This window comes from Streptomyces sp. NPDC056452, assembly GCF_042796085.1.
Classification (GTDB): Bacteria; Actinomycetota; Actinomycetes; order Streptomycetales; family Streptomycetaceae; genus Streptomyces.
On record NZ_JBHTRI010000004.1, the window covers coordinates 172889 to 229347 of the forward strand.

52 protein-coding genes and 1 pseudogene (2 of these 53 running past the window's edge) are annotated in these 56459 nt (G+C 70.9%); 20 read left to right on the forward strand and 33 right to left on the reverse strand.

Features of this window, described 5'->3' with window-relative positions; genetic code table 11:
* Positions 1 to 704, reverse strand: the 5' portion of a protein-coding gene (locus tag ACFQ6X_RS05955) for an aldo/keto reductase (RefSeq protein ID WP_383176540.1). It extends 313 nt beyond the left edge of the window; the window shows 704 of its 1017 coding nt (coding positions 1-704); it begins with the start codon at positions 702 to 704; its stop codon lies beyond the left edge, outside the window.
* Between the two features lie 76 nt (positions 705 to 780).
* Positions 781 to 2541 carry a malto-oligosyltrehalose trehalohydrolase gene (treZ, locus tag ACFQ6X_RS05960; RefSeq protein ID WP_383176543.1) on the reverse strand — a complete coding sequence of 587 codons (1761 nt, stop codon included), beginning with the start codon at positions 2539 to 2541 and terminating at the stop codon, positions 781 to 783.
* A gap of 203 nt (positions 2542 to 2744) precedes the next feature.
* On the opposite strand from treZ, the gene ACFQ6X_RS05965 reads away from it, so the two are divergent.
* Positions 2745 to 4103, forward strand: a complete 1359-nt coding sequence (locus tag ACFQ6X_RS05965) for a GH1 family beta-glucosidase (protein WP_383176545.1) — start codon at positions 2745 to 2747, stop codon at positions 4101 to 4103.
* A gap of 21 nt (positions 4104 to 4124) precedes the next feature.
* On the opposite strand, the gene ACFQ6X_RS05970 is transcribed toward ACFQ6X_RS05965, so the two are convergent.
* Together ACFQ6X_RS05970 and ACFQ6X_RS05975 are read right to left on the reverse strand one after the other, a co-directional pair.
* Entirely contained in the window at positions 4125 to 5036 is a 912-nt protein-coding gene (locus ACFQ6X_RS05970) for a GNAT family N-acetyltransferase (RefSeq protein ID WP_383176548.1), read from the reverse strand.
* Positions 5037 to 5229: 193 nt separating this feature from the next.
* A complete protein-coding gene (locus ACFQ6X_RS05975) occupies positions 5230 to 6183 on the reverse strand; it encodes a GNAT family N-acetyltransferase (RefSeq protein ID WP_383176551.1) in 954 nt (317 codons plus the stop codon).
* A gap of 164 nt (positions 6184 to 6347) precedes the next feature.
* On the opposite strand from ACFQ6X_RS05975, the gene ACFQ6X_RS05980 reads away from it, so the two are divergent.
* On the forward strand, positions 6348 to 6914 hold the full coding sequence (locus ACFQ6X_RS05980; protein ID WP_329206252.1) for a DUF1707 and FHA domain-containing protein: 567 nt from the start codon (positions 6348 to 6350) through the stop codon (positions 6912 to 6914).
* Positions 6915 to 6927: 13 nt separating this feature from the next.
* Here ACFQ6X_RS05980 and treY read toward each other — a convergent pair whose 3' ends face one another.
* Both treY and glgX read right to left on the reverse strand, forming a co-directional pair.
* Entirely contained in the window at positions 6928 to 9339 is a 2412-nt protein-coding gene (treY, locus tag ACFQ6X_RS05985) for a malto-oligosyltrehalose synthase (RefSeq protein ID WP_383176555.1), read from the reverse strand.
* Between the two features lie 97 nt (positions 9340 to 9436).
* The gene (gene glgX, locus ACFQ6X_RS05990) at positions 9437 to 11599 is read right to left on the reverse strand and encodes a glycogen debranching protein GlgX (RefSeq protein WP_383176558.1); all 2163 of its coding nucleotides are present in this window, start codon (positions 11597 to 11599) and stop codon (positions 9437 to 9439) included.
* Between the two features lie 383 nt (positions 11600 to 11982).
* Between glgX and ACFQ6X_RS05995 the strand changes: the two genes are divergently transcribed.
* Together ACFQ6X_RS05995 and ACFQ6X_RS06000 are read left to right on the forward strand one after the other, a co-directional pair.
* Positions 11983 to 13215 carry an SAV2148 family HEPN domain-containing protein gene (locus ACFQ6X_RS05995; protein WP_383176561.1) on the forward strand — a complete coding sequence of 411 codons (1233 nt, stop codon included), beginning with the start codon at positions 11983 to 11985 and terminating at the stop codon, positions 13213 to 13215.
* Positions 13216 to 13292: 77 nt separating this feature from the next.
* Positions 13293 to 14006 carry a 3'-5' exonuclease gene (locus ACFQ6X_RS06000; RefSeq protein ID WP_383176564.1) on the forward strand — a complete coding sequence of 238 codons (714 nt, stop codon included), beginning with the start codon at positions 13293 to 13295 and terminating at the stop codon, positions 14004 to 14006.
* 80 nt (positions 14007 to 14086) lie between these two features.
* Here the strand turns inward: ACFQ6X_RS06000 and ACFQ6X_RS06005 are convergent, their stop codons facing one another.
* From ACFQ6X_RS06005 to ACFQ6X_RS06030, 6 genes are all read right to left on the reverse strand, one after another.
* Positions 14087 to 14443: a DUF4333 domain-containing protein gene (locus ACFQ6X_RS06005; protein ID WP_383176567.1), complete on the reverse strand. Its 357-nt coding sequence runs from the start codon at positions 14441 to 14443 to the stop codon at positions 14087 to 14089.
* 99 nt (positions 14444 to 14542) lie between these two features.
* A complete protein-coding gene (locus tag ACFQ6X_RS06010) occupies positions 14543 to 15055 on the reverse strand; it encodes a hypothetical protein (RefSeq protein ID WP_383176569.1) in 513 nt (170 codons plus the stop codon).
* Between the two features lie 61 nt (positions 15056 to 15116).
* Positions 15117 to 15614 (reverse strand): hypothetical protein, encoded by a 498-nt coding sequence (locus tag ACFQ6X_RS06015; RefSeq protein ID WP_383176572.1) that lies wholly within the window; start codon positions 15612 to 15614, stop codon positions 15117 to 15119.
* Between the two features lie 58 nt (positions 15615 to 15672).
* Entirely contained in the window at positions 15673 to 17019 is a 1347-nt protein-coding gene (locus ACFQ6X_RS06020; RefSeq protein WP_383176575.1) for a hypothetical protein, read from the reverse strand.
* Positions 17016 to 17423 (reverse strand): hypothetical protein, encoded by a 408-nt coding sequence (locus ACFQ6X_RS06025; RefSeq protein WP_383176583.1) that lies wholly within the window; start codon positions 17421 to 17423, stop codon positions 17016 to 17018. The genes ACFQ6X_RS06020 and ACFQ6X_RS06025 overlap by 4 nt, the downstream gene beginning before the upstream one ends.
* Before the next feature lie 97 nt (positions 17424 to 17520).
* The gene (locus ACFQ6X_RS06030) at positions 17521 to 18387 is read right to left on the reverse strand and encodes a phosphotransferase (protein WP_383176586.1); all 867 of its coding nucleotides are present in this window, start codon (positions 18385 to 18387) and stop codon (positions 17521 to 17523) included.
* A 125-nt stretch (positions 18388 to 18512) separates the two neighbouring features.
* On the opposite strand from ACFQ6X_RS06030, the gene ACFQ6X_RS06035 reads away from it, so the two are divergent.
* From ACFQ6X_RS06035 to mgt, 4 genes and pseudogenes are all read left to right on the forward strand, one after another.
* A complete protein-coding gene (locus tag ACFQ6X_RS06035) occupies positions 18513 to 19451 on the forward strand; it encodes a carbohydrate ABC transporter permease (RefSeq protein ID WP_383176589.1) in 939 nt (312 codons plus the stop codon).
* Entirely contained in the window at positions 19448 to 20287 is an 840-nt protein-coding gene (locus ACFQ6X_RS06040; protein WP_383176592.1) for a carbohydrate ABC transporter permease, read from the forward strand. The genes ACFQ6X_RS06035 and ACFQ6X_RS06040 overlap by 4 nt, the downstream gene beginning before the upstream one ends.
* Positions 20287 to 21591, forward strand: coding sequence for an ABC transporter substrate-binding protein (locus tag ACFQ6X_RS06045; protein WP_383176595.1), 1305 nt, complete (start codon positions 20287 to 20289; stop codon positions 21589 to 21591). The genes ACFQ6X_RS06040 and ACFQ6X_RS06045 overlap by 1 nt, the downstream gene beginning before the upstream one ends.
* A gap of 17 nt (positions 21592 to 21608) precedes the next feature.
* Positions 21609 to 22845, forward strand: a pseudogene (gene mgt / locus ACFQ6X_RS06050) (macrolide-inactivating glycosyltransferase).
* Between the two features lie 75 nt (positions 22846 to 22920).
* Here mgt and ACFQ6X_RS06055 read toward each other — a convergent pair.
* On the reverse strand, positions 22921 to 25224 hold the full coding sequence (locus tag ACFQ6X_RS06055; RefSeq protein WP_383176598.1) for an MMPL family transporter: 2304 nt from the start codon (positions 25222 to 25224) through the stop codon (positions 22921 to 22923).
* 371 nt (positions 25225 to 25595) lie between these two features.
* On the opposite strand from ACFQ6X_RS06055, the gene ACFQ6X_RS06060 reads away from it, so the two are divergent.
* The 5 genes from ACFQ6X_RS06060 (at position 25596) to ACFQ6X_RS06080 (ending at position 30086) form a co-directional block, all read left to right on the forward strand.
* Positions 25596 to 26798, forward strand: a complete 1203-nt coding sequence (locus tag ACFQ6X_RS06060; RefSeq protein ID WP_383176601.1) for a S8 family peptidase — start codon at positions 25596 to 25598, stop codon at positions 26796 to 26798.
* Between the two features lie 80 nt (positions 26799 to 26878).
* On the forward strand, positions 26879 to 27427 hold the full coding sequence (locus ACFQ6X_RS06065) for a DUF1697 domain-containing protein (RefSeq protein ID WP_383176604.1): 549 nt from the start codon (positions 26879 to 26881) through the stop codon (positions 27425 to 27427).
* Positions 27420 to 27803 (forward strand): DUF4440 domain-containing protein, encoded by a 384-nt coding sequence (locus tag ACFQ6X_RS06070; RefSeq protein ID WP_383176607.1) that lies wholly within the window; start codon positions 27420 to 27422, stop codon positions 27801 to 27803. Before ACFQ6X_RS06065 ends, ACFQ6X_RS06070 begins: the two co-directional genes overlap by 8 nt.
* Before the next feature lie 539 nt (positions 27804 to 28342).
* Positions 28343 to 29260: a S1 family peptidase gene (locus ACFQ6X_RS06075; protein WP_383176610.1), complete on the forward strand. Its 918-nt coding sequence runs from the start codon at positions 28343 to 28345 to the stop codon at positions 29258 to 29260.
* A 193-nt stretch (positions 29261 to 29453) separates the two neighbouring features.
* Complete coding sequence (locus tag ACFQ6X_RS06080) at positions 29454 to 30086, forward strand: DsbA family protein (protein WP_383176613.1); 633 nt, start codon at positions 29454 to 29456, stop codon at positions 30084 to 30086.
* A gap of 9 nt (positions 30087 to 30095) precedes the next feature.
* On the opposite strand, the gene ACFQ6X_RS06085 is transcribed toward ACFQ6X_RS06080, so the two are convergent.
* From ACFQ6X_RS06085 to ACFQ6X_RS06150, 14 genes are all read right to left on the reverse strand, one after another.
* A complete protein-coding gene (locus tag ACFQ6X_RS06085) occupies positions 30096 to 30854 on the reverse strand; it encodes a sirohydrochlorin chelatase (RefSeq protein ID WP_383176616.1) in 759 nt (252 codons plus the stop codon).
* A 6-nt stretch (positions 30855 to 30860) separates the two neighbouring features.
* Positions 30861 to 31739: an ABC transporter permease gene (locus ACFQ6X_RS06090; protein ID WP_383176619.1), complete on the reverse strand. Its 879-nt coding sequence runs from the start codon at positions 31737 to 31739 to the stop codon at positions 30861 to 30863.
* On the reverse strand, positions 31726 to 32517 hold the full coding sequence (locus ACFQ6X_RS06095) for an ABC transporter ATP-binding protein (RefSeq protein ID WP_383176622.1): 792 nt from the start codon (positions 32515 to 32517) through the stop codon (positions 31726 to 31728). The genes ACFQ6X_RS06090 and ACFQ6X_RS06095 overlap by 14 nt, the downstream gene beginning before the upstream one ends.
* A 37-nt stretch (positions 32518 to 32554) precedes the next feature.
* Positions 32555 to 33670 carry an aliphatic sulfonate ABC transporter substrate-binding protein gene (locus ACFQ6X_RS06100; RefSeq protein WP_383176625.1) on the reverse strand — a complete coding sequence of 372 codons (1116 nt, stop codon included), beginning with the start codon at positions 33668 to 33670 and terminating at the stop codon, positions 32555 to 32557.
* A 243-nt stretch (positions 33671 to 33913) separates the two neighbouring features.
* Entirely contained in the window at positions 33914 to 35266 is a 1353-nt protein-coding gene (locus ACFQ6X_RS06105) for a sulfate adenylyltransferase subunit 1 (RefSeq protein WP_383176628.1), read from the reverse strand.
* Position 35267: 1 nt separating this feature from the next.
* Complete coding sequence (cysD, locus tag ACFQ6X_RS06110) at positions 35268 to 36203, reverse strand: sulfate adenylyltransferase subunit CysD (RefSeq protein WP_383176631.1); 936 nt, start codon at positions 36201 to 36203, stop codon at positions 35268 to 35270.
* The gene (gene cysC / locus ACFQ6X_RS06115) at positions 36200 to 36769 is read right to left on the reverse strand and encodes an adenylyl-sulfate kinase (protein ID WP_329206212.1); all 570 of its coding nucleotides are present in this window, start codon (positions 36767 to 36769) and stop codon (positions 36200 to 36202) included. Before cysC ends, cysD begins: the two co-directional genes overlap by 4 nt.
* The gene (locus ACFQ6X_RS06120) at positions 36769 to 37485 is read right to left on the reverse strand and encodes a phosphoadenylyl-sulfate reductase (RefSeq protein WP_383176634.1); all 717 of its coding nucleotides are present in this window, start codon (positions 37483 to 37485) and stop codon (positions 36769 to 36771) included. The genes cysC and ACFQ6X_RS06120 overlap by 1 nt, the downstream gene beginning before the upstream one ends.
* A complete protein-coding gene (locus tag ACFQ6X_RS06125) occupies positions 37482 to 37661 on the reverse strand; it encodes a hypothetical protein (protein WP_329206208.1) in 180 nt (59 codons plus the stop codon). The genes ACFQ6X_RS06120 and ACFQ6X_RS06125 overlap by 4 nt, the downstream gene beginning before the upstream one ends.
* Complete coding sequence (locus ACFQ6X_RS06130; RefSeq protein ID WP_351173758.1) at positions 37658 to 39355, reverse strand: nitrite/sulfite reductase; 1698 nt, start codon at positions 39353 to 39355, stop codon at positions 37658 to 37660. Before ACFQ6X_RS06130 ends, ACFQ6X_RS06125 begins: the two co-directional genes overlap by 4 nt.
* Before the next feature lie 116 nt (positions 39356 to 39471).
* Positions 39472 to 39555, reverse strand: coding sequence for a putative leader peptide (locus ACFQ6X_RS06135; protein WP_310591794.1), 84 nt, complete (start codon positions 39553 to 39555; stop codon positions 39472 to 39474).
* Between the two features lie 123 nt (positions 39556 to 39678).
* Positions 39679 to 40293 (reverse strand): GNAT family N-acetyltransferase, encoded by a 615-nt coding sequence (locus ACFQ6X_RS06140; RefSeq protein WP_383176638.1) that lies wholly within the window; start codon positions 40291 to 40293, stop codon positions 39679 to 39681.
* A gap of 141 nt (positions 40294 to 40434) precedes the next feature.
* Complete coding sequence (locus ACFQ6X_RS06145) at positions 40435 to 41730, reverse strand: GAF domain-containing protein (protein WP_383176641.1); 1296 nt, start codon at positions 41728 to 41730, stop codon at positions 40435 to 40437.
* A 273-nt stretch (positions 41731 to 42003) separates the two neighbouring features.
* Complete coding sequence (locus ACFQ6X_RS06150) at positions 42004 to 43641, reverse strand: acyl-CoA dehydrogenase family protein (RefSeq protein ID WP_383176644.1); 1638 nt, start codon at positions 43639 to 43641, stop codon at positions 42004 to 42006.
* 17 nt (positions 43642 to 43658) lie between these two features.
* Between ACFQ6X_RS06150 and ACFQ6X_RS06155 the strand changes: the two genes are divergently transcribed.
* Positions 43659 to 44795, forward strand: coding sequence for a YihY/virulence factor BrkB family protein (locus ACFQ6X_RS06155; protein ID WP_329206201.1), 1137 nt, complete (start codon positions 43659 to 43661; stop codon positions 44793 to 44795).
* Between the two features lie 18 nt (positions 44796 to 44813).
* On the forward strand, positions 44814 to 45584 hold the full coding sequence (locus ACFQ6X_RS06160; protein ID WP_383176647.1) for a DUF6597 domain-containing transcriptional factor: 771 nt from the start codon (positions 44814 to 44816) through the stop codon (positions 45582 to 45584).
* On the opposite strand, the gene ACFQ6X_RS06165 is transcribed toward ACFQ6X_RS06160, so the two are convergent.
* Genes ACFQ6X_RS06165 through ACFQ6X_RS06180 form a run of 4 tightly spaced genes read right to left on the reverse strand, consistent with a single transcriptional unit; the run spans position 45527 to position 49288 of the window.
* A complete protein-coding gene (locus ACFQ6X_RS06165) occupies positions 45527 to 45916 on the reverse strand; it encodes a VOC family protein (protein WP_383176649.1) in 390 nt (129 codons plus the stop codon). The two genes, ACFQ6X_RS06160 and ACFQ6X_RS06165, sit on opposite strands and share 58 nt — an antisense overlap.
* A gap of 56 nt (positions 45917 to 45972) precedes the next feature.
* Positions 45973 to 47523 (reverse strand): 3-hydroxyacyl-CoA dehydrogenase, encoded by a 1551-nt coding sequence (locus ACFQ6X_RS06170; RefSeq protein WP_383176651.1) that lies wholly within the window; start codon positions 47521 to 47523, stop codon positions 45973 to 45975.
* Between the two features lie 41 nt (positions 47524 to 47564).
* Positions 47565 to 48344, reverse strand: a complete 780-nt coding sequence (locus ACFQ6X_RS06175) for a CoA-transferase subunit beta (RefSeq protein WP_383176654.1) — start codon at positions 48342 to 48344, stop codon at positions 47565 to 47567.
* Positions 48345 to 48370: 26 nt separating this feature from the next.
* Positions 48371 to 49288, reverse strand: coding sequence for a CoA transferase subunit A (locus ACFQ6X_RS06180; protein WP_383176862.1), 918 nt, complete (start codon positions 49286 to 49288; stop codon positions 48371 to 48373).
* Between the two features lie 157 nt (positions 49289 to 49445).
* Between ACFQ6X_RS06180 and ACFQ6X_RS06185 the strand changes: the two genes are divergently transcribed.
* From ACFQ6X_RS06185 to ACFQ6X_RS06200, 4 genes are all read left to right on the forward strand, one after another.
* Complete coding sequence (locus ACFQ6X_RS06185; protein WP_329206192.1) at positions 49446 to 50336, forward strand: LysR family transcriptional regulator; 891 nt, start codon at positions 49446 to 49448, stop codon at positions 50334 to 50336.
* Positions 50337 to 50460: 124 nt separating this feature from the next.
* Positions 50461 to 51687 (forward strand): acetyl-CoA C-acetyltransferase, encoded by a 1227-nt coding sequence (locus tag ACFQ6X_RS06190; protein ID WP_383176657.1) that lies wholly within the window; start codon positions 50461 to 50463, stop codon positions 51685 to 51687.
* 127 nt (positions 51688 to 51814) lie between these two features.
* Positions 51815 to 53158 (forward strand): MFS transporter, encoded by a 1344-nt coding sequence (locus tag ACFQ6X_RS06195; RefSeq protein WP_383176660.1) that lies wholly within the window; start codon positions 51815 to 51817, stop codon positions 53156 to 53158.
* Between the two features lie 35 nt (positions 53159 to 53193).
* Positions 53194 to 53652, forward strand: a complete 459-nt coding sequence (locus ACFQ6X_RS06200) for a MaoC family dehydratase (RefSeq protein WP_383176663.1) — start codon at positions 53194 to 53196, stop codon at positions 53650 to 53652.
* Between the two features lie 25 nt (positions 53653 to 53677).
* On the opposite strand, the gene ACFQ6X_RS06205 is transcribed toward ACFQ6X_RS06200, so the two are convergent.
* Complete coding sequence (locus ACFQ6X_RS06205) at positions 53678 to 55810, reverse strand: alpha-galactosidase (protein WP_383176865.1); 2133 nt, start codon at positions 55808 to 55810, stop codon at positions 53678 to 53680.
* A 33-nt stretch (positions 55811 to 55843) separates the two neighbouring features.
* The gene (locus ACFQ6X_RS06210) at positions 55844 to 56266 is read right to left on the reverse strand and encodes a MarR family winged helix-turn-helix transcriptional regulator (RefSeq protein WP_383176666.1); all 423 of its coding nucleotides are present in this window, start codon (positions 56264 to 56266) and stop codon (positions 55844 to 55846) included.
* Between the two features lie 162 nt (positions 56267 to 56428).
* Here ACFQ6X_RS06210 and eno point away from each other — a divergent pair, with 162 nt between their 5' ends.
* On the forward strand, positions 56429 to 56459 hold the 5' end (the start) of the coding sequence (gene eno, locus ACFQ6X_RS06215) for a phosphopyruvate hydratase (RefSeq protein ID WP_383176669.1). Its footprint extends 1277 nt past the window's final position; only the first 31 of its 1308 coding nucleotides appear in the window; it begins with the start codon at positions 56429 to 56431; its stop codon lies off the right edge, out of view.

The following is a 56459-nucleotide window of genomic DNA, read 5'->3' on the forward strand; positions in this document are numbered from 1 at the left end:
TCCTCCTGGTAGCGGGCCTCGCGGGTGCCGGGCGCCGCGGCCGTCATGCCCCGCCGGTACTTCCCGGTCAGCCAGCCGCCCTGGAGCGGGCTCCACGGGATGATGCCGACGCCCTCCGCGAGGCTCACCGGGACGAGCTCCCACTCCAGCTCGCGGGCCAGCAGGTTGTAGAGCGGCTGGAGGCTCACGTAGCGCTCCCAGCCGTTCCGCCCGGCCAGGTCCTGCGCGCGCTGGAGCTGGGAGGCGGAGAGGTTGCTCGCGCCGAGATAGCGCACCTTTCCCGACGTCACCAGGGTGTCGAGCGTCGAGAGGGTCTCCTCGACGGGCGTCGTGGCGTCCCACACATGGGTCTGGTAGAGGTCGATGTACTCCGTGCCGAGCCGCCGCAGGCTCGCCTCCACGGCCGACACGATGTGCTTCCGGCTCAGCCCGCCCGCGTTGGGCGCCTCGCCCATCGTTCCGAACACCTTGGTGGCGACGACGAGATCGTCCCGCCTGCGGCCCTTCAGCCAGCGGCCGACGATCTCCTCGGAGACACCGCGGTGGTAGACGTCCGCGGTGTCGATGAACGTCCCGCCCGCCTCCGTGAAGACATCCAGGATCCGGTGGGCGCTCGCCTCGTCGGTGTCCTGGCCGAAGGTCATGGCCCCCAGGCAGAGCTCACTGACGCGCAGCCCCGAACGGCCGAGGAATCGCTGCTTCATTGGGTCCCCTTCGCTTGTTCCCGTTGCTCAGTGGTGAAGCTACGAGTTGAAGTGCACCCGAAGACAAGGGGCTTGTTCAGTCGTCGGCCAGAACCACACATGACTCCGGCGGCAGGTGCAGCAGCCCGTCGCCGCCCGGTGCGTCGACCGGATCCCAGGCGGCCAGCACCCTGCCCCCGCCGGTGCGGTGACGGCCGCCGCCCAGCGGAATGGTGGCCGGCTTCCCCGAGAGGTTGACCGCGACCCGCAGATCGCCCCTGCGGAACGCCAGCCAGCGCGCCTCCTCGTCGTACGCCGTCCGGACGGACGCCAGATCGGGATCGGAGAGGTCGGGCATGGCCCCGCGCAGCGCGATCAGCTCGCGGTACCAGGCCTGGATGCGGGCGTGCGGTTCGCGCTCGGGTTCGCTCCAGTCGAGGCAGGAGCGGGCACGGGTGAGCGGGTCCTGCGGGTCGGGGATGTCCTCCTGGGCCCAGCCGTGCGCCGCGAACTCACGCCGCCTGCCGTCGCGTACGGCCCGGGCGAGCTCCGGGTCGGTGTGGTCGGTGAAGAACTGCCACGGTGTACGGGCGCCCCACTCCTCACCCATGAAGAGCATCGGGGTGAAGGGGCCGGTGAGCACGAGGGCCGCCGCGCAGGCCTGGAGCCCGGGGGAGAGGGTGGCGGCGAGCCGGTCGCCGAGGGCCCGGTTGCCGATCTGGTCGTGGGTCTGGGCGTAGCCGACGAAGCGGTGGGCGGGGGTGCGGGTGACGTCGACGGGACGGCCGTGCGTACGGCCCCGGAAGCTCGAGTACGTACCGTTGTGGAAGAACGCACCGGTGACGGTCTTGGCGAGGGCGGCCAGCGGGGCGGTGGCGAAGTCGGCGTAGTAGCCCGTGGACTCGCCGGTGAGCGCGGTGTGCAGACAGTGGTGGAAGTCGTCGTTCCACTGGGCGTGCAGCCCGAGGCCGCCCTCCTCGCGCGGGGTGGTCGTGCGCGGATCGCAGAGGTCGGACTCGGCGATCAGGGAGAGCGGCCGGCCGAGCTCGGCGGCCAGGGCGTCGACGGCCCCGGACAGCTCCTCCAGGAAGGTGAGCGCCCGGCCGTCGGCCAGTGCGTGGACGGCGTCCAGCCGCAGCCCGTCGAGCCGGTAGTCCCGCAGCCAGGCCAGCGCGCTCCCCAGCAGGTACGAGCGGACCTCGTCCGAGCCCGGGGCGTCGAGGTTGACGGCCGAGCCCCAGGGCGTGTGGTGCGTGTCGGTGAAGTACGGGCCGAAGGCCGGGAGGTAGTTGCCCGAGGGGCCGAGGTGGTTGTGGACCACGTCCAGGACGACCGCGAGACCCAGGCCGTGCGCCGTGTCGACAAAGCGCTTCAGTCCGTCCGGGCCGCCGTACGGCTCGTGCACGGCCCACAGCGACACCCCCTCGTACCCCCAGCCATGGGTTCCGGGGAAGGGGCAGACGGGCATCAGCGACACATGGGTGACACCGAGCTCCACGAGATGCCCGAGGCGCTCGGCCGCGGCGTCGAACGTACCGGCCTGCGTGAACGTACCGATGTGCAGCTCGTACAGGACGGCGCCCGGCAGCCCGCGCCCGGCCCACTCGTTGCGCCAGGCGTACGCGGCCGGGTCCACGACCGCGCTCTCGCCGTCGGGACCGTCCGGCTGGCGGCGCGAACGCGGATCGGGGAGCACGGGACCGTCGTCGAGCACGAAGCCGTAGCGGTCACCGTCGGCCGCCTCGGCCTCGGCCGTCCACCAGCCCTCCCGCAGCGGATCGCGCTCCATGGGCTGCAGTCCGCCCGCGGTCCGCAGCACGGCCGACTCGGTTCGCGGGGCCCACACCTCGAACTGCATTCACCACTCCTCGTCCATGAACCGGATGCCCTGCAACGGGCCCAATGATCGGCCGAAGTCGCACTCGGGGCCCCGGGAGACTGGAGTGAGCCCCTTGTCGGCGATTAGGGTCTGGTCCTGATCATTGCCCTACCGGGTTCTGCTCATACGTAGGGAACCCGGGCAGTAATCCAAGGTCCCCCTTACGGCTGCTGGAGGCCGAGATGACCGTGCCGACGTTCCCACCCGGATTCCTCTGGGGAGCCTCCGCGTCCGCTTTCCAGACCGAAGGAGCGTTCGACGCCGACGGCAAGGGGCCCTCCGGCTGGGACGCCTTCGCCGCGCAACCCGGCCGCATCAAGGACGGCACCGACACCACCCGCGGTACCGGCTTCCACGAGCACTACCGCGAGGACGTCGCCCTGCTCGCCGGACTCGGCGCGGACGCCTTCCGCTTCTCCATCAGCTGGCCCCGCGTCGTGCCGGGCGGCAGCGGCGCGCTCAACCCCGCGGGGCTGGACTTCTACGACCGGCTCGTCGACGAACTCTGCGCCCACGGCATCACCCCCGCCCCGACGCTCTACCACTGGGACACCCCGCTCCCGCTGGACGAGGCCGGCGGCTGGCTCAACCGGGACACCGCCTACCGCTTCGCCGAGTACGCGGGAATCGTCGCGGAGCGCCTCGCCGACCGCGTACCCATGTGGATCACCATCAACGAGCCGGCCGAGGTCACGATGCTCGGCTACGCGCTCGGCGAGCACGCGCCCGGGCGCACCCTCCTGTTCGACGCGCTGCCCGCCGCCCACCACCAACTGCTGGCCCACGGGCTGGCCGTACGGGCCCTGCGCGCCGCGGGCGCCGACAACATCGGCATCGCCCTCTCCCACACGCCCGTGTGGACCGCGGGGGAGTCCGAGGAGGACCGCATGGGGGCGGAGCTCTACGACACCCTCACCAACTGGCTGTTCGCCGACCCGGTCCTCACCGGCCGCTACCCCGACGAGGGCTTCGCCGCCCTGATGCCGGGCCCGGTCGAGGACGACCTGAAGGTGATCTCGACGCCGCTCGACTGGTACGGGGTGAACTACTACAACCCCACCCTCGTGGGCGCCCCCAGGCCCGAGGCGCTGGACTCCTTCTCCGGCTACACGATGCCGTCCGAACTCCCCTTCGGAATCAGGGAGATCGAGGGGTACGACACGACCGACTTCGGCTGGCCCGTCGTCCCCGAGGGGCTCGCCGAGACGCTCGGCGAGCTGCAGAGCCGCTTCGGCGACCGGCTGCCGCCCGTCTACATCACGGAGAACGGCTGCGCGGTCGACGAACCCGTCGCCGACGGCCGGCGCATCGCCTTCCTGGAAGGACACCTGGGGGCGCTGCGTACGGCCATCGACGCGGGCGTCGACGTGCGCGGCTACTTCACCTGGTCGCTGACGGACAACGTGGAGTGGACCGAGGGCGCCAGCAAGCGGTTCGGCCTGGTCCACATCGACTACGAGACGCTGCGGCGCACTCCCAAGCAGTCGTACGCCTGGTACCGCGACGTGATCAGCGCCCAGCGCGCCGCCGGGACGGGCTGACGCCCCGGCGGCCAGGGCGGCTCACACCAGGTGGACGCGCTCCTGCACGATGCGGTGGCCGGCCCGCGAGAACGCGGCAGCCATCGGCGTGTTGCCCCGGTCGGTCGCGCCCGCGACCGACGTCGCACCCTGGCCGGCCAGGAAGTGCGTGGTCTCCACGAGCAGGTCGTAGCCGTAGCCGTGACCGCGCGCCTCGGGCACGACCCCGATGAAGCCGACGCACGGCCCGCCCGGATTGCGCGCCGGAACGTGGATTCCGGCGAGCTCGCCGTCCCGGGTGTGGGCGAGCTGCCACCAGGAGCGCGGCGAGGGGCACCAGTTGAAGAAGTCGAGCTCCTCCCGGGCGGCCTGCTCCAGGCCGCCCGGGCCCTCGATGGCACGCCGGGCATGGGCGTCCAGCGTCACGGAATGGACCCGCCGCAGGACGTCCAGGATCACCGCGTCGTCCGGCTCCTCCCGGAATTCGAGCCGGCCGGGCCGCTCGGGCAGACCGTCCCCGGGCGTCCATTCGTAGCGGTAGCGCTCGACCAGCAGCTTCATGCCGGCCGCCTCGGCCGCGGCGATCCGTGCCCCGGCCGCCGCCCGCACCTCGGGGGCGTCCCGCCAGCCGGCCGGCACGATCAGCTCGTACTCGACCGACCACGGCGCACGGCGCAGCAGTTCGGCGGCGGCCTTCTCCTCGCCCTCGGCGAAGTCGAAGTAGTTGATCAGCACGGGCTCGGTGTCGTCGGGGCCGCCCCACCAGGCCGCCCTGGCGACGACGACGCCGTCGCGCAGAGCGACCCACGTCCACTCGGGGCGGTACTCGCCGCCGTCGTGAACGGTGGCGTAGCGGTGGCCGAACGCGGCGCGGCCGACGAGGCGGGGATCCTGCAGGGAATCGAAAAGGTGTGCGTCGCTCTGGGTGAGCGCGCGGATGACCGTATCGGTCATGGGTGTGTCCTCCGGGACTCGTGACGAGAAGCGTGGTGCGCTCCCGGTCAGACCGAGTCCGACACCGCCCTGCGGACGGGACGGGAGCGCGGGAACGAAGCTGTACGCATCCGACTCGCCTCCTTCCGCATCCGGGACCTGGGTTCCGCACCGACGGTACGGCCCCCGAGTCCCCTCGTCCACCCGTTTTACGTCAGTCCCACACCATGTCGAAGGAGCGCTCGAAGTTGACGTAGCCCAGGCGCTCGAACGACTTCGCCATCGGGACGTTCCCGAGGTCGGTACTCGCCCTGATGCGCTCCACGTCCTGCGCGGCGAGCACCCGGGTGCCCTCGGCCAGGATGTCGTCGATGTATCCGTGCCCGCGGTGCGCCGGCAGTACCCCGATGTACGCGATCATGGGGTGGTAGTTGTTGCGGGCCGGAATGACGAAACCGACCGGCCCGCCGTCCGGCAGCTCGGCGATACGCCACCACTCCTGCGGAGTCCTGAGACCCGCGAACTCCTCGTCGTACTGCTTCTCCGCGGCCTCACGGGCACTCAGGCCTGACGCCAGGTCCGCCTGGCCGTGGGCGTCCAGGGTGCCTGCCATCACCGGGGTCATCAGGGCCACGAGGTCCTCGCGTCCGGTGACCTGGCGGAACACCAGCCGGCCCGTGTCCTGGGGCACGGGCGTGCCCGAGCGCCACTCCAGCCGGAGCCGCTCGACCAGCATCCGCGCGCCGCTCGCCTCCATGACCCGCATCCGGGCCTCGACGGCATCGCGCGCCGCGGGGTCCTCGCGCCAGTCCGGCGGGATGTAGCGGCCGTACTCGGGCCGGACGGCCCCGGCGGGCACGACCGCGGCGGTCGCCGTCTCCAGCAGCTTCAGCCCGATCTCACCGCGCTCCGGCTCCGGCAGGGTGTCGTCCAGGTCGAAGAAGTCCAGGAACTGCGGGGCGCCCCCGTCCTGGCCCGTCCACCAGGCGATCCGGGCCACGAGGCGGTCGCCCCGCAGGGCGACCCACATCCACTCGGGGCGGCGGCGGCCGGTGGCGAGGTCGTCGGCGAGCTCGTGGTCGAGGACGTACGGAAGACGGCAGAAGAGACCGAGCTCGTCCGCTCCGGTGAGCGGACGAATGGTCAGTTCCGATGGGGCAAGGGTCACAAACGCTCCTGGGTACGGTCGAGGCCGCCGTCGACGGCAACGGGTGACGATAACAAGATCCGTGCGGCCGGTGTGCGGTATTTATCCGCCGCCCCGCAGGTCAGAACGGCCGGAACCGGGCTCCTTCTGGACACCCCAGGCCTCTCGGCCCGACAATCGGTACCGTGACGTCCTCCTTCGAGCCCTACACGTACCCCGCGCGGCTGTCCGACGCCCAGCGCGACCGTGTCCTCGGGGTGCTCAGAGACGGCGCGGCGCAGGGGAAGCTGTCCCACGACACCTTCCTGCGACGCATGGAACTGGCCCTGACAGCACGGCGCTCCGAGGAGCTGGCGGCGCTCACCTCCGACCTGGAGACCCGCGGGCGCTGGTCCCGCAGGCTCTTCCGCGCGGTGGGCGGTGTCTCCGCGTTCCCCGCGGGGGTGCGCAGGGCCTGGCAGTCCGAGCGGCTGCCCAAACTGCTGCTGCCCGTGCCGGGGCCGCACCCGCTGCGTATCGGCCGGGACCCGGGCAACGGACTGCGGCTCAGCCACGAGACGGTGTCGCGACTGCACGCCGAACTGACCGCGCACGGCAGCCGGTGGATCCTGCGCGACCTCGGGTCGACGAACGGCACCTGTGTCAACGGTCAGCGGGTCATCGGATCGGCCGCCGTGCGCGACGGCGACCAGGTGAGCTTCGGCCGGATGACCTTCCGGCTCTCCGCCCCCCTGCCCGGACCCCCGGCCTGAGGAGAGGCGCGGCTCAGCCGGCGTCCGGGGACGACTCTCCCCCTTCCGCCTTCACGAGAAGCGCCACCGGCCGCTCGGCGAAGAGTTCGGCCACCGCGACCTCGGTTCCCGTGAACTCCCGGCCGGGGGACAGCAGGTCGTGCCACGGACCCTCGTCGGGCAGCGTCAGCGCCGTATCGCCCCAGCCGCCCTCCTCCTCGAGCCTCAGCGAGAGCCTGGTCACCGCCGTGACGGCCTCGCCCGAGCGGCAGAACGCCAGACAATGGGCGGCGGCCGGCCCGTGTGCCGCCAGCGGGGCGTACGTGCCCGACTCGCCGAAGAGCCCGGGCCGCTCCCGCCGCAGCCCCAGCGCCGCCACGGTCAGACCGGCCTTCTCGTCGGGCACGTCGGCCGGAGGCCGGCTGAACGGCCGGCGGTTGTCGGGGTCGACCAGGGCGATGTACTCCCGCTCCGTGCCCTGGTACAGATCGGGCACGCCCGGCATCGTCAGATGCACCAGCGCAGCGCCCAGCACGTTGGCGCGCACGAAGGGTGCGAGGGTGTCGGCGAACCGCGTCATCATCGCCCGTGCCTGACCCGTGTCGGCGCCCGGACCCGCCGCGACGAACTCGCTCACCGCATGCTCGTACGCCGGATCCGGCTCCGTCCAGCTGGTGAACAGGCCCGCCTCACGTACGGACTTCAGCAGCGCGGGCTCCAGCCGTCCCGCCATCTCCCCGGTCGGCAGGCCCGCGCAGCCGTACGCCGACTGCCAGGCCTGCCAGGCCAGCTGAGGGTCCGGCGCGGACACGGTCGTCGCCCGGGCCAGCTGCGCCACCAGCGAGGCCCACCGCTCGGGGCACTCCGACAGGACCGCGATCCGGGCCCGTACGTCCCCGCTGCGCTTGGTGTCGTGCGTGGTGAGTACCGTGCCGGTGGCCGGCCAGTCGCGGGACAGCCGGGCGCAGAAGGCGTGGAACTCCTCGGGGCTCACCGCCGGACGGCCGGGATCGCCCCCCACCTCGGTCGCCGAGATCAGCGGAACGTAGCGGTAGAACGCGGTGTCCTCCACCGACTTGGCGTGCAGCGCGGACGCCGTCTGCGCGAACCGGGCGCAGAAGGCCGTGTGCTCCGGCCCGTCGCCGAGCCGGCCCAGCGCCAGGTCCCGCACCACGTCCACGGCCGCCGCCTCCTGCGGTACGGAGAAGACCGCCTTGGCGTCCTGGACCGCCTCCGCCGGAAGGGCTGACTCCGCGACCTCCGTGAGCGGGCCGCCCGCCGTGACGTACGGACGGTAGACCGGGACCCGGACGAGCAGCTCGCGCACCGCCGTGTGCAGGGCCCACGGCGCGTGGTCCACGAGTGCGGGGTCCCCTGCGCACGCCTGCACGGCGAGGCGGGTCAGCCACTCCGTCTCCGCGGCGAGCTCATGGGTGACGACGCGGTACGCCGCCCGGCGGACGGTCGCGGTCCAGTAGCCGCCGCGGTCGCCGGGCGGGCCCGCGAAGTCGCGGTAGCGGCCGAGCAGGTCCGCCGCGCCCATCGGGTCGGTGAACAGACCGTCGATCCGGTGCAGCGCGTCGTAGCCGGTCGTCCCCGCGACCGCCCAGCCGGCGGGCAGGGGTTCGGAGCCGGTGAGGATCTTCTCGACCACGGTCCACCGCCCGCCGGTCGCCCCGCTGAGCCGCTCCAGGTACGCGGCGGGGTCGGCGAGGCCGTCCGGATGGTCGATGCGCAGACCGTCGAGGACCCCGTCACCGACCAGTTCGAGGACCTTGCCGTGGGTGGCGGCGAAGACCTCCGGGTGCTCGACACGGACGCCGATCAGGTCGGAGATGGTGAAGAACCGCCGGTAGTTGAGTTCCGTACGGGCCAGTCGCCACCAGGCGAGCCGGTAGTGCTGGGCGGCAAGGAGCTCCGGCAGGGGCAGGTCCGCGGTGCCCTCGCGCAGCGGGAACTCCTGGTCGCCGTAGCGCAGCACCGGTGAGCCGTCGTCGCGGGCGCCGACCTCGAAGCGGCCCGCTTCGTCGCCGATCCGCCCCGCGAGCACGGGCAGCAGCACCTTGCCGCCGCCCGCCGCCCAGTCGATGTCGAACCAGTGGGCGTACGGCGACAGCGGTCCCTCCCGCAGGACCTCCCACAGCTGCCGGTTGTGCCTGGGCGAGGCGGCCATGTGATTGGGCACGATGTCCAGGATCAGCCCGAGACCGTGCGCGCGGGCCGTGGCGGCCAGCTGCCGCAGCCCCTCCTCCCCGCCGAGCTCGGCCCGCACCCGGCCGTGGTCGACGACGTCGTAGCCGTGCCCGGAGCCGGGCACGGCCTCCAGGACGGGGGACAGATGCAGATGGGAGACGCCGAGCGCGGCGATGTACGGCACGGCTTGTCCGGCTGCGGCGAACGGGAAGTCCGGTTGGAGCTGGAGCCGGTACGTGGCGGTGGGCGTCATGGACACGTACGTACCCAGCCTGACGGCATCTGTGTCACCCGACCACGTACCAGGGCTCCACCGGCGGTGCCCGAGTCGCCCCGGGCACACCATTGGCCTACGCCGGGCGCTTGAGCACCGTCAGGCTGCGCCCGATGAGCGTCACCCGGTCACCCGCGGACACCTTGGGACCCGCGCCCGGCGCCACTCCGTCCGGGATGCCCGTGTCCACGACGACCTGCCACTGCCTCCCGTGGTTCATCGGAACGGCGAATTCCAGGGTGTCGGCGCCCGCGTTGAACATCAGCAGGAACGAGTCGTCGGAGATCCGCTCGCCGCGCGGTCCCGGCTCCGAGATCGCATGGCCGTTCAGGAAGACCGTCATGGCCTTGGCGTGCGCGGCCTGCCAGTCCCGCTGCGTCATCTCCTCACCCCTGGGGGTGAACCAGGCGATGTCGGAGAGCTCGTCGTGCGTTCCCTCCACCGGGCGGCCGTGGAAGAAGCGCCTGCGTCGGAAGACCGGGTGGTCCCGGCGCAGCCAGACCATGGACCGGGTGAACTCCAGCAGACTCGTGTCCGTGCCGCCGGTGCCCGCACCGTCTCCGTCGCCGTCCTGCGCGACCGCGGCGGCCGGATCGGGCCAGTGGACCCACGAGAGCTCGTTGTCCTGGCAGTAGGCGTTGTTGTTGCCCAGCTGGGTGCGGGCGAACTCGTCGCCGTGGCTGAGCATCGGGACGCCCTGGGAGAGCATCAGCGTGGCGATGAAGTTGCGCATCTGACGGCTGCGCAGCTCCTGGACCTCCTTGTCCTCCGTCTCGCCCTCCGCACCGCAGTTCCAGGAGCGGTTGTGGCTCTCGCCGTCCCGGTTGCCCTCGCCGTTCGCGTCGTTGCGCTTGTCGTTGTACGAGACCAGGTCGTTCAGCGTGAAGCCGTCGTGGCAGGTGGTGAAGTTGATGGAGGCCAGAGGGCGTCTGCCGTCGTCCTGGTACAGGTCGGAGGACCCGGTGAGCCGCCCCGCGAACTCGGCGAGCGTCCGGGGCTCGCCCCGCCACAGGTCCCGCACCGTGTCGCGGTACTTGCCGTTCCACTCGGTCCACAGCGGCGGGAAGTTGCCCACCTGGTAGCCGCCCTCGCCCACGTCCCACGGCTCGGCGATCAGCTTCACCTGGCTGACCACCGGATCCTGCTGCACCAGGTCGAAGAACGACGACAGCCGGTCCACCTCGTGGAACTGGCGTGCCAGCGTCGCGGCGAGATCGAAGCGGAAGCCGTCCACATGCATCTCGGTCACCCAGTACCGCAGGGAGTCCATGATCAGCTGCAGGACGTGCGGCGACCGCATCAGCAGGGAGTTCCCGGTGCCCGTGGTGTCCATGTAGTACCGCTGGTCGTCGGCCAGCCGGTAGTACGAGGCGTTGTCCAGACCCCGGAACGAGAGCGTCGGCCCCAGGTGGTTGCCCTCGGCGGTGTGGTTGTAGACGACGTCGAGGATCACCTCGATGCCGGCCTGGTGAAGTGCCCGCACGGCTTGTTTGAACTCGAGCACCTGCTCGCCGCGGTCGCCCCAGGAGGCGTACGCGTTGTGCGGGGCGAAGAACCCGATGGTGTTGTAGCCCCAGTAGTTGGCGAGGCCGGCGTCGGCGAGGCGGTGGTCCTGGACGAACTGGTGCACCGGCATCAGCTCGATCGCCGTGACACCGAGCTCGGTGAGGTGGGCGATGATCTCCGGGTGGGCGAGCCCGGCGTAGGTGCCGCGCAGCTCCTCGGGCAGGCCCGGGTGAAGCATCGTCAGGCCCTTCACATGGGCCTCGTAGATCACCGTGCGGTGGTAGTCGGTGCGGGGACGGCGGTCGTCGCCCCAGTCGAAGTACGGGTTCACCACCACGGAGCTCATCATGTGCGGCGCGGAGTCCAGGTCATTGCGCGCGTCGGGCCGGCCGAAGGGGTAGCCGTACACCGCCTCGCCCCACTTGATCTGCCCGGAGATCGCACGCGCGTACGGATCGAGAAGCAGCTTCGCCGAATTGCAGCGCTGCCCGCGCTGCGGCTCGTACGGGCCGTGCACCCGGAAGCCGTACCGCTGACCCGGCATCACTCCGGGCAGGTAGGCGTGACGGACGAAGGCATCGGTCTCGCGGAGTTCCACCGCCGTTTCTGAACCGTCGTCGTGCAGCAGGCACAACTCGATTCGGTCGGCGGCCTCCGAGAAGACCGCGAAGTTGGTCCCGGCGCCGTCGTACGTGGCACCGAGGGGATACGCCTGTCCCGGCCAGACCTGCATAGATAGGACTCTTCCACTTCTGATCCGGGTGCTGCGGGCTTCTTGACCCGAATACTCCCCGAAAGAAGTGCGCCTACCTAGTACGTCGACCGGTGCGGCCGGGTCCGGTCGGCCCGTGCCCCGCCGGACCGGTCAACTTCGGACACTTCGGCGTCGCCCGTACAGGGACCGTGGGTAACAGGCAGCCGCTCCCGTCCGGTATGCGGCATGCGCGGGGGTGCCTAACCCCTATGAATCGCCTCACTCCGCCCAATCCTTTCACAAGGAACAAGCCTGCGGCATAGGGGAGTTGAGTAAGGAGCCTGTGCATCCGGCTGCACCGGCTCCCGGTCCCGGAGTACCCTTCCTTGATCGTTGGTGGGGGAGTGGAAGGCGGTACGCGGGTGAGCTCGGGCGGGTTCGAGCTGCCCCCAGGTGACGCAGGTCACGAGGGGGAATCGACCGATGCCCCGCCAGGGGCGGTGTCCCTGGCGCAGCCCATGGAGATCGGTGCGGAACTGGACTGGGGCGCGGACGCCTGGAACGAGGTGCGCACACGGGCGCAGCGCGCCGGGCGGGCGTACATCTGGCTGAATCTGGTGGAACAGCGGCTGCGTGCCGTCGTCGCCGCCGTGATCCGGCCGATCTACGAGCCGGTGCACGGCGAGGACTGGGTGGTGGCCGCGGCGGGACCCGCCGGGCAGGAGTGGGTGCAGCGCGCCGTCGCGGTTCGCGAGGTCTCGCGCCGCAAGGGCTATCTGCTCGACCCGGCCGACGACAACGTCCTCAGCTTCCTCACGCTGCCGCAGCTGCGTGAGCTGATGGTCCAGCACTGGCCCTGCTTCGAGCCGTACTTCGACGACCGCCGCGAGGTGGAGCTCGCGCTGGACGAGCTGGAGGTGGCGCGCAACGTCGTCTCCCGCAACCGGGCGCTGAACGAGGCGGTCCTGGCCCAGGCGGAACGCGCCTCCGCCCGGCTCCTGGAGATCCTCGGCAGCGGCGCGGCGGTCCCGTCCGCCGACCGGCTGCCCGTCGACGCCGTCGAGGAGCTGGTCGGCGACCGGTACGCCGACGTCGTCTCCGTCCACCCGGACCGGGTGCGGCTCCAGCGCCAGCTGCCCGCCGAGGACCTGTTCGGCGGCGCACGACGGCTGGACGCGATCGGCATAGGGCTCAACCTGCTCGTGCAGAACTTCTCGGGGCGCAGGCTGGTCCGCCTCGCCGAGTCGGGCTGCCGGGTCCGGCTGCTGTTCATCAACCCGGCGAGCAGCGCGGTCAAGCGCCGGGAGCGGGAACTGGGCCTCAAGAAGGGCGAGCTGAGCCGCTCCGTGGAGATGAACATCCTCCACATGCGCCGGGTCCGCTCCAAGCTCCGCGATCCGGGCGCCTTCCAGATCCATGTCTTCGACGAGACGCCGCGCTTCACGGCCTACCTGGTGGACGGCGACGGGCCGGACGCCGTGGGGGTCGTCCAGCCGTATCTGCGGCGCGCACGCGGCATGGAGGCGCCCGTGCTGGTGCTGCGGGGCGGCGGGCGCGCGGTCGTCCGGGCGGGGCAGGACAGCGAGCACGGCCTCTTCGAGACGTACCGCGAGGAGTTCGAGTCGGTGTGGACGGACTCCAGGCCGGTCTCCTGACGCTCCACCCGCGTTGTCAGTGGTGCGTGCGAAGGTGGTCGTCACTTGGGGGAAAGCACCACTGAAGGAGGTACGGGATGAGCTGGATCAGCGGCCCGTTGATGTCGTTCGACCTGGAGACCACGGGGACGGATGTCGAGACCGACCGGATCGTGACGGCAGCGGTCGTCCGGCTGGAGGCGGACGGATCCGTCTCCGAGGAGCGGACCTGGCTGCTGAATCCCGGTGTGGCCATACCCGAGCAGGCATCGGCGATCCACGGCATCTCGACGGAACGCGCCCGGGAGCACGGGCTGCCGGCCGCCTCCGCGATCGAGGAGATCACCCGGGCGGTCGCCGACGGGCTGCGCTCGGGGACGCCGCTGGTGGTGATGAACGCGCGCTACGACCTGTCCCTGCTCGACCGTGAGTGCCTGCGGTACGGGGTCGAGTCGGTCAGCGAGCGGCTGGGCGACGCACCCTCACCCGTCATCGATCCGTTGGTGATCGACAAGCACGTCGACAAGTACCGGAAGGGGAAGCGGGCCCTCCACGCGCTGTGCGCCCACTACGGGGTGTCGCTCGACGACGCGCACGACGCGAGGGCGGACGCCGTGGCCGCCGCCCGCGTGGTGCGACGCATGGGGGAGAAGCACGAACCCGTCGGAGTGATGCCGCTGGAGGACCTGCACGGCCTCCAGGTGCACGCGGCGGCCGAGCAGTCGCTGTCCCTGCAGGCCTATCTGCGGCGCACCGCGGATCCCGCGGCGGTCGTCGAACCGGCCTGGCCGCTCATCCCCCGGATGCGATGACTCCGGCGGTCACCGCTGTCCGGGAGAGAGCCTGTTCGCCGGTGTGAACGACCCGACGCGTGGCCGCGGAGGGCCGGAGGTCAGTTCGTGGCCGGAGAAGCCGTGTCGTCGGCCTTGATGTCGAAGTTGATCTGCTTGCCCTCGACCGAGGTGACCTTGACCGACACACCCAGCGTGCTGCCGTCCTTCGCCGTGAGCGTGCAGCGGGTGGTGGTGCCGACCTTCCCGGCGAGGTCCTCGGGGCAGGTGATGTCCGGCTTCGGCTGGCCCGTCGTACTGGCGAGCTTCTCGGCGACCGTGTCCGCCAGCTTGTCCGAGGACAGCTTCGGATCGGAGCTTCCGACGCTGACCGACCCCGAGCAGCCGACGAGCAGCACGCCGGCTGCCGCGGCGGAGAGGCTCCATGTCGCTGCTGTGGTCAGGCGGGCTATGGGCATGGGGGGAATCCATTCCGGGTGATCAAGAGAGGAAGATGCCGGAATCATACGCGGCACCGTACTGCCGGGAGGTCGCCGGAGATGCCGACGGCCGCCCGCTCAGAGCTTGCCGAAGATCACTCCGCGCCAGGTCCAGCCCGCTTCGACGGCGGTGTTCCGCAGGGGGCCGGTCAGCTGTGCGCTGTCGAAGCTGAACGTCTCCGTCGCTTCGAGGCGGCCGTTCTCCCCGCGTTGGAGCGACCACCGGCGGGAGACGGTCCTGCCCGCGCCGCGCCCGTACTCCGCCGAGGTCTGGAGCCGCGGGGGATTCCCGACGCGGGTGACCTCCCACTGCTCCTCGATGGCACGCACCTCGGGGACGTCCTCGGCCAGGCGCATCCGGATCCGGATGGCGTGCGTGAGCTGGGACCCGATGAAGAAGGTCTGCCAGGCGGGCTCGGCGATCCGCCACTCCGCCACCAGATCGGCGCCGTGCGCCGCGCCGTCGCTGATGATGTAAGGGACATCGGGCGCGTTCAGACCGAGCAGGGCTGCCCGCAACTCCTCGGCCGGTCGTGGCACGACCCCGTCCTCGGGGCGCTTGGTTCCGGTCAGCATGTCGAAGAATCCCATGAGGTCAACCTATGAGGGGTCGGATTGCGGGTGCAAGGAGGGGCCGTCCCGGTGGGACGCCCTAGGAAGCCGCGTCGGTGTCCGGGCGGACCGTGCGCACGAAGTCCCGGAAGTCCTCCAGGACGGCGAGGTGCTGGGACGCGGTCACCGTCAGGATCAGACGGATCACCGCCCGCTTGCTCGGATCCGTGACGTCCAGTAGGGACAGATAGACCTGCGACTGCACCAAGTCGCGGAGCGAGCCGCCGGCGACGGCCGAGACGGCCAGGGTCTGGGTGAGGCCCGGAGCGTCCTCGGAACCGACCTCGCGGCGTTCCACGACCTCGACCGACGCGGCGGACCGGCGAAGATTCTCCACCGATTCGTCGGCGATCTCGGGGAGCGTCGCCTCGTCCGGGCGGAACTCGCCGTCGATCGTGATGTTCGCGGTGAACCCCTCGTCCGGATGCGGGTGCAGCGCGACGAACGCCGAGCCCGACGCGCCCACTCCGTCCGGTGGTGTGGCGCGCCAGCCGTCCGGCAGTTCGAACGCGATCGGTACGGGCAGGGTGGTGGTCATCCCGGTCTCTCCTTACGGCAACGGTGTGCTTACGGCAGCGGGTCCGCGGGTGCGAGTGTCAGAAAATGCTGCCGATCCCGTCGCCTACCCAGTTCGCCGCGTCTCCCACGGCCCCGGCCGCATCGCCCACGGTATCGACGACCTTCCCCGGGTCGACGGTGAACTCGAAGCCCACGGCGCCACCGAGGCCGGGGGAGAGGCCCACCTTCGGGCCGAAGTGCCATACGCCGTTGGCGTCCTTGCTGGCGTTCAGACTGGCCTCCGCGCCGGGACCGGCCCAGCCCTCGGCCGTGACACCCGCGCCGATTCCACCGATGTCCGCGCCCGCGCCGACACTGCCCTTCGCACCGGCGAAGGCCTCGGCGCCCACGTTCACCCCGTCCAGGCCCGCTTGCGCGTTGACACCGGCCTCGGCGCCCGCCATGGCCTCCGCCCGTCCGTACACCCCGACGGGGCCGGCGTCGGCGGTGCCGTTGGCCGAAGCCTCGCCGCCCGCGAAGGCACCGGCCTCGGCCTGGGCGCCCTCATTGGTGATGCCGGCGGCCGCCGAGGCCTTGGCCCCCGCATAGGCTTCGGCTTCTCCGGCCAGCTTGAACGGACCGTTGGTCAGCGAGCCCTCCGCCTTGGCGCGGCCTAGGTCGGCGTGCGCCTCGGCCTCGGCCAGCTTCCCCTTACCGATGTTCGGACCGCTCGCGTCCGTCCCGACCCCCGGTCCGGAGGCCTCGGACTCGCCCTCGGCGACCCACCCGTCCTTCTTGCCGGGCTTGGGGTCGGGCTTGCCGGCCTTGGCCAGATCGCCCTCGGCCTGCGTGTTGAACCCGCCGATGCCGATACCGTCGAAGGAGACATCGCTCGTCGCGCGGGACAGCGCCCGCTTCACGCTCTGGTCGGCGGCGTCGACGGCCTTGACCGCCTTGGCTATCTCGTCGGTCCAGCCCTGCGCCTTCACCCGGGCGTCGGCCAGCAGCCGGCCGTGATCGGGGTCGTGGTTGAACGCGAACCGCTCCTGCGTGGAGAGGTTGTCGTACCCGACGTAGGTCGCCTTGCCGGAGCTGTCGACCTTGTATTCCTTCTTCTCCGCGTCCTCGACCAGGTCCTTGACCGCCTTCTGCAGGCGGGTCAGCTCGGTCTGCGCGTCCGTGAGCAGGCTGGCTATCGCCAGCGCCTCCGTCTTCGCCGCCCCGAACTCGAAGGCCGTGGCCGCCGCGTTGTTCTGCTGGGCGCCGAAGGCCTGGCCCTGCCAGTTCCCGTTGGCAAGCACGCCCTGCACGTTCTGCTCGTAATTGGTCTTCAGCTCACCGAAGCGCTCGCCCATCTTCTTCCACGCCCCGGACACGTCCGCGAGGCAGGACAGGTCGGCCGTCACCACGTCCTGGTAGTTCAGCGTCATGGTGGTGCCCGTCACATCCCGTCGAAACTGCTGGGGAGCCGTATGGAGTTCGCCTGGGCGCCGGTGGCGAGGTCCTGGTTGTGGAGGATGTTCTTCGCACCCTTCAGCCCGTTCAGTTCCTGCTGCAACCGCGCCATCAGCCGGTTCGCCTGCCCCTGCCAGGCGCCCAGCGCGTCGGAGACGCCCTGGTCCGAGGCCCAGGCGGAGAGGCCCTTCAGCCCGGTGTCCTGCTTGATGAGGGGGCTCGGGGGAGCCGTGGACGGGGCGAGGAAGGGCGTCCGCACCGCTCCACCGCCGGCCGCCATGCGGCCGGCTGCCTGGGTGTCGGGCATCAGGTGTTCTTCCATGTACGTCGACGCGCGCTTCTTGTCGCTCGCCGAGCTCGCGAGCTTCTGCTCGCCGCCTTGTCCGGTTCCCATGGGCAACCCCCGTTGCAATCGCACCTGTTCGGCCTCACGGCCAAGAGGCATAGTACGGAAGGATCACCGGGCACCGGACGGGCACCCCCGGGTTGTTTCAGAAGGGGAACCAACGGACCTCGGGATCGTCCTCGCGCAACGATGCCACCCTGCGCCGGAATTCCGCCAGCGCCTTCGGGTTGTCCGGGGCGTGCTGGGAGACCCAGGCGCAGCTGGCCGTTTCGCGGGCGCCGCGCAGGACCGCGCAGCCTTCCCAGGTGCGGACGTCCCAGCCGTAGGCCTCGGTGAACGCGTCGTACGCCGCCGCGGGCAGGCCGTACCGGTCGCGGGAGAGCGCGAGGACCACCAGGTCGTGCTCACGCAGATCGGCGGAGAAGGTCTCCAGATCGACCAGCACCGGCCCGTCCGGGCCGACATGGACGTTGCGGGGCAGCGCGTCGCCGTGGACGGGGCCCGGCGTCAGGTGCGGGGCGAGTGCGGCGGCGGCCTTCGCGAAGCCGTCGCGCCGGCCGCGCAGATAGTCGGCGTCGGCCGGATCGATCGCCTCGCCGGCGAGCCGCAGCCAGCGCTCGACGCCGCCGAGCAGCTCCCGCCGCGGCAGCGTGAAGCCCTCCGGGGCGGGCAGGGCGTGCACCTGGGTGAGCAGGGGAGCCAGATCCTGCGGCTCGGTCGGGCGTACGGCCTCGGGGAGCCGGTGCCACAGCGTGACCGGGTGACCCAGGGCCATGCGTACGCCCGGTTCCGCGGCCCGTACGGCAGGCACCCCCGAGGCGGCGAGCCACTGGGCGACGGCCGTCTCGCGCTCGGCGCGTTCCCGTAGTTCCGGGTGCAGCGTGGCATCCCGGCCGACCTTGGCCACCAGGTCGCCCACGGCGAACACCGCGTTCTCGCCCAGCGCGAGCAGCTCCGAGCCGCCGGGCAGCCCGGCGGCGGTCAGTACCTCGCGCGCACGCAATTCGTCCATGGCCCGATTTTCGCATCCGTGCAGGCCACCTTGACGAACGGACGGCCCGTCAGCACGATGACGGAGGCCGCCCGATCGGCCATACAGGTATGAAACCGATCCAATGATGTGAAGGGGTCGTATTCATGACATTGGCGACCGCAATGACGCGGTCCGGGCGCGAAGGTCCTCGGAACGGACAGGGTAGAAGGGGCAGACGGGACGGGGCTTCCTGGTTCCTGGTGCTGCCGGCGCTGATACCGATCCTGATCCTCAGTGTCGGGCCCCTTCTGTACGGCATCGCGCTGGCCTTCACCGACGCCCAGTCCGGCCGTACCCGCTCCACGCAGTGGATCGGCGGACTCAACTTCCAGGACCTGCTGCACGACACCCTGTTCTGGGACTCCTTCCGGATCGGTCTGCTGTGGGCCGTCGGCGTCACGGTCCCGCAGTTCGTCCTCGCACTCGGCCTCGCCCTGCTGCTCGGTGCGAACCTGCGGATGCGCTGGCTGGCCAGAGCGCTGGCGATCATCCCCTGGGCGATGCCCGAGGTGGTCGTCGGCATGATGTGGCGCCTCGTCTACAACCCCGACGCGGGCATCCTCAACGAGACCATCCGCGACCTCGGCCTCGGCGACGGCAGGGACTGGCTCACCGGACTCGCGACCGCCCTGCCCGCGGTGATCGTCGTGGGCATCTGGGCCGGCATGCCGCAGACCACCGTCGCGCTGCTGGCCGGACTGCAGAACACCCCGCACGAACTCCACGAGGCGGCGGCGCTCGACGGTGCGGGAGCCTGGCGCCGGTTCCGTACCGTCACCTGGCCCGCGCTCAAGCCGGTGGCGCTCGCGATCACCGCGCTCAACTTCATCTGGAACTTCAACTCCTTCGCGCTGGTCTATGTGCTGACCAGCGGAGGTCCGGGAGGGCGAACCCGGCTTCCCATGCTCTTCGCCTACGAAGAGGCGTTCCGTTACGGGCAGTTCGGCTATGCCGCGGCAATGGGCTGCGTGATGGTCGCGGTGATCTCCGTGATCCTCGCGTTCTATCTCGTCGGCCGGCTCAGGGGAGGGGACGACGCATGAGTCTGCGAACCGGCCGGACCGCACGGGCGGGGCAGTACGCCGCCCTCCTGTGCTACCTCGTGTTCCTGGCGTTCCCGTTCCTGTGGCTGATCTCGACCGCGTTCAAGCCGCCCCGCGAGCTGGGGTCGCTGCATCCCACGTGGATCCCCGAGGCGCCGACGCTGGACAACTTCCGGCAGGCCTTCGACGAGCAGCCGCTTCTCGGGGCCGCCGCCAACTCGCTGGTCACCGCGCTCTCGGCGGCAGTCATCGCGGTGGTCATCGCCACGCCCATGGCGTACGTGATGGCCCGCCACCGGGGCAGGCTCTCCAGTGCCGCCACCGGATGGGTCGTGGTCAGCCAGGCGTTCCCGTTCGTCCTGGTGATCATTCCGCTCTTCCTCGTGCTCAAGAACCTGCATCTGATCAACTCGCTGTGGGGGCTGGTCATGGTCTACGTGGTGTGGTCGCTGCCCTTCGCGCTGTGGATGCTGGCCGGTTACGTGCGGGCCGTGCCGCCCGAACTGGAGGAGGCCGCCGCCGTCGACGGGGCGGGCAAGGTGCGGATCCTGATCTCGGTCACCGCCCCGCTGCTGGCACCCGGAATCGTCGCCACCGCACTCTTCGCGTTCATCACCGCATGGAACGAGTTCTTCTTCGCCCTCGTCCTGCTCAAGACACCGGAGAAGCAGACCTTGCCGGTCGTACTCACCCACTTCCTCGGCGCGGAGGGCGCGGCCGACCTCGGGCCGCTCGCCGCCGCCGCGTTCCTCGCCACCCTCCCCTCCCTCGTCCTCTTCGCGGTCATCCAGAAGCGGATCACGGGCGGACTGACGGCCGGGGCGGTGAAGAACTGATGCGCGCGCCCACCGTGACGAGGGCCGCCGCCGCCGTTGCCACCGCGTTGGTCCTCCTGCTCAGCGGCTGTTCGGGCGACGGCGGCCGCGGCAGGGACGCCGACGGCACGATCCGGCTGAGCTTCCAGTCGCTCGCCTGGCAGAAGGAGTCCGTCGACGCCAACAAGCAACTGGTCCGGGAGTGGAACGCGACCCACCCCGACATCCAGGTGGACTACGTCCAGGGGAGCTGGGACAACGTCCACGACCAGTTGCTCACCTCCTTCGAGGGCGGTGAGGCGCCCGACATCATCCACGACGCCTCCGACGACCTCGCGGACTTCGCGTACGGCGGCTACCTCGCCGATCTGCGCACCCTCCTGCCGGAGCGGCTGGCCGCGGACATCCCACGGCAGTCCTGGCGGACCACCACTTTCGGCGACGGTGTCTACGGGGTGCCGTTCCTCCAGGAACCCCGGGTCCTGATCGCCAACACCGAGATCCTCGAGTCGTCGGGGGTACGGATCCCGACCCCCGAGAAGCCGTGGAGCTGGCCGGAGTTCCGGCAGATCACCGGGAAGCTCACGCAGAAGGGGAGGTACGGAGTCGCCTGGCCGCTCAAGGAGCCGGTCTCCGTCACCCTCAACCTCGGCCTCTCCGCCGGGGGGCAGCTCTTCCACCACGGGGCGGACGGCAAGGTGGCCATCCGCTTCGAGGACGGCGACCACGTCATGCCCGGCACGGTCCAGGCTCAGGTCAACACCGACCGCAGCGCCGCCCGCACCGCGCTCGGCATGAGCGGCTCGGACACCCTCCCAGGCTTCTTCGGCGGCAAGTACGCCATGGTGCCGCTCGGGTTCTCCTACCGCCAGCAGGTCGTCGAGCAGGCCCCGGAGGGCTTCGAGTGGACGGTCCTGCCCGCCCCGGCCGGCAGCGACGGGCTCGCCCAGGGTGTGAGCCCGCAGACGCTCTCGGTGGCGCAGGACAGCGCCCACAAGGAGGAGGCCGTGCAGTTCATCGACTTCCTGCTGCGCCCGCAGAACATGGTGCGCCTCGCCCGGGGCGACTGGATGCTGCCGACCGGTACGAAGGCCCTGGCCGACCCCGCGCTGCACACCGCCGAGAACGGCTGGGCAACCGGCACGGCACTCGCCCGTGCGCTGCGCCCTGCCCCCGCGCAGTCGGTGCGCGGCTACCCCGAATGGAAGGACAAGGTCGCCACCCCCGCACTCCAGGAGTACTACAGCGGGGCGATCGACACGGAGGAGCTGAAGAAGCGCCTGGTCGAGGACGGGAATCGGGTGCTGGCCCGGTACCAGCGCTGAACCGGACCCCCAATAGACTGGACGAGACGTATCGTCTCGTTTACGCTTGCGGACATGACTTCGACCCCGCGCGCCCATATCGCCATGTTCTCCATCGCCGCCCACGGGCACGTGAACCCGAGCCTGGAAGTGATCCGGGAGCTCGTCGCCCGTGGGTACCGCGTCAGCTACGCCATCCCGGCCTCCTTCGCGGACAAGGTCGCCGCCACCGGAGCCGAGCCGGTCGTCTACACCTCCGTGCTGCCCACCGAGGAGAACCCGGAGGACTGGGGCACGGAACTCATCGACAACATCGAGCCGTTCCTGGAGGACGCCGTGCAGGCTCTTCCCCGGCTCGCCGAGGCCTTCGCCGGCGACGAACCGGACCTGGTCCTGCACGACATCACCTCCTACCCGGCGCGGGTCCTCGCCCACCGCTGGGGCGTCCCCGCCGTCTCCCTCTGGCCCAACCTGGTCCCGTGGGAGGGGTACGAGAAGGAGATCGGCGAGCCGATGACCGCCGGGCTCAAGGAGACCGAGCGGGGCCGGGCCTACTACGCGCGCTTCGAGGGCTGGCTCGCGGAGAACGGCCTGGGGGACGTCTCCTCGGACGACTTCGTCGCCCGGCCGCGCCGTGCCGTCGTCCTGATCCCCGAGGCGCTCCAGCCCCACGCCGACCGGGTGGACCACAGCGTGTACACCTTCGTCGGCGCCTGCCAGGGCGAGCGTGCCGACCAGGGCGAGTGGAAGCGCCCCGCCGGCGCCGGGAAGGTCCTGCTGGTGTCGCTCGGATCGTCGTTCACCGACGAGCCGGAGTTCTACCGCGAGTGCGTCAAGGCCTTCGGTGACCTGCCGGGCTGGCACGTCGTGCTCCAGATCGGCACACATGTCGCCCCGTCCGCACTCGGGGACGTACCGGCGAACGTCGAAGTGCACTCCTGGGTACCGCAGTTGTCCGTACTCAAGCAGGCGGACGCCTTCATCACCCATGCGGGCGCCGGCGGCAGCCAGGAGGGGCTCGCCACCGGCACCCCGATGGTCGCCGTCCCGCAGGCCGTCGACCAGTTCGGCAACGCGGACATGCTCCAGGCGCTCGGTGTGGCCAGGCACCTTCCCAAGGAGGAGGCCGACGCGGCGTCCCTGCGGGCCGCCGTGCTCGCCCTGGTGGACGACCCGGAGGTGGCCGAGAAGCTCGCCCGGGTACGGGAACGGATGGCGGGGGAGGGCGGCACGAAGCGGGCAGCCGACCTCATCGAGGCCGAACTGCCCGCCTGATTCCGGACGCGTCCGGACCGTGCCGTGCCCGGGTCCGACGCGGCCGGACCGTGACGTTGTTGTTCCCTGGGCCGGTCAGACCGTGACGCGCTCCGGCTCGTCGTCCCCGCGCACCGCGGGCGCGGCGGCCGGAGCGGCATCGGCCAGGGCCGACTCGTCGTGGGTCAGGTCCGGCAGCCAGCGCAGCCACCTGGGCATGTACCAGTTGCGCTCGTCGAGCAGCGCCATGACCGCCGGGAGCAGCACCCCGCGGATGATCGTGGCATCGATCAGTACGGCGGCGGCGAGGCCGACGCCCATCTGCTTCATGGACTGCATGGACAGGGTGCCGAAGATGGCGAAGACCGCGACCATGATGACCGCCGCACTCGTCACGACGCCCGCCGTCGACACCACTCCGTGGGCGATGGCGTCCCGGGTCGTGCGGCCCTGCATCCGGGCCTCACGGATCCGCGACACCACGAACACGTGGTAGTCCATCGAGAGTCCGAAGAGGATCACGAAGAGGAACAGCGGCAGCCAGGAGATGATCGCGCCGACCCCCTCGGCGCCGACGAGCGAGGCGCCCCAGCCGTGCTGGAAGACCGCGGTGAGGATGCCGTAGGCCGCGCCCACCGAGAGCAGGTTGAGCAGGATCGACGTCACCGCGATCGTCAGCGAGCGGAAGCAGAGCAGCATCAGGACGAAGGCGAAGACGATCACGAAGGCGAAGACCGGGACGACCGAGCCGACGATCTGGTCGTTGAAGTCCTTCGAGCCGGCGACCTGGCCGGTGATGGGTGCCTCGACCCCCTCGGCCTTGAGCAGGGTGTCCGGCCGCACGTGGTCGCGCAGCAGGTCCAGGCTCTTCTCCGCCTTCTCCTGGTCGGAGCCCCCGACCAGCGGGACGGAGATGATCGCGATGTTCTCCGCGTCGTGCGTCACCATGTCGACGGGGCCCTTGGAGGCCCCCGAAGCGACGGCCTGGCGGCGGAATTCGGCCAGTGCCTCACGTACCGGGGCGGCGCTGATGTCCTCGGCCTTCACCACGACCCGCGCCGGGTCGGCGCCACCGGGGAACGCCTCGTTGAGCCGGTCGTACGTCTGCACGATCGGCAGGGAGTCGCCGAACTCCTGGTCCAGGGTGAGGTTCTGGGTGTTCATGCCCAGGGCGGGCAGGGCGATGGCTGCCAGTGCGCCGGCCGCCAGGACCAGCGAGGTCCACGGCCTGCGGAGTACGGAGCCGAGCACGGCACGCCACACGCGGCTCTCGCCCCGGCCGCTCCCGGAGCCCTTGCCGCGGGAGCGCTTGATCCGGTCGATGAACGGCAGCCGGCCCTTGTCGACACGCTCACCCAGCAGGGAGAGCAGCGCGGGCAGCACCGTCACCGAGCCGACCATCGCCACCGCGACGACCATCAGTGAGGCCAGGCCCATCGCCTCGAACTCCGCGATCCCGGTGAAGAGCATGCCCGCCATCGCGACGCACACCGTCACGCCGGAGACGATCACCGCACGCCCACTGGTCGCCGCGGCGATCATCAGGGCCGTTCGGGCGTCGCGCCCCGCTGCCCGCTCCTCACGTTCACGGCGCAGGTAGAACAGGCAGTAGTCGACGCCGACCGCGAGGCCGACCAGGAGCATCACCGAGTCGGCGGTATCGCTCATCGGCTGGACATGGCTGACCAGGGCCATCAGTCCCATGGTCGCGATGATCGCCGTCATGGCCAGGGCCACCGGCAGCAGTGCGGCGACCAGCGCCCCGAAGGCGATCAGGAGGATTCCCAGGGCGACGGGCACGGCGGAGAGTTCGGCCCGTTTGAAGTCCTCGCCGAACGCGTCGTCGAAGGTCTTGTTCATGCTGGCGTCGCCGATCTCCTCGATCACCAGCCCGTCATGCTCCCCCTGGACCCTCTCGACGGCGGTGAGGACGGGCTCGATGCGCTCCGTCGCCGTCTCCCGGTCGCCGCTGATCTCGAACTGGACGAGCGCGGTCCGCCCGTCGTCGGAGATGGACTTCGAGTCGTAGGGCGAGGTCACCCCGGTGACCTCGCCGGTGGCCTCGACCGCCTCGATCACCGAGTCGACGGCGGCGCGGACCTCCGGTGCCGTCGCCTTGACCGAGGCGTCCTCCGCCTGGATCAGCACCGTCTCGTCGACCGAGTTCTTGAGCCCCGCGCTCTCGGTGATCTGGACCGCCCGGCTCACCTCGCCGGACATCGCGTCACTGTCCTTGACGTCGACCCGGCCGGCAGCCGTGCCGAGTCCCATCGCCAGAACGACGAAGAGCACCCAGATGCCCACGGCCGCCCACCGGTGCCGCGCACTCCAGCCACCCGCTCGGGCGGCGATGCCGCGTACCCGCGGCGTTCCCGTGCGCGCCGAATCCGTTTTTCCCATGACGGGACAGCCCCTTCGTGAGCGACGCCGGCGGGGTGCCACCGTCTCCACTTCGAAGCTATGGGCGGAATAAAGGCCGCTCCTCCTGCTCCCTGGTGAGCCGGTGCGAGGCATTTCTCCTCCTTGCGGGGTGGGTGGATCCCCGAGGAGGAGGATGCAAGCCCCTTACATGTAAAGGCGGTTGGGTCCCGGTTGCCTGGCCCGCCCGGGAGGTGCTGTGTGTTTTATGTCGAAAGTCTGGTGACTGCGTGACGGCTGCATGAAGGTCTTGATCTGGGCGCGTCAATCGAGCAGGGTTTCGAGGCAACCCCCGGAGATCTTCCGGCCGAGGGTCAATCCCCCCACAAAGAATGACGAGGAGAGCCCTCTTCATGGCAATTCACAAGCGCGCACGCCGGATCAAGCTGACCGCCGCGATAACCGCCGTGGCGGCCGCAGCCGGTGTCACCCTGATGAACACCTCGTTCGCCGGAGCCGCTCCGGCTCCCGCCCTGGGCACCGTCTACGGGGCCGACGCGGCCACCGCCGTCTCCGGCAGCTACATCGTGATGCTGGACCAGAAGGCCGACAAGGCGGAGCTCGCCAAGGAGTACGGCGGCAAGCTGAAGCGGAACTACAGCTCGGCCATCAACGGCTTCTCCGCCAGCGGTCTTTCGGAGACCGAGGCCAAGCGGCTCGCGGCCGACCCGGCCGTCTCCAAGGTCGTCCAGAACAAGAAGTTCAGCATCAACGCCACGCAGGACAACCCGCCGTCCTGGGGCCTGGACCGGATCGACCAGACCGAGACCGCGGGTGACAGCGCGTACACCTACCCGGACGCCGCGGGCGAGGGTGTCACGGCCTATGTCATCGACACCGGTGTCCGTGTCACGCACACCGACTTCGAGGGCCGTGCCACCTCGGGCTTCGACGCGGTGGACAACGACGACGACGCGAACGACGGCAACGGACACGGCACCCACGTGGCCGGCACGATCGCGGGAGCGGCCCACGGTGTCGCCAAGAAGGCGAAGATCGTGGCCGTGCGCGTCCTGGACGACGCCGGCTCCGGCACCACCGAGCAGGTCGTCGCGGGCATCGACTGGGTCACCGAGAACCACCAGGGCCCGTCCGTCGCCAACATGAGCCTCGGCGGCGGAGCGGACCCCGCCCTCGACGCCGCGGTCCAGAAGGCGATCGCCTCCGGTGTCACCTTCGCGGTGGCGGCCGGCAACGAGTCGAGCGACGCGGGCGAGGGCTCCCCGTCCCGCGTCCCCGAGGCCATCACGGTCGCCTCGTCCACCGAGGCCGACGAGCAGTCGTCGTTCTCCAACTATGGTTCCGTCGTGGACATCTACGCTCCCGGCTCGGACATCACGTCGGCCTGGAACGACAGCGACGACGGCACCAACACCATCTCCGGCACGTCCATGGCGACCCCGCACGTCGTCGGGGCCGCCGCCGTCTACCTCGGCGGGCACCCGGACGCCACCCCGGAGGCGGTCGCCACGGCGCTCACCGAAGGGGCCACCCCGGACGCGATCTCCAATGCGACCGAGGGCACGGCGAACAAGCTCCTGAAGATCGTCGAGTAACAGGTTACGCAGGCCGCCGCGCCCTCCCCCACGGGGCGCGGCGGCCGTCACCGGCAGGAAGACCGAATTAAGGTGGGGGCATGAGCACGATGTACGCGGCGCTGCTGCGCGGGATCAACGTCGGCGGGCACCGGAAGGTTCCGATGGCGGAACTCCGCACGCTGCTCACGGAACTGGGGCACGGCGACGTCGCCACCTACCTCCAGAGCGGGAACGCCGTCTTCAGCAGTGCGTCGGGTGACGAGACGACCCTGGCCGCGGAGCTGGAGAAGGCCATCGAGTCACGGTTCGGGTTCTCGGTGTCCTGTCTGGTGCGCCCCGGCCCCTATCTGGCCGCCGTGGCCGACGCCTGCCCGTTCCCGGCCGCCGAGCTCGAGGGCAGGCAACTGCACGTCACCTACTTCGACGGACCCGTCGACCCCGCCCGTTTCGCCCCGCTCGACGCGGCCGCGTTCCGCCCCGAGGAGTTCCGGCTCGGCGAGCGTGAGCTCTATCTGTACGCCCCCGAGGGACTCGGCCGCTCCAAGCTGGCCGAAGCCCTCGCGCGGCCCGCCCTCAACAAGGGCCTCATCGGCACCACTCGTAACTGGAACACAGTGGTCAAACTCGTGGAGATGACGCGTGACTGAGCCTTCGCCCGCCGTGGCCGCTGCCATCGAGGGCGAGCTCCGCCTCCTCGACCCGACGGTACGGGCCTCCGCGGATCTGATGGCAACCCTGCTGCACCCCGGATTCCGGGAGATCGGCACCAGCGGCCGTCTGTGGGACCGCGACACGATCATCGCGGCACTGACCGCCGACGACGCGTCCACGCCCAGCCCCCTGACCGCTTCACGGATGCGGGGGGAGCAGCTCGCCGCGGATCTGGTGCAGCTCACCTTCGACACGGAGTCCAAGGGGCTGCGGTCGCACCGCAGTTCGTTGTGGAGGCTGACCGGAAACCGCTGGCAGCTCTACTTCCACCAGGCCACCCCGTTCATCGACGACCCCTTCGCCGAGATCTGAACGCACCGTACCGCCGTGCAGCACAGGCCGGGGCGGGCCCGCAAGAGTGCCGCCCCGGTCTGATGTCTGCACCGGAACCGGCCGATTCTCGCCGGAGGGGATGATTCCGGCCACCTGGATCGCCTGGGCAATTCGGCGGTAAGCCGTCCGAACGGGCGAGGCCGGTCCGGCCCCGGTCCGGGCCCCGGAGGCCGTGCGTCCACCGGCTCCGCGGACCTTGGCGGCGTGTGTGATCGTGACGCCCGCCACGGTGAGCCGGGGTGCGGCCCATGGTTCACGGTTTGCTGCAATTCACTGCGGGTGTCCGTTCGGTGAGCGGACGCGGGCGTTCGGGGGCCACCTGGTCGCGTACCGGAGTTCACTGCCCGTTCTCCGGTGCCGAGTCCGGAAGGCGACCTTGCCACCGGGCCAAGTGGAGTCAAGGATTCAGGGCGTGCGGTTGGCAGGTCCACGACCAGAACCCACTGGTCCGGGACAGTCGCACGCTGTCGGTCCGCCCACCCAGCGGACCGTGGATCCCCCCATCAATGGAGGATGTTGTGACCTTCAAGCGCTTCGCCCCCCTCGGCACCATCTCCAGACACGCCCGGCTCATCGCCGTGACCTCCGGTCTGGTCACCGCCGTCGCGCTTGCCGCACCGACCGCGGTCGCCCAGGCGACACCGGACACCACCGTGACGAAGGCCGAGCTCGCCGACGCCAGTTCCGCCGTGCGCGGCGCCGACGTCGCCGGTACGGCCTGGTACACCGACGCGAGCACCGGCAAGGTCGTCGTGACCGTCGACAGCACGGTGAGCGCCACCGAGATCGCCACGCTCAAGGAGACGGTCACCGACTCCGGCGCCCGGATCTCGGTGAAGCACACCGAAGGAACCTTCAACAAGCTCATCGCGGGCGGCCAGGCCATCTACACCGGCGGCGGCCGCTGCTCCCTCGGCTTCAACGTCCGCAGCGGCAGCACGTACTACGCGCTGACCGCCGGTCACTGCACCAACATAGGCAGCACCTGGTACACCAACTCCGGGCAGACCACCGTCCTCGGTTCCACCGCGGGCTCCAGCTTCCCCGGCAATGACTACGGGATCATCCGGCACTCCAACTCCGCCAACGCCGACGGCCGGGTCTACCTCTACAACGGCAGCTACCAGGACATCACCTCCGCCGGCACCCCCACGGTCGGCCAGGCGGTGAAGCGCAGCGGCTCCACCACCGGCGTGCACAGCGGCACGGTCACGGGCCTCAACGCGACCGTGAACTACGGCGGCGGCGACGTCGTCTCCGGTCTGATCCAGACCAACGTCTGCGCCGAGCCCGGCGACAGCGGCGGCTCCCTCTTCGCGGGCACCAAGGCGCTGGGCCTCACCTCGGGCGGCAGTGGCAACTGCTCCTCGGGCGGCACCACGTTCTTCCAGCCCGTCACCGAGGCGCTGAGCGCCTACGGCGTCAGCGTCTTCTAGGACGTCACAGGCGTCCGGACCCACGGACGTACGCACCACCGACCCGGCTCACCCCGACGGGCCGCGCCTCCCGGCGCGGCCCGTTGCCGCATCCGCTCCCCGGCAGCCGGCGGAACGGCGCGCCACAGTGGCCCATCCCGCTGATGGCCGATTGGCCCAGGGGAGCGGGCCACTGGCTCCTTAGGCTCGTTCCATGAGGACACACACAGACGCCGCGACGGGCAGAACAACCGTCGACTTCTACTTCGATCCCGCCTGCCCGTTCGCCTGGATCGCCTCCCGCTGGATGCTGGAGGTCGAGCGGGAACGCGACATCGAGCTCCGCTTCCACGTGATGAGCCTGTACCTGCACAACATCGGCAACGAACTCCCCGGCTGGTACCGGGAGCTGGTCGACAAGTCGATCGGGCCGGTCCGGGTCGCGGCCGCCGCAGCGGCGGACCACGGGGACGGTGTCCTGCGCGACCTCTACACCGGGCTCGGCACCCGTATCCACCAGCAGAAGAACGAGGACTTCGACGCGGTGACCGCCGAGTCGCTGGCCGAGCTGGGGCTGCCCGCCGGCCTCGCGTCCGCCGCGCACTCCCCGGCACACGACGAGGCCGTGCGCCGCAGCCACGACCGCGGCAAGGACCCGGCTTCGGACTCCTACGTCGGAACACCCACGATCCATGTCGACGGCACGGTGTGGTTCGGCCCGGTCCTCAACTCGATCCCGCGCGGCGAGGAGGCGGCGCGGCTCTTCGACAGCTTCCGCGTCCTGGCCGGCCACGCGGACTTCTTCGAGCTCAAGCGCACCCGCACCGGCAGCCTCGACTGCGGCTGAGCCGACCCGCTACGCGCTGAGCGATGTCACCCGGGCTGCCGGGACGGACGCCTCGTCGTACCGGTTCAGCAGCAGCCGGGCGAGCGTCGGCGAAGGGCCCAGCACACCGGACAGCACATCGGCCCCGGCTTCCTCGGCGCCCGCGGCGATACGGTCCGGGAGCCGGCCGGGCGCGATGACGTACGGGGCCACCGCCACCCGCCGTACACCGTCGGCCCGCAGGGCCCGCACCACATCGGCGGTGCGGGGAAGGGATGCGGAGGCGAACGCAGGCCGCACGGCGCACCAACCGGTGTGCCGCAGCTCCCGCGCGATTTCAGCGATCACTGCGATCGCCTCCGGGTCTGTGGAGCCCGCCGAGGCCAGGACGAGCCCGGTCGAGCGCTTGTCGGCGGGGGAGACCCCGGCCTCGTGCAGCCGCTGCTCCAGCGCAGCGTTCAACAGCGGCGACGGGCCGAGTACCTCGGCCTGACGGATACGCAGCTGCGGCAGCCGGGTCCTGGCCTCGTGCAGCACCGACGGGATGTCGGACTTGGCGTGGAAGGCCCGCGTCAGCAGCAGGGGAAGCGCGACGACCTCGCCCGCACCCTCCGCGGCCAGGCGTTCCAGCACCCTGGGCACGGACGGGGCGTTGAACTCCAGGAAGCCCGTCTCCACGCGCAACCCCGGCCGCAGCGACCGCACCCGCGCGGTGAGCGCGTGCACGGTCGCCGCGTGCCGCGGATCGCGGCTGCCGTGGGCGATGACGAGAAGGACAGGGGCAGACATGGAGACTCAGCTCTTCACGAGGAGACCGCGGCTGCGCAGCACCCGCCGCTCCAGCGGACTGAAGATCAGCAGGTCGATGGCGATGCCGACGAACAGGATGAGGAGGATGGCCAGGAAGATCCCCGGCATGTCGAAGTTGTTGCGGCCGTTCTCCAGCAACTGGCCGAGTCCCAGACCGAGATCCGGCGACGACGCGATGATCTCGGCGGCCATCAGCGAACGCCAGGAGAACGCCCAGCCCTGCTTGAGACCCGCCAGATAGCCCGGCAGGGAGGCCGGCAGGACGATGTGCCAGGTCCCGCGCAGCCCGGTCGCACCGATGGTGCGGCCCGCGCGCAGGAACAGCGGCGGCACCTGGTCGACGCCGGAGACCAGTCCGTTGGCGACGGACGGCACCGCGCCGAGCAGGATCACCGCGTACATCGTCTTGTCGTCGAGGCCGAGCCAGATGATGGCCGGCGCCACCCATGCCACGGAGGGCAGGGACTGCAGCCCGGACAGGATCGGTCCGATCGCCGCGCGGACCACCTTCACCCGCGCCACCAGCAGACCCAGCGGGGTGCCGATCACGACGGCCATCACGAAGCCCAGCAGACCGCGCGACACGCTGGTCCAGATGACCTCCAGCAGCGTCCCCTGCGCCCACATGTCGGTCAGGCTGTGCCAGACGGCGGCGGGCGGCGGCAGCTTGTAGTCGTCGGTGACCTTCGCCCAGACCAGCAACTGCCAGACGAGCACCACCAGCACGACCGCGAGGACCGGCGGCAGGACCTTGTTGAGCAGGATCTCGCGGGCCGGAGTCCTGCGCACCTGTACGGCGTCGAGCGCGTCCAGGCCCGCCTCGAGACCTGCCAGGTCGTCGGCCTTCGTTTCAGTGCTGGCCATGACGGCGGATCTCCCCACGCAGTTGTTCGGTGATCTCGACGGACAGCTCCGCCACGGCGGTGTCCTCGATACGGCGCGGCTGCTCGATGTCGACCGTCCACTCACGGGCGATCCGGCCGGGCCGCGACGACAGCAGGATGACGCGCTGCGCGAGCCGTACCGCCTCGCGCACGTTGTGGGTGACGAAGAGGACCGAGGCGTTCGTCTCGCGCCAGATCCGGGTCAGTTCGTCGTGCAGCACGTCGCGGGTGATGGCGTCGAGCGCGGCGAACGGCTCGTCCATCAGCAGCAGCTGGCTGTCCTGGGCGAGTGCCCGGGCCAGGGCCACACGCTGGCGCATGCCGCCCGAGAGCTCGTGCACCCGCTTCCCGTACGATCCGCCGAGCCGTACGAGTTCGAGCAGACGCTCCGCCTCCGGGCGGCGGTCCGCCTTCGGGACCCCGCGCAGGCGCAGGGCCAGTTCGATGTTCTTGCCCGCGGTCAGCCACGGGAAGAGGGCGTGCTCCTGGAACATCAGGGCCGGCCGCCCGCCGGGGGTCTCGATGGACCCCGCGGTCGGGCGGTCGAGTCCCGCGACCAGGTTGAGCAGCGTCGACTTGCCGCACCCGGAGGCTCCCAGGAGGGTGACGAACTCGCCCGGAGCGACATCGAGCGTGATGTCGTCCAGGACGAGCTGCTGCCCCGTCGGTCCGGCGAAGGACTTGGAGACGTGCGTGATACGAGCGGCGTGCTCGACCGCTGCACGGTCCTCGGCCTTGGTGAGGGTGGTGGTCGCCATGGTCGTCACCTCCTGGGGAATCCGGGTACGGGTCGGGTTACTTGACGCCGAGACCGGCGTCGGCGACCTCGGGCTGGCCCGCGGCCTTGAGGATCTTGTTCAGCGGCTTCAGGTCGTAGATGCCGTTGAGCTCGGGCTTCTCCAGAAGACCGGCCTCGACCGCGTGGTCCGCCTGCGCCTGGAGCGTCGCGGCCAGCGGGTCGTCGGTGATCTGGATGGACTCCCACGCGGGGTCGAGGACCTCGGCGGGCAGCTCCTTGCCGCTGAGCTCCTTGAGCGCGGCGTTGGCCGAGGCCTTCGCCTCGTCCGGGTTGGCGGTGATCCACTTGTTGGTGTTCACGGTGCCGCGCAGCACTGCCTCGACGACATCGGGGTGCTCGGAGAGGAACTTCTGCGACACGATGATGTTCGTGATCACGAACTTGTTGTCGGGCCACAGCGTCGACTCGTCGAGCAGAACCTTCCCGCCCTCGGCGACCAGCTTGGACGCGGTCGGCTCCGGGACCCAGGCGCCGTCCAGGGCACCCGACTTGTAGGCGTCCGGCGTCACCTTGTTGTCCGAGCGGACCACGGAGACGTCGCCCTTGCCGCTCTGGGCGTCGACCTTCCAGCCCTTTTCGGAGATCCAGTTGAGGAACGCGACGTCCTGGGTGTTGCCGAGCTGCGGGGTGGCGATCTTCTTGCCCTTGAGATCGTCCAGCGTCTTGATCTTCTTCGGGTTGACGACCAGCTTCACTCCGCCGGACGCCGAACCGCTGATGATCCGCAGGTTCTTGCCCTGGGACTTGGCGAAGCCGTTGATCGAGGGGGAGGGGCCGATGAAGCCGATGTCGATCGAACCCGCGTTGAGCGCCTCGATCTCGGAGGGCCCGGCGTTGAACGTCGAGGGCTTGACCGTGGTGCCGCCCAGCTCCTTGGCGATCAGGCCTTCCTGGATACCGACCAGGGCGGTGGCGTGCGTGAGGTTCGGGAAGTAGCCGATCTTCACGGTGTCCGCGGAGAGCTTCTTTCCGTCGGCGGAGACGTTCGACTTCTGTGCGTCGTCGTCCTTCGCCTCGGAGCCGTAGCCGCAGGCGGTCAGCGCCACGGCGAGCAGCGGCAGAGCAGCGGCAGCGGCGAGGCTGCGGCGGAGAGTGGTACGGGGGGCAGACACGGGAGGCTTTCCTCTCGTTGGCCCGGTACTCACGTCCCCCGGAAGTCCGGGGACGCGGCCGGGAGGTCGGCAGGTCTTCGTCTGAACGGGTGGTGCGGGCGGAGCAGCTGGTGCGAGCGGGCGCGCAGGCAGTGCGCGTACGTCATCACGCACATCGCCCGACCCCGCCCTGGCCGCTGCCGAGGGCGCCGCTGCCGACCCGGCCGCCCTCCTTCGCGAAGGTCGAGAAGAAGTCAGTGATCATCAGAAGTCCCATTCCGCGTCCTCGGCGGCGGCATCCGCGTCCGCCGCCGCGTCGGTGGCGGCGGTGAACGAGGCACCCGCCATGCCGGCCGTCAGCGTCGTGCCGTCCGCGGGGTCGATCAGCAGGAACGAGCCCGTGCGCCGGGAGTCCGCATAGGCGTCGAGCGCGAGCGGCTCGGCCGTACGGACCACCACCCGGCCGATGTCGTTGGCCACCAGCTGCCCGGGGGCCGGGTGCTGGGAGAGATCGTCCAGCGTGAGCCGTGACGGGATGTCCTTGACGATCGCCTTGACCGTACGGGTGGTGTGCTTGAGCAGCACCCGCTGGCCCACGGTGAGCGGGCGGTCGGCCACGTGGCAGACGGTCGCCTCGACGTCCTGCGTGATGGCGGGAGCGTCGTCCGCGGGGGCGAGCAGGTCGCCGCGCGAGACGTCGATGTCGTCGGCCAGACGGATCGTCACCGACTGCGGGGCCCAGGCGATGTCGACGCTCTCGCCCAGCGCGTCGATCCCCTCGATCGTCGTGGTGCGCCCCGACGGCAGCACGGAGACGGTCTCACCGACCCGGAAGACACCGGCCGCGATCTGACCGGCGTACCCCCGGTAGTCGGGGTGCTCGGCCGTCTGGGGGCGGATCACGTACTGCACGGGGAAGCGCGCGTGGCACGCCGTCAGGTCGTGGCTGACCGGCACGGTCTCCAGGTGCTCCAGGACCGTCGGGCCGCCGTACCAGTCCATGTGGGCGGACGGTTCCACGACGTTGTCCCCGGCCAGCGCGGAGATCGGGATCGCGGTGATCTCGGGGACACCGAGGGAGGCCGCGTACGCGGTGAACTCCTCGGCTATGGCGGCGAACACGGGCTCCGCGTAGTCGACCAGGTCCATCTTGTTCACGGCGAGCACGACGTGCGGGACACGGAGCAGTGCCGCGACGGCGGCGTGCCGGCGCGTCTGCTCGACGACGCCGTTGCGGGCGTCGACCAGGACCACGGCCAGCTCCGCCGTGGAGGCGCCCGTGACCATGTTGCGGGTGTACTGCACGTGCCCCGGGGTGTCGGCGAGGATGAACCGGCGCCGGGGGGTGGCGAAGTAGCGGTACGCGACGTCGATGGTGATGCCCTGCTCGCGCTCGGCGCGCAGACCGTCGGTCAGCAGCGCCAGGTCGGGCGCCTCCTGGCCGCGGTTGGTCGAGGCCAGCGCGACGGCCTCCAGCTGGTCGGTGAGGACCGACTTGGAGTCGTGCAGGAGCCGTCCCACGAGGGTGGACTTGCCGTCGTCGACGGACCCCGCGGTGGCGAACCGCAGCAGGGTGGTGGCCGACAACTGCTCTGCCAACTGGATGGGTGTGGTCATTTTAGAAGTACCCCTCGCGCTTGCGGTCTTCCATCGCGGCCTCGGACATCTTGTCGTCGGCGCGGGTCGCGCCCCGCTCGGTGAGCCGGGAGGCGGCGATCTCGGTGATCACGGCGTCCAGCGTGGTGGCGTCGGAGTCGACGGCACCGGTGCAGGACATGTCGCCGACCGTGCGGTAGCGGACCTGACGGGTCTCGACCGTCTCGTGGTCCTTGGGACCGCCCCAGTCACCTGCGGTCAGCCACATGCCGGAGCGGTTGAAGACCTCGCGGTCGTGGGCGAAGTAGATCTCCGGGAGCTCGATCCCCTCGCGCTCGATGTACTGCCAGACGTCGAGCTCGGTCCAGTTGGAGATCGGGAACACGCGGACGTGCTCACCGGCGGCGTGCCGGCCGTTGTACAGCTGCCACAGCTCGGGGCGCTGCCGGCGCGGGTCCCACTGGGAGAACTCGTCCCGCAGCGAGAAGACCCGCTCCTTGGCCCGGGCCTTCTCCTCGTCGCGCCGGCCGCCGCCGAACACGGCGTCGAAGCGGTGCTGCTGGATGGCCTCGGTCAGCGGGACGGTCTGCAGCGGGTTGCGGGTGCCGTCGGGGCGCTCGCGGAGCTTGCCCGCGTCGATGTACTCCTGGACGGAGGCGACATGCAGGCGCAGACCGTGCTTCTCCACGGTGCGGTCCCGGTACTCGAGGACCTCCGGGAAGTTGTGCCCGGTGTCGACGTGCAGCAGCGTGAAGGGGACCGGGGCCGGGGCGAATGCCTTGAGGGCCAGGTGCAGCATGAGGATCGAGTCCTTGCCGCCGGAGAAGAGGATCACCGGCCGCTCGAACTCACCCGCCACCTCGCGGAAGATGTGAACCGCCTCGGACTCCAGGGAGTCGAGGTGGCTGAGCGCGTACGGATTGACGGTGCCTTCCGGCACGGTGGCGACAGTGCTCACGCCAGGCCCCTCTCGGTGAGCAGCGCACGAAGTGCCGCTGCGGACTCCTGCACGGTCTGCTGGTGCGACTCGATCCGCAGATCCGGCGACTCGGGTGCCTCGTAGGGGTCGTCGACCCCGGTGAGGCCACTGATCTCGCCCGCTGCCTGCTTGGCGTACAGCCCCTTCACATCGCGTACGGAGCACACCTCGACCGGCGTCGCGACGTGCACCTCCAGATACGCGGTGCCCTCGGCGCCGTGGCGCTTGCGCACCGCGTCCCGGCTGTCGGCGTACGGGGCGATGACCGGCACGAGCACCTTCACGCCGTTGGCCGCCAGCAGTTCGGCGACGAAGCCGATCCGCTGGACGTTGGTGTGCCGGTCCTCGCGGGAGAAGCCGAGGCCCGCCGAGAGGAACTCCCGGATCTCGTCGCCGTCCAGGACCTCGACCCGGTGGCCGTCACTGCGCAGCCGGCCCGCCAGCTCGTACGCGATGGTGGTCTTGCCCGCGCTCGGCAGACCGGTGAGCCAGACGGTGGCTCCCGTCTCCGTCACGCTCATCGAAATCTCCTGATCAGTCGTCATCAGCCGTGCAGCCCGCATTCGGTCTTCCCGCGTCCGGCCCAGCGGCCGGCCCGTGCGTCCTCGCCCTCCAGCACCCGACGGGTGCAGGGCGCGCAGCCGACGGAGGCGTAACCGTCCATCAGCAGCGGGTTGGTCAGTACGCCGTGCTCGGCGACGTACGCGTCCACGTCGTCCTGGGTCCAGCGGGCGATCGGCGAGACCTTGACCTTGCGGCGCTTCTCGTCCCAGCCGACGACCGGGGTGTTCGCCCGGGTGGGGGACTCGTCGCGGCGCAGGCCGGTCGCCCAGGCCCCGTACGCGGTCAGGCCCTCCTCCAGCGGCTTGACCTTGCGCAGCGCGCAGCACAGGTCGGGGTCCCGGTCGTGCAGCTTCGGCCCGTACCGGGCGTCCTGCTCGGCCACCGACTGGCGCGGGGTCAGCGTGATGACGTTGACGTCCATCACCGCGTCCACCGCGTCCCGGGTCCCGATCGTCTCCTCGAAGTGGTAGCCGGTGTCGAGGAACACCACGTCCACGCCGGGCGCGACGCGGGAGGCGAGGTGCGCGACGACCGCGTCCTCCATGGAGGAGGTGACGCAGAACCGCTTGCCGAAGGTGTCGGTGGCCCACTTCAGGATGTCGAGCGCGGAGGCGTCCTCCAGCTCGCGCCCCGCACGTACCGCCAGCTCCTTCAGGGCCTCGTCGGTGAGCTCGCCGGTTTGCAGCGTGTCCGTCATGTCCCGTCCCCTTCCACGTCGTTGCGCTGGAGTCCGTGGGCCAGCAGGCCCAGGAACTTCAGCTGGAACGCGCGATTGCAGGAAGCACATTCCCAGGCCCCGTGCCCCGCCTCGTGCGGGCGCAGGTCCTCGTCGCCGCAGTACGGGCAGTAGAAGGGCGCAGCTCGTTCGCTCATGACAGCGACTCCGCACTGGCCCGCGCGGCCCAGGTCGCGAAGCGCTCGTCGTCCTCGCGCTCCTCCTGGAACCTGCCGAGGACCCGCTCGACGTAGTCGGGCAGTTCGGCCGAAGTGACCTTCAGACCACGGACCTTGCGGCCGAATCCGGCCTCCAGGCCGAGCGCGCCGCCCAGGTGCACCTGGTAGCCCTCGACCTGGTTGCCGTCGGCGTCGAGCATGAGCTGGCCCTTGAGACCGATGTCCGCGGTCTGGATGCGGGCGCAGGCGTTGGGGCAGCCGTTGATGTTGATGGTGAGCGGCTCCTCGAAGTCCGGCAGGCGGCGCTCCAGTTCGTCGATGAGCGCGGCGCCGCGCGCCTTCGTCTCGACGATCGCCAGCTTGCAGAACTCGATGCCGGTGCAGGCCATCGTGCCGCGCCGGAAGCTGGAGGGCTTCACCTGGAAGTCCAGCGCCTCCAGCCCGGCGGAGAGCGACTCGACCTGGTCCCGCTCCACGTCGAGGATGATCATCTTCTGCTCGACGGTGGTGCGGACCCGGCCCGAGCCGTGCGCCTCGGCCAGCTCCGCGATCTTGGCCAGGGTGGAACCGTCCACCCGGCCGACGCGCGGGGCGAAGCCCACGTAGAAACGGCCGTCCTGCTGCTCGTGGACGCCGATGTGGTCGCGCCAGCGGGAGGAGGGTTCGGCGGGGGCGGGGCCGTCCAGCAGCGGACGCTTCAGGTACTCGTCCTCCAGCACCTGACGGAACTTCGCGGGACCCCAGTCGGCCATCAGGAACTTGAGGCGGGCACGCGTGCGCAGACGGCGGTAGCCGTAGTCGCGGAAGATGCCGACGACACCGGCCCAGACATCGGGAACCTCGTCCAACGGCACCCAGGTGCCCAGGCGTTCGGCCAGCCGCGGGTTGGTGGACAGACCGCCGCCGACCCAGACGTCGAAGCCCGGACCGTGCTCGGGGTGGTCGACACCGACGAAGGCGATGTCGTTGATCTCGTGCACCACGTCCTGGACGGGCGAGCCGGAGATCGCGGTCTTGAACTTGCGCGGCAGGTTGGAGAACTCCGGGCTGCCGATGTACCGGTCGTGGATCTCGTCCACCGCGGGCGTGCCGTCGATGATCTCGTCCGCGGCGATGCCCGCGACGGGCGAGCCGATGATCACGCGGGGGCAGTCACCGCAGGCCTCGGTCGTGGAGAGCCCGACTGCCTCCAGCTTCTCCCAGATCGCCGGGACGTCCTCGATGCGGATCCAGTGCATCTGGACGTTCTGCCGGTCGGTGATGTCGGCCGTCCCGCGCGCGTACTGCTCGGAGATCTCGCCGATCACCCGCAGCTGCGCGGTCGTCAGCCGTCCGCCGTCGATGCGCACCCGCAGCATGAAGTACGAGTCCTCGAGCTCCTCGGGCTCGAGCACCGCGGTCTTGCCGCCGTCGATGCCGGCCCTGCGCTGGGTGTACAGACCCCACCAGCGCATACGGCCGCGAAGATCGTTCGGGTCGATCGAGTCGAACCCGCGCTTGGAATAGATCGTCTCAATGCGTGTCCGCACGTTGAGACTGTCGTCGTCCTTCTTGAACTGCTCGTTCCCGTTGAGCGGGGTGTAGTGACCCATGGCCCACTGACCTTCACCACGGTGACGTCCGGCCTTGCGGCGGGGCGTGGCGGTAGCAGGCTGTTCGGGGGTGGCGGCCATGGCAAATACGTCCTTCGGGACTGCAGGAGGGCGGCTCTGAACTGCACACTCGCGTGAAGCGCGGCGGTGCGCAGGGATGAAGCGTGATCAGGAGGGCGCGGCGGTGCTGGAGACTCTCAGCGGGCCGGACAGATGGCGCTGGACATGCGGCCGAGGTCGACGTGCCGCCGACTCACCAAGGCAATTCCAGTTCCAGACATGAAGGAAGCGTGTCACGCGGATCTCGGGACAGTCCACCACGATCCAGTATGTGGACGAGATGGTCCCGGAATGTGAGACGCTGTGGCATCCGTCACTTCCGGGACATCGACAAAGCGACTTTGTCAGGCCGCGGAGTCGTCGTACGCGCCGGGCCAGGGGCCGGGGTTCACGGCGTCGGGCTCCCGCTCGGTCCGGGTGTCGAACAGCCGGAAACCGCGGCGAAGGTAGTTGTCCATGGCGTGCGGGCCGTCGTTGGAGCAGGTGTGCACCCACACCCGCTCGGTGGGCATCCGGCCGGGGTGGCGTTCGGCGAGGTCCCACGCGCGCGCCACTCCGTACGACAGGAGATGGCCGCCGATGCGGCGCCCCCGGAAGGCCGGGATGAGCCCGAAGTAGCCGATCTCGACCACACCGCCCTCCTGCGAGTCGAGCTCGATGAAACCGGCGGGGGTCCCGTTCTCGTACGCCACCCAGGTCTCCGCGCCCGGCCGGTCCAGGACCTCCTGCCACTGCGCGTACGTCAGTCCCAGCCGGTCGGTCCACCGGATGTCCCCGCCCACCGCCGTGTAGAGGAACCGGCTGAACTCCGGCAGTGCCGTCTGCGACCGGACGATCCGCACATCGCCCGTGGGAGCGGCCGCGGGGCGCAGATCGTCGGGCGAGGTCTGCTCAAGGGACCAGATGGTCACCTCGGAGGTGGGAGCGGCAGGGGCGGAGGGAAGGGTCGGGTTGCTCATGGCCGCCAGAAAACCACGCCGTCCGCGCGGCGCCAAACCCGGTCCACGCGGGACCCGCGCCGCACCGGACCTGCGGCCACCGCTGCCCGGCCGTCCCCACCCGGCCCGCCCGGGGATCCGCCCATCGCTGTCCGGCCGGTCTCAGACCGTACCCGCGGACGTACGCGTCCTGACCACCACCGGAGCCGTCGAACGGGGCAGCAGGTCCGCCGGCAGGTCCGGATGGATCACCTCCACCTCCACCCCCTCACCGAAGCGGTACGGGCGATGGGCGAGCACCTCCGCCAGATGGCGCCGTATACGGGAGATCTCCGCCCGGACCGTCACCGTCCGGGTCGGGTCGCCGAAGATGTCCTGGGCCAGCTCCGCCGCGGTGCGCCCCTCCCGGTGCAGGGCCAGGGCGTACAGCAGCTCCGCGTGGCGGGGGGAGAGCCGCTGGGTCCAGGTGCCCACCGGACCTGCCACATGCACCGCGAGCCCACGCTCCCGGCTCAGGTCGAGCACCACACGGCGCGGCGGTGCGTCGGCCGTGCCGTCCGCCACCTGCACCAGCCAGCCCCCCGGCAGGGGCTCCACGAGGCACATCCCGAGCGACGCCAGCCACACCCGGCCCGGCCGCAGCGACTTCGGCAGCGGCAGCCGGTCCACCGGTGGCATACCGATCACGGCGGCCAGCCAGCCGTGGGTGTCCACCACCAGCGCACGGCCGCCCAGCCGGCACAGGATGGGCGCCGCCACCGACCGCAGCCGCTCGATCGCCACCAGGTGCCGTGTCCGCAGTTCGCTCTCCGCGAGCGAGGCCACCGAGCCGACCAGCGCCAGCGTCGTCGGATGGAACGTGGACGCAGGGCCGCTGATGTCGACGATGCCCATCAGCCGTCCGTCGCGCGGATCGCGCACCGGGGCCGCCGCACACGTCCAGTTGTGCAGGGCGCGGATGAAGTGCTCGGCCGAGTGGACCTGCACCGGGGTGCGGGTGGCGAGCGCCGTGCCGATCGCGTTCGTCCCGGTCGTCGACTCCGACCAGGCGGCTCCCTCCTCCAGGCAGATGTCCTTGGCCAGGCGCATCACGGCCGTGTGGCCCTGGCGCCACAGCACCCGGCCCTCGTTGTCCGTGACGACGAGGATCTGCTGGGCCGCGTCGGCGATCGCGGCCAGCCCGTCCCGCAGCAGCGGCATGACGTCGCCGAGCACCGTGCTCCGGCGCCGGTGCTCGATCTCGTCCGCCTCCAGCAGTTCGCTCTCCGGCGACTGCTCGGGATCGATGCCGCTGCGGAGCACCCGGTCCCAGGACGCGTCGATCTCCGCGCGGGGGACCGGCACCCCGCGTGCGCCGGCCAGACGGGCCTCCCTGGCCCGGTGCACCAGGCGTGTGGCGGTCACCACCGGCTGCGGTTCTGCTGCCGGTCGCGCTGCCACGGCAGGGCTTGTCTCCATGACGGGTTCCCCCAAAACAAAGCGTGGACCCGGTTTGGACGGGAAAGCACCGGGTCCAGAAGACCCATCCTGCCGTGCCCGGGTCCGTGGTGCCGCGCACTCCACACAATGTTGCAACCCTTTGCAACTCTGGTGACATGCCGCAGATCGTATGAGAGTGGCTGAACACCGGACGGGGAGTCCTCGGCTCCGCCGTTCGGTGGTCCACAAAGGTGGAGGGTGGTGCCGTGTCGGCGCAGCACCACCTTCCATCGTTGGCCCTAAGCCGGAGAACTAACGGTCCGCGGCCCGGGCCCGCTCCACGATCGACGCCAGGTCGAGGCTGTGCGGCAGCGTCCCGAACGCGGAGCCCCAGTCCCTGCCGAGCCGCGAGGCGCAGAACGCGTCCGCGACCTCCGGTGGAGCCCAGCGCAGCAGCAGCGAACCCTGGAGCACGAGGGCCATCCGCTCCACCAGCCTCCTGGCCCGCGCCTCCACGGCATCCAGATCCGCCAGCTCCGTCAGCAGGTCCTTGATCGCGGCATCGAGCCGGTGATCGGCGCCGCGCGCCTTTCCGACCTCCACCAGGAACGCGTTGAGCGCCTGCGGCTCGCGCTGGAGCGCGCGCAGCACATCGAGCGCCTGCACATTGCCCGAGCCTTCCCAGATCGAGTTGAGCGGCGCCTCGCGCAGCAGCCGGGGCATCCCGGACTGCTCCACGTACCCGTTTCCGCCGAGGCACTCCAGGGCCTCGCCGACCACAGCGCCGCACCGCTTCGTCACCCAGTACTTGGCGGTCGGCACCGCGATCCGCAGGAAGGCGCGCTCCTCGTCCGTGTCCGCGTCGTACGCGGCGGCCAGCCGCAGCGCCAGCGTCGTCGCCGCCTCCGACTCCAGGGCCAGATCCGCCAGGACGTTGCGCATCAGCGGCTTCTCGATCAGCAGTCCGCCGAACGCGCTGCGGTACGCGGTGTGATGGATCGCCTGCGCCACCGCCTGCCGCATCAGCGCCGACGAACCGACCACACAGTCCAGCCGGGTCGCCGCCACCATCTCGATGATGGTGCGCACCCCGCGCCCCTCCTCGCCGACCCGGCGCGCCCAGGTCCCGTCGAACTCGACCTCGGCGGAGGCGTTGGACCTGTTGCCCAGCTTGTCCTTGAGGCGCTGGATCGCGAACGCGTTGCGGGCGCCGTCCGGCAGGACGCGGGGCACGAGGAAGCAGCTCAGGCCGCCCGGCGCCTGCGCCAGCACCAGGAACCCGTCGGACATGGGCGCCGAGCAGAACCACTTGTGGCCGGTGAGCAGGTACTCGCCGTCGCCGGCCAGCGGCTCGGCACGGGTCGTGTTGGAGCGCACATCGGTGCCGCCCTGCTTCTCCGTCATGCCCATTCCGAAGAGCACGCCGGCCTTCTGCGACGGAGGCCGCAGCCCCTCCTCGTACACGTGCGAGGTCAGCAGGGGCTCCCACTCGGCGGCCAGTGCGGGATCGGTCCGCAGCGCGGGGACGGCGGCGTGCGTCATCGACAGCGGGCAGCCGTGGCCGGCCTCGGCCTGCGTCCACACCAGGAACCCGGCCGCGCGCCGCACATGTCCGGCCGGCCGGCCCCAGGCGTCGGTCAGACCGGCCGAGACCGCGTGCCCCAGCAGCCGGTGCCAGGCCGGATGGAACTCCACTTCGTCGACGCGGTGTCCGTAGCGGTCGTGCGTGTGCAGTCCGGGCGGATTCTCGTTCGCCTGAGCGCCCCACAGCTGTGCCTGGACGGAGCCGGCGGACAGGCCGAGCGCCCCGAGTTCCCTCTGCGCCTCGGGGAGGATCTCGGGCGCGATGTGTCTTTCGACCGCTTCGGTGAGGGCGCGGTCGGTGGCGAAGACGTCATAGCCGACCAGCGGCGGGACCTGGTTGGTCACTGTGTGGGTGCTTGCTGCCATGCCGATACGGTAAGGACGTGCAGGCAGCAAAAGAAACACCCGAGCGGCCACCGGGTCGGCTCCACCGGGCTCGAGTCCTCTACCGCAACGTATCCAAGCGGCAGATGGCGTGGCAGTTGCTCAAGGACACGGTCAACTCGTGCATGGAATACCGCATCCTCGGTCTCGCGGCCGAGGCGGCGTTCTTCACCCTGCTGTCACTGCCGCCGCTGCTGCTCGGGCTGATCGGCCTGCTCGGCTACGTCGACGACTGGACAGCCACCACCACGGTCGCCTCCATCGAGCGCAACATCCTCGGTGCGGTGCAGACCGTGCTGTCCGAGCGGGGCGTGAAGGACATCGCCAGGCCGCTCATGGACGACGTGACGACCGGTGCGCGCCCCGACGTCATCTCGCTCGGCTTCGCGATCGCCCTCTGGTCGGGTTCCCGGGCGGTGAACGTCTTCATCGACACCATCACCGTGATGTACGGGCTCGACGGGCACCGGGGCATCGTCAAGACCCGCCTGCTCGCCTTCCTGCTGTACGTGGTCGCCCTGCTGCTGGGAGCGGTGGTGCTGCCCTTGCTGGTGGTCGGTCCCGACCGGGTCGTGGAGTTCGTCCCGTGGGGGACCGAGGTACTCGCCGTCCTGTACTGGCCGTTGGTCATCGTCCTGTCGATCGCGTTCCTGACGACGCTCTACCACGTCTCCGTACCCGTCCGTTCGCCGTGGATCGAGGACGTTCCCGGTGCGCTGGTGGCGCTCGGGATGTGGGTGGTGGGCTGCTTCCTGCTGCGGATCTATCTCACGAACACGGTCGAAGGGCCCACGATCTACGGTTCGTTGGCCGCGCCCATCGCTGTCCTGCTCTGGATAGGTATCTCAGCATTCGCCGTACTCGTCGGCGCCGCGGTGAATGCCGCGATCGACCGGGTATGGCCTTCGCTTGCCACCGCCGCGGCCCGTGCGGCCAACGAGCGGCTACGCGCGGCCCAGGCGGCCGAGCTCGTGGCCCGGGCCCAGTCGGCGAACTGGGACGCCTACGCGGACGACGAGGACGAGGACGTGTACATGCCGTCCGAGTTCCCCGAGCGCTGGTCCCGCTTCCTGCCGCCGGACGACGTGAAGTCCCGGCTCCACGGGAACCGCGACAAGGACGCCAAGGAGCAGTGACGCCGTAGCGTGGAGCCCATGGCTGCGGGCGGACGGTACGAGGAGCGGTCGTCGCGCTTCGGCGGTGCGACGGTCTGGAACTGGAGCGGGCCGCGCGACCCCGCACGGGCCGTCCTGCCCGACGGATGCATGGACCTGCTCTGGACCGGCGGCCGGCTGCTCGTGGCGGGCCCCGACACCCATGCGTTCACTGCCGCGGAGGCCGGCCCCGGACCGTGCACCGGCATCCGCTTCGCGCCCGGAACGGCGCCCGCACTGCTCGGCGTACCCGCGCACGAGCTGCGTGACCGGCGGGTCCCCCTCGACGCGGTGTGGCCGGGCGCGGAGGTCCGCAGACTGGCCGAGAGGATCGGCGGGGGCGCCGACCCGGCCGCCGCACTGGAGGACATCGCCCTGCGCAGGGCAGCCGACGCGAACCCGCCGGACCCGCTCGCGGTGTCCGCCGCGGAGCGGCTCCGGCAGGGACTCTCCGTCGCCGACACGGCGAGGTCGGTCGGGCTGGGAGCCCGCCAGTTGCACCGGCGCTCCCTGGCCGCCTTCGGATACGGGCCGAAAACCCTCGCCAGGGTCCTGCGGCTGCAGCGCGCCCTGGCCCTCGTACGGGCCGGAACGCCGTACGCCGAGGCCGCCTGCGCCGCCGGGTGCACCGACCAGGCCCACCTCGCCCGTGAGGTGCGGGACCTGGCCGGTACGACGCTCGGCGGCTATCTCGCCGCGCTGGGCGGAGCCGGTCAGGCGCCGGCGAAGAGCGACACCGCGCTGCCGTCCGGATCGAGCACGACGGCGTAGCGCTGCCCCCATGCGGCGTCCCAGGGCTCCAGGTGGCCCTGGTATCCGGCACCGGTCAGTCCGGCGTACACCGCGTCGACCTCCGCCGGGCTGTCGCACAGGAAGGCGAGCCCGACACGCTCGCCGCCCTTCGAGCCGGTCCACTCCGGATCGAAGTCACGGACGACGTCCTCCGTGTCCCACAGAAGACGCTGCCCGCCGGGCAGTGCCACTTCGACGTGGGGTGCCGATTCCGCGTCGGCGGGGATGTCGAGTCCGAGCCGGCGGTAGAAGGCGAGCGATGCGGCCAGGTCCGCGGTCGTGATGCTGATCGCGTCGAGTCGTGGAGTCATGGACCGAAGGTATGCGGGTCACCGCTCGCAGGTCTTGTACGAAACGGTCACCGCCGTCACCCGGTCGTGCACGCGGCGGGCGAGGTGCCGGGGTTCGTCAGCGGAAGGCCGAGCTGGGCGCGTTCGGTGAGCCAGCGGGTCGGCCGGTGGCGGGGGTCGCCGGTCGTCGCGTGCAGGGCACGCTGCAGCTCCAGCATCCGGACGGCCCCGATCCGGTCGCCCCAGGCGAGTGGTCCCACCGGGTAGCCGAGTCCGGCCGTCACCGCCAGGTCGATGTCCGCCGGGGTGGCGAGCGAGCGCTCGGCGATCGACGCGGCGACGGACACCACCGAGGCGAGCAGCCGCTGCGCGACCGAACCCGCCGTGTCCCGCACCACCGACACGGCGTACGGCTCCTCGCCGTCCGCCGCGCGGGCCAGCACCGCACGGGCGTCCCGCGCGGCGTCCGGGCCGGCCGCGGGCGTCACCGCGAGCACGCGGCGGCGGCCGGCCGCGGGCAGCGGGTCCACGCCGAAGGTGCGCCCGGCGGGCAGGCCGAGCGAGGCCACCGCGGAGGCCACCGTGGTGCCCCAGACCGGGACCAGGACGACGGCGTCGGCGGAGGGCGCGGAGCCGCTCTCGACGGTGGCTCCCGCGGCGGTCAGCGCCGCGCGGAGGGCATCGGCGCCGGACGTCGTGCCCGTGCCCGTGTCCACCACGAACACCGGCCGGCCGGCGTCGCCCGTCACCGGCGCCTCCGATGCCGGGGCGGGCGCCTCGGAGCCGTACGCGAACCAGCCCTGCCCGGTCTTGCGGCCGTGCAGGCCCGCGGCCACCCGGTTCGGGGTCAGGTAGGAGGGGCGGAGCCGGTCCTCGTACCGGAAGCCCTGCCAGATCGAGTCGATCACGGCCGCGGTCACGTCGAGCCCGGTGAGGTCCATCAGCTCGAACGGGCCCATGCGCAGCCCCAGCACGTCCCGGGCGATCCGGTCGATGCCCGCCGGGTCGGAGACCGACTCCTCCAGCAGCGCGAGCGCCTCGGTCACCAGACCGCGCCCGGCGTGGTTGACCAGGAAGCCGGGGGTGTCGGCGACCGTGACCGCACGGTGGCCGCAGCTCTCGACCAGCTCGGTCAGCGCCGGCGGGATCTCGGGGCGGGTTGCGGCTCCCGGCACGATCTCGACGATCTTCATCAGCGGTACGGGGTTGAAGAAGTGCAGCCCCGCCAGCCGCGTCGGGTCCTTCAGCGACGCGGCGATCCGGGTCACCGACAGGGACGAGGTGTTGGTCGCGAAGACGGCGGAGCCGGGCAGGGCCCGCTCCAGCTTCCCGAACACCTCCGCCTTGGTGTCCAGGTCCTCCCGAACGGCCTCGATGACCAGGTCGACGTCAGGTCCCTGTGCCCAGGGATCGTCCAGGGGGACCAGCCGCTCCAGGGCTGCGGCACAGTCCCCGGCGGACATCCGGCCCTTGTCCACGGCGCGTTCCAGCATGGACCGTACGAAGTCCACGGCCGCCGTCACCGCCTCCGTACGGACGTCGCACAGCTCGACGGTGTGTCCTGCGGACGCCGCCCACTGGGCGATACCGCGGCCCATGGCTCCGGCGCCGACGATCCTGATACGCATGGAAGATGGGGTCCTCTCGGGGTTCGGGACGGTGAGTCGTCTCAGCGAAGATAGACGCGGTCGGGGTCGACGTCCTCCCGCAGGAGTCGCAGCTCCGCGACGGTGGGCGGCGGCACGGTCCCGACAGTGTCGGCCACCTTCAGGTCCCAGCCCGTCGCCGCCCGCACCTGCTCCACCGTGACGCCCGGGTGCACCGAGACCAGCCGGAGCTCCTCGCCGATCCCCTCGCGGGCCAGGATGCCCAGTTCGGTGATGACCCGGGTGACGCCGACCCCCAGCGGCCGGATGCCCTCGGCGAGCGCGCGGTCCGGGCCCGGTGTGGTGCAGAAGTCCAGGGCCTCGGTGAAGGAGCGTGGATTGTGGCGGCGCATCACCACGAAGACCTCACGGGAGTTGGCCATCACCTCGATGCCGCCGCCGGAGCCGGGAAGCCGCACCGAGGGGCTCTCCCAGTCGCCGATCACGGAGGTGTTCAGATTGCCCCACCGGTCGATCTGCGCCGCGCCCAGGAAGCCGACGTCGATGTGGCCGCCCTGCAGGACGTTGCCGAACAGGGCCGGCATCGACAGCACCGCCTCCGCGCCGGAGATGAGCACGGCGTCGGCGATGGTCTCGGGCAGATGCGAGGGGTGCGCCCCGCAGACCCCGGACTCGTACACGACCTCGATCTGCGGGGCCACCGTCAGATGGGCCAGCTCGGTGGCGAGCGTCGGCAGTCCGATTCCGGCGAAGACCGTGCGGCGCGCGGCCAGTTCGCGGGAGGCGACGACGGACAGCAGCTCCGAGGACGTGACGGTGCCCGGCTCGGTGGTGGTGGTCATGACCAGCTCCTTCTCGTGTTCCGCGCTCACAGCCGACGTCCGTAGTTCACCGGTTCGCTGAGTGCCTCGCCGACCGCGAGCCCCGCCCAGAAGTCCTCGCCCAGCTTGGCGACGTACTCGGAGTGGTCGGCCGTGCCGTACACCCACTCCCGCAGCCACTCCTGCAGCCGCTCCGGGTCCTTGCTGATGTGCGACCAGGCCCGGTAGAAGTCGTTGTCCCGGTCGTAGTAGCCCTGCGCGAACGAGGGGTGCGCCCCGCGCGGGCAGACGACGACGGCGTCCACCGCGTGGGCGGGGACGAGCGTGCGGTTCGGGTCCGAGCGGACCACCTCGTCGCCGACGATCTCCTCCACGACGACGACGGCCTTGCCGGCGGCGTACACGGCCTCCGCCTGGATGCCCGTCAGGCCCCACATCTGCGTGTTGCCCCTGCGGTCGGCCCGCTGGGCGTGGATGAACGTCACGTCCGGGTTCACGGGCGGCACGACGTAGATCTGCTCGGTCCCGCCGTCCGGCCCGGGGTAGGGCGAGGCGACCTTGCGCAGATCGCTGTTGACGGACGGCAGGTCGCTGCCCCCGTAGCTGCGCAGCGGATAGAACGGCAGCCGCTGGGCTCCGGCGAGATAGCGGCAGATCATGCCGTAGTGGCTGTACTCCTCGAAGGCGAGGGGCGCGGGGTCGCTGCTCTCGATCCGGCGCCGCAGCTCTCCGAGCGAACCGGCGGAGGAGTTGCCCACGAAGGAGGAGACCAGCCGCGAGACGCAGCCCGCGGCGATCATCTGGTCCACCACGATGTCCGCGGTCATCCGGACGACCGTGAGGTCCCGGCGGCCCTGGCGGATTATCTCGTGCCCGGCCGCGGTGGGGATGAGGTGGGTGAAGCCCTCCAGGCAGACGGTGACGCCGTCCTGGACGAAGGCGGCGACGGCCGCCTTCATCGACATGGTCTTGTCCGGCCCGTCGTCGGTCCTGTCCGTCCGGTCCACGGTGCTCCTCGGCGAGTGTGTGCTGGTCGGCCTACCGTGTCAGCGGCCATTGATTGCTGTCCAATACCAAATTAAGGTCGGATCAAGACCGCTGATTAATGAATGGGTGTTCCGTATGGAACTGCGTCATCTGACCGCCTTCACCGCCGTGGCCGAGGAGCTGCACTTCGGCCGGGCCGCCAAGCGGCTGCAGATGGCGCAGCCGCCGCTCAGCCAGCAGATCCGGCAGCTGGAGAAGGAGCTCGGCGTCCAGCTCTTCGAGCGCAACACCCGCTCGGTGCGGCTCACCAGCGCGGGGGAGTCCTTCCTCGAACCCGTACGGACCGTGCTCGACGACCTCGACACGGCGGTACGGGCGGCCAGGGCCGCGGGACGCGGCGAGTACGGCCGGGTCACGATCGGATTCGCCGGCGCCTCCAGCCACGAGACGCTGCCGCAGCTGACCCGGGCCGTCCGTGCGGCCCACCCCGCGCTGGAGCTGGTCATGAAGGGGCAGACGTACGCCAACGTCGCCCTGTCGCGGGTCGCCGACGGATCGCTCGACCTGGGCTTCGTCCGCCTCCCGGTGACCCAGCCGGGGGTGGCCTACCGGGTGATCGACGAGGAGGAGCTGCTGTGTGCGCTGCCCTCCGACCACCGGCTGGCGCACCTGGAGAGCATCCCGATCGGGATCCTGGCCGACGAGCCCTTCGTCTCCTTCCCGGCCAACACCGGGTCCACCGTGCGTGACGCCATGGTCGAGGCCTGCGAGGCCACCGGCTTCAATCCGCGTGTCGTGCAGGAGGCCCCCGACTCGTACACGATCCTGGCCCTGGTCGCCGCGGGCGTCGGTGTCACCCTCACCGTCTCCTCCTGCCGTCACATCCAGCAGAACGGGCTGGTGTACCGGCCCCTCGCCGGCCCGCCCATCCGGCGGCAGGCGGCGCTGGCCTGGCGTGCCGACAACCCTTCCGCGGCGCTCCGCGCGGTGCTGGCGGTCGCCGAGGAGGCCCTGCCGACGCCGTAGGGCACGCCCCGGGGGCGATTGAGACGCGCTGCGTCTTGAAGAGGGGGCAACTCGATATTGGACCGACTCAGTGGTCGGGTGCGAAGGTCGCCCCACACACCCGAACCGCCGAAAGGTGTCCCCCGTGCCCGACCAGACCGATGTCGTCATCTGCGAACCGCTGCGCACCCCCATCGGACGTTTCGGCGGAGCCTTCGCCCAGCAGACGCCGGCCGCGCTCGCCGCACGCGTCATCGCCGAGGTCGTCGCCCGTACGGGGATCGACCCGGCCCGGGTCGACGAGGTGATCCTCGGCCACGCCTACCCCACCTCCGACGCCCCGGCCATCGGCCGGGTCGCCGCCCTCGACGCCGGACTCCCCGACTCCGTCACCGGTGCCCAGATCGACCGGCGCTGCGGGTCCGGCCTCCAGGCCGTCCTGGACGCGGCCATGCAGATCCGGGCCGGATTCAGCGACGTCGTGATCGCCGGCGGCGTCGACGTGATGAGTGCCGCCCCCTATTACACGCACGACGGGCGCTGGGGCATCAAGGGCCCCGGACTGCAGCTCCACGACTCACTGGCCCGCGGCCGGGTCACCGCCGGGGGCGTCAACCACCCCGTACCCGGCGGCATGATCGAGACCGCCGAGAACCTGCGGCGCGCCTACTCCATCAGCCGCGCCGACCAGGACGCCCTGGCCCTGCGCTCGCAGGCCCGCGCCGCCCGCGCCGCCGCCGAGGGCCGCTACGACGCCGAGACCGTCCCCGTCACCGTACGGACCCGCAAGGGTGAGACGGTCGTGACCGCCGACGAGCACCCCCGCCCCGACACGACCGCCGAGCAACTCGCCGCGCTGCGCCCCATCATGGGCACGTCCGACCCGGAGGCGACCGTCACCGCGGGCAACGCCAGCGGCCAGAACGACGCCGCCGCGGCCTGCCTGGTCACGAGCGCCGCCACCGCCGAACGGCTCGGGCTGACCCCGCTGGTCCGGCTCGTCTCCTTCGCCCGGGCCGGTGTCCCCGCCGCGACCATGGGCATCGGTCCCGTACCGGCCACCCACGCCGCCCTCGGCCGCGCCGGTCTCACCCTCGCCGACCTCGACCTCATCGAGATCAACGAGGCCTTCGCCGCCCAGGTCCTGGCCTGCACCCGGGAGCTGGGCCTCGGCGAGAAGGACCACGAGCAGCGCATCAACGTCAACGGATCCGGAGTCTCGCTCGGCCACCCGGTGGGCGCCACCGGGGCCCGCATCCTCGCCACCCTCACCCGCGAGATGCACCGCAGCGAGGCCCGCTACGGCCTGGAGACCATGTGCATCGGCGGCGGCCAGGGCCTCGCCGCGGTCTTCGAGCGCATCACCGACTGACCGTCCCCGTCCCCGTCTTCGAGGACTTCTTTCCCTTCCCCCGTCGCGTGACACCGGGCGTCCCGGGAGACGCCCCTGTCCGCCATGCCCCCATCCGCTTGATCAACGATGTTCACGGGAGCCACCTATGAGTGCGTCCACCGCAACCGCACGCGAGAAGACGAAAGCCGCCAACCGCGCAGGATTCGGGGCCTTCATCGGCTCCACCATCGAGTGGTTCGACTTCTACATCTACGGAACCGCGGCGGCACTCGTCTTCGACAAGGTGTTCTTCCCCGAACTCGAGGGCCCCATAGGCACCCTGGTCGCCTTCGCGACCTTCTGGGTCGGCTTCCTCGCCCGCCCCGTCGGCGGCATCATCTTCGGCCACTACGGCGACCGCCTCGGCCGCAAGAAGACCCTCGTCATCACCCTGCTGATGATGGGCATCTCCACCACCGCGATCGGTCTGCTCCCCGGATACGCCTCCATCGGCATCGCCGCCCCGATCCTGCTGGTCTGCATCCGCATGATCCAGGGCATCGGCCTCGGCGGTGAGTGGGGCGGATCCGTCCTGATCGCCTCCGAGCACGCCCCCAAGGGCAAGTCCGTGCTGTACGGGGCCTTCGCCCAGCAGGGCTCGCCCGTCGGCAACACCCTCTCGACGGTGAGCTTCCTGGCCATCAGCCAGCTGCCCGACGCCGCCTTCGTCTCCTGGGGCTGGCGGGTACCGTTCCTCGCCTCCGCCGCACTCGTCATGGTCGGCCTGCTGGTCCGGCTCAAAGTCACCGAGTCCCCGGCCATGGCCAAGCTCATCGAGAAGAAGGAAGTCGTCAAGCTCCCGCTGACCGAGGTCCTGCGCAGCCACCCCATGCTGATCGTCCTCGGCATCGGCGCCTGCACGATCGGCCTGTCGGCGACCTACTTCAAGTCGACGTTCGCCCTGTCCTGGGCCACCACATCGCTCGGATTCGACCGCAGCTCGTTCCTGACGATCATCCTGGTCGCCAACATCACCCAGATCATCGTCCAGCCCTTCGGTGCCGTCATCGCCACCCGGATGAAGAGCTGGTCCCGCGCCGTGATCGTGATGCTGGTGCCCGAACTGGTCCTGATGCCACTGATGTTCGTCCTCATCAGCACCGAGAACTACGGGCTCGCGATGCTCGGGGTCGCCGTCGCCACCATCCCGCACTGCCTCTACTACGCGGCCCTCGCCGGCATGCTCGCCAGCCGCTTCCCCGCCCATCTGCGCTACACCGGCATCTCGCTCTGCTACCAGCTGTGCGGCACCCTGCTCGGCGGCACGACCCCGATCATCGGCCAGTTCCTGCTCAACCGGACGGGCTCGATCACCGCGGTCATCGCGTACGCCGTCTTCCAGGTGGCGCTGACCCTGGGCTGCATGCTGCTCCTGCTCAAGCGCCCCAACCACGACGAGCAGGCCGCGGAGCCGGTCGCCGCCCGCCGCGCCGCCCCCGTCACCGCCTGACCCGCCCCCGTACGGAGAGAACGGAGTACCGCCCCATGCCCCTGACCGTGCACGGCATCCCGGAGATCCTCGCCCTCGGCGGGCGCGACCTCGGGCACTCCGCCTGGAAGGAGGTCACCCAGGAGCTCATCGACACGTACGCGTACGTCTCCGGTGACCACCAGTGGATCCACACCGACGTCGAACGCGCCGCGGCCGGCCCGTACGGGCGCACCATCGCCCACGGCTACATGGTCCTGAGCTGGGGCATCCCGATGTTCGGCGAGCTGCTCCAGGTGAGCGGCGTGGGACGCGCGCTCAACTACGGGGTCAACCGGGTCAGGTACCCGGCGCCCGTCCCCGTCGGCAGCCGCGTACGGCTGCACGCCTCCGTCACCGAGGTGAAGGAGGTCCCGCGCGGCGGCGTACAGATGACGCGGGCCTTCACCTTCGAGCTCGAAGGGTCGCAGAAGCCGGCCTGCGCCGCGGAGTCGCTGACACACTTCTACCCGTGAGGGCCGTCTCCTGCCGTGAGGCCCGTCAGGACGTCCGGACAAGGTGCACCGCCGTGCTCGCCCAGTCCCCGGGCGGCAGGTCCGGCAGCAGTCCGTACTCGCCGAGCACGGTCGCGGAGTGGACGGTGCCGGTGCGGGCGTCCCGGTAGCGGGCCGTCGGATCGAGTCCCGCCAGCCGCAGCGGCGGCCGGCAACTGCCGTGGCGGGGCGCCCGCTGCCAGACCAGCAGCAGGGCCTCGCTCCGGTCCGCAGCCGTGTACTGCACGGCGGCGGGCCCCTCGTCGACGCGGCCGCGCGGCCGGTGCATGATCCCGTGCTGCACCAGGTGGCGCACCCGCTTGTACTGCGCCACGAGGGCGGCCCCCTCTGCCAGTTCACCCTCCGACCACCGGTCGAGGTCGCCGCCGATCCCCAGCACCCCGGCCATCGCCACGTGGAAGCGGAAGCGCAGCGGGACGGTACGGCCGGTGAGCTGGTTGGGAACGTCGGTCACCCACGCGGCCATGGTCCGGGACGGGTAGATCTGGCCGTAGCCGTGCTGGATGAGGACGCGGTCCGCCGCGTCGGTGTTGTCCGAGGTCCATGCCTGGTCGGTACGGGAGAGGATGCCCGGGTCGATCCGGCCGCCGCCGCCGCTGCAGGCCTCGATCCGCAGGTCCGGATGGTCGGCCCGCAGCCGGTCGATCACGCCGTAGAGGTTGTGCACGTAGGCCGTCCACACAGGTTCCCCGCCGACGGCGCCGGCCGCCGGGTCCGGTGGTCCGGCCTCGGTGAAGGGCCGGTTCATGTCCCACTTGAGGAAGTCGATGCCGTGGCTGCCCACGAGACGGGTCAGCCAGCCGTACGCCCAGTCCGCCACCTCGCGGCGGCCGAAGTCGAGGACGAGCTGGCTGCGCAGCTCGGTGCGCGTGCGGTGGGGCAGGTGCAGTACCCAGTCCGGGTGTTCGCGGTAGAGGTCACTGTCCGGGTTGACCATCTCGGGCTCGACCCACAGGCCGAAGCGCATCCCCAGCCGGTGCACCTCGTCGATCAGCGGTGAGAGGCCCCGCGGGAAGCGTTCGGCGGCCGGAGTCCAGTCCCCGAGCCCGGCCCTGTCGCTGCGGCGCGCACCGAACCAGCCGTCGTCCATGACGTAGAGCTCCACGCCGAGGGCCGCCGCGCGGCCGGCCAGCGCCTTCTGGCCGGCCTCGTCCACGTCGAAGCCGGTCGCCTCCCAGGAGTTGTAGAGGACCGGCCTGGTCTCGCCGGGGTGCGGCAGGACATGGGCGAGGAGGTACGCGTGCCAGGCACGGCTCGTTCCGCCGAAGCCGTCGGCGCCGAAGCGGCCCGCGAAGTGGGGCGTGGTGAACTCCTCGCCGGGGCCGAGCGGCAGGACCGTACCGTCGTGGCCAGCACCGCCGGTGAAACCGGCCCGGCCGTCGGCCGCCCGCTGCACCGTGATGCGCCAGCTCCCGCTCCAGGCCAGCACCGCGCTCCACACCCGGCCGTGTTCCTCGGTCGCCCCGCCCGCGTCCAGCATCACCCAGGGATTCGCGTGATGGCCGGTGATGCCCCGCCGGCTGGTGAGCACGGTCTCCCCGAACGGCAGCCGGTCCCGGTGCAGTCGGTTCTCGGCCGACCACTGCCCCGTGACGTGGCTGAGCCGGTGGTCCTCCGCGACCGGCAGCGACCACGCCGCGGAGTCCGCGCGCAGTACGGTGATCGTCTCCTCGCCGGTGTTGCGCAGCGCGCACCAGCGCTCGATCACATCGGTGTCCTCGTGCACGCGGTAGTGGAGAGCCACCTCCAGGGGGTAGTGACGGTCCCTGAACTCCAGGACGAGCTCGGCGGATCCGGGCGCGGGCTCATGGACACGATGGCCCGTCGGCTGCCATTCGAAGGCCCGGGTGCCGTCGGCGAAGCGGACCTGCAGCGACGGCGGCCCGTACCGTGCGCCCCCGTCCACCGGCAGTTCGTCGCCCACGGACGGGCGCCCCTCGAAGCTGCTGGCAGGCTCCGCAGGGGGAGTGGCGAGCTCCTCGGCGTCCTCCAGGGTCAGCCGTGGTCCCCACGCGAGGTGACAGGGCGCTCCGGTCGCGTCGATGCGGAGCGCGTACGAGGTGCGCGGAGTGGAGAGCAGCCAGACCCGGGTGTCAGGGGCGAAGGAGATCACGGGCAGCGATCCTACGTTCCGACAGCGCGGGCCGGGGTGCTAGCGGGCGGCGAGCCGCTCCAGCAGGGCGGCGCTCCGCGCCAGCAACGCCCGCTCCTCATCGGTGAGTTCGGCCTCGATGGCCCGCGCGAGCCAGCCGGCCCTGCGGCTGCGCTCCGCTTCGAGCGCGGCCCGGCCCGCGTCGGAGAGCTCGACCAGCGACTTGCGGCCGTCCGTGGGGTGCGCGCGGCGCGTGATCAGGTTCTGCTCCATGAGGAGTCCCACCGCCCGGGCCATCGACTGGGGGCGGACACGCTGGTCGGCGGCGAGGTCGCTGGTGGTCATGGCGCCGTCGCGGTCGAGTGCGCCGAGGACGGCGACCTGGCTCAGCGGGATGTGGTCCTCGTGTGTGACGCGTCGGGTGAGCTTGCCCATCGCGGTGCGCAGTTCGGCGGCGATGGCGGCGGCTTCCGGGGTGGGCATAGGGCACTTTACCCCGTTGTCGGCAGGGCTGGGCCGCTGACCTGCACAGCAATGCTGTACAGCAAAACTGAGCAGCATTGCTGTATGGTTTTTCCTTGTCGGGCTCAGCGCCAGCGTTGTCGCAGCCGGGGCCACGGCACATGACAACGGGAAGGAACTCCCATGTCCGCAGAGGCAGCCGGAACCGTCGACG

Bases quoted from the DNA above. Each gene is read 5' to 3' on its own strand.
- ACFQ6X_RS06140 (WP_383176638.1), bottom strand. From the start codon at position 40,293: ATGAGCAACCCGACCCTTCCCTCCGCCCCTGCCGCTCCCACCTCCGAG.
- ACFQ6X_RS06200 (WP_383176663.1), top strand. From the start codon at position 53,194: ATGCCCCTGACCGTGCACGGCATCCCGGAGATCCTCGCCCTCGGCGGG.
- ACFQ6X_RS06130 (WP_351173758.1), bottom strand. From the start codon at position 39,355: ATGGCCGCCACCCCCGAACAGCCTGCTACCGCCACGCCCCGCCGCAAG.
- ACFQ6X_RS06085 (WP_383176616.1), bottom strand. From the start codon at position 30,854: ATGTCTGCCCCTGTCCTTCTCGTCATCGCCCACGGCAGCCGCGATCCG.
- glgX (WP_383176558.1), bottom strand. From the start codon at position 11,599: ATGCAGGTCTGGCCGGGACAGGCGTATCCCCTCGGTGCCACGTACGAC.
- ACFQ6X_RS06025 (WP_383176583.1), bottom strand. From the start codon at position 17,423: ATGGGAACCGGACAAGGCGGCGAGCAGAAGCTCGCGAGCTCGGCGAGC.
- ACFQ6X_RS06125 (WP_329206208.1), bottom strand. From the start codon at position 37,661: ATGAGCGAACGAGCTGCGCCCTTCTACTGCCCGTACTGCGGCGACGAG.
- ACFQ6X_RS06040 (WP_383176592.1), top strand. From the start codon at position 19,448: ATGAGTCTGCGAACCGGCCGGACCGCACGGGCGGGGCAGTACGCCGCC.
- ACFQ6X_RS06135 (WP_310591794.1), bottom strand. From the start codon at position 39,555: ATGTCTGGAACTGGAATTGCCTTGGTGAGTCGGCGGCACGTCGACCTC.
- ACFQ6X_RS06105 (WP_383176628.1), bottom strand. From the start codon at position 35,266: ATGACCACACCCATCCAGTTGGCAGAGCAGTTGTCGGCCACCACCCTG.
- ACFQ6X_RS06000 (WP_383176564.1), top strand. From the start codon at position 13,293: ATGAGCTGGATCAGCGGCCCGTTGATGTCGTTCGACCTGGAGACCACG.
- ACFQ6X_RS06055 (WP_383176598.1), bottom strand. From the start codon at position 25,224: ATGGGAAAAACGGATTCGGCGCGCACGGGAACGCCGCGGGTACGCGGC.
- ACFQ6X_RS06180 (WP_383176862.1), bottom strand. From the start codon at position 49,288: ATGTCGATGAAGGCGGCCGTCGCCGCCTTCGTCCAGGACGGCGTCACC.
- ACFQ6X_RS06090 (WP_383176619.1), bottom strand. From the start codon at position 31,739: ATGGCCAGCACTGAAACGAAGGCCGACGACCTGGCAGGTCTCGAGGCG.
- ACFQ6X_RS06185 (WP_329206192.1), top strand. From the start codon at position 49,446: ATGGAACTGCGTCATCTGACCGCCTTCACCGCCGTGGCCGAGGAGCTG.
- ACFQ6X_RS06170 (WP_383176651.1), bottom strand. From the start codon at position 47,523: ATGCGTATCAGGATCGTCGGCGCCGGAGCCATGGGCCGCGGTATCGCC.
- ACFQ6X_RS05970 (WP_383176548.1), bottom strand. From the start codon at position 5,036: ATGACCGATACGGTCATCCGCGCGCTCACCCAGAGCGACGCACACCTT.
- ACFQ6X_RS06120 (WP_383176634.1), bottom strand. From the start codon at position 37,485: ATGACGGACACGCTGCAAACCGGCGAGCTCACCGACGAGGCCCTGAAG.
- ACFQ6X_RS06005 (WP_383176567.1), bottom strand. From the start codon at position 14,443: ATGCCCATAGCCCGCCTGACCACAGCAGCGACATGGAGCCTCTCCGCC.
- ACFQ6X_RS06045 (WP_383176595.1), top strand. From the start codon at position 20,287: ATGCGCGCGCCCACCGTGACGAGGGCCGCCGCCGCCGTTGCCACCGCG.
- ACFQ6X_RS06080 (WP_383176613.1), top strand. From the start codon at position 29,454: ATGAGGACACACACAGACGCCGCGACGGGCAGAACAACCGTCGACTTC.
- ACFQ6X_RS06175 (WP_383176654.1), bottom strand. From the start codon at position 48,344: ATGACCACCACCACCGAGCCGGGCACCGTCACGTCCTCGGAGCTGCTG.
- ACFQ6X_RS06195 (WP_383176660.1), top strand. From the start codon at position 51,815: ATGAGTGCGTCCACCGCAACCGCACGCGAGAAGACGAAAGCCGCCAAC.
- ACFQ6X_RS06030 (WP_383176586.1), bottom strand. From the start codon at position 18,387: ATGGACGAATTGCGTGCGCGCGAGGTACTGACCGCCGCCGGGCTGCCC.
- ACFQ6X_RS06095 (WP_383176622.1), bottom strand. From the start codon at position 32,517: ATGGCGACCACCACCCTCACCAAGGCCGAGGACCGTGCAGCGGTCGAG.
- cysC (WP_329206212.1), bottom strand. From the start codon at position 36,769: ATGACGACTGATCAGGAGATTTCGATGAGCGTGACGGAGACGGGAGCC.
- ACFQ6X_RS05965 (WP_383176545.1), top strand. From the start codon at position 2,745: ATGACCGTGCCGACGTTCCCACCCGGATTCCTCTGGGGAGCCTCCGCG.
- ACFQ6X_RS06145 (WP_383176641.1), bottom strand. From the start codon at position 41,730: ATGGAGACAAGCCCTGCCGTGGCAGCGCGACCGGCAGCAGAACCGCAG.
- ACFQ6X_RS06160 (WP_383176647.1), top strand. From the start codon at position 44,814: ATGGCTGCGGGCGGACGGTACGAGGAGCGGTCGTCGCGCTTCGGCGGT.
- ACFQ6X_RS06150 (WP_383176644.1), bottom strand. From the start codon at position 43,641: ATGGCAGCAAGCACCCACACAGTGACCAACCAGGTCCCGCCGCTGGTC.
- ACFQ6X_RS06165 (WP_383176649.1), bottom strand. From the start codon at position 45,916: ATGACTCCACGACTCGACGCGATCAGCATCACGACCGCGGACCTGGCC.
- ACFQ6X_RS06015 (WP_383176572.1), bottom strand. From the start codon at position 15,614: ATGACCACCACCCTGCCCGTACCGATCGCGTTCGAACTGCCGGACGGC.
- ACFQ6X_RS06010 (WP_383176569.1), bottom strand. From the start codon at position 15,055: ATGGGATTCTTCGACATGCTGACCGGAACCAAGCGCCCCGAGGACGGG.
- ACFQ6X_RS06060 (WP_383176601.1), top strand. From the start codon at position 25,596: ATGGCAATTCACAAGCGCGCACGCCGGATCAAGCTGACCGCCGCGATA.
- treZ (WP_383176543.1), bottom strand. From the start codon at position 2,541: ATGCAGTTCGAGGTGTGGGCCCCGCGAACCGAGTCGGCCGTGCTGCGG.
- treY (WP_383176555.1), bottom strand. From the start codon at position 9,339: ATGACGCCCACCGCCACGTACCGGCTCCAGCTCCAACCGGACTTCCCG.
- ACFQ6X_RS06035 (WP_383176589.1), top strand. From the start codon at position 18,513: ATGACATTGGCGACCGCAATGACGCGGTCCGGGCGCGAAGGTCCTCGG.
- ACFQ6X_RS06210 (WP_383176666.1), bottom strand. From the start codon at position 56,266: ATGCCCACCCCGGAAGCCGCCGCCATCGCCGCCGAACTGCGCACCGCG.
- ACFQ6X_RS06065 (WP_383176604.1), top strand. From the start codon at position 26,879: ATGAGCACGATGTACGCGGCGCTGCTGCGCGGGATCAACGTCGGCGGG.